At 38.9% G+C, this 57,671-nt stretch carries 50 protein-coding genes and 4 pseudogenes; 22 read left to right on the top strand and 32 right to left on the bottom strand.

The genetic code is table 11. The features are described 5' to 3' along the window. Positions 1-469: 469 nt before the first annotated feature. Both B4Z90_RS07175 and B4Z90_RS25130 read right to left on the bottom strand, forming a co-directional pair. Positions 470-1,324, bottom strand: a pseudogene (locus B4Z90_RS07175) (IS3 family transposase); the annotation flags it as partial. After that, positions 1,312-1,593: a transposase gene (locus tag B4Z90_RS25130; protein ID WP_070566746.1), complete on the bottom strand. Its 282-nt coding sequence runs from the start codon at positions 1,591-1,593 to the stop codon at positions 1,312-1,314. The gene B4Z90_RS25130 and the pseudogene B4Z90_RS07175, both read right to left, overlap by 13 nt. 162 nt (positions 1,594-1,755) lie before the next feature. Here B4Z90_RS25130 and B4Z90_RS07170 point away from each other — a divergent pair, with 162 nt between their 5' ends. The 13 genes from B4Z90_RS07170 to B4Z90_RS07110 all read left to right on the top strand — a co-directional run bounded on the left by B4Z90_RS07170 (position 1,756) and on the right by B4Z90_RS07110 (position 20,494). Further along, entirely contained in the window at positions 1,756-2,634 is an 879-nt protein-coding gene (locus B4Z90_RS07170; RefSeq protein ID WP_070566744.1) for an AraC family transcriptional regulator, read from the top strand. A 224-nt stretch (positions 2,635-2,858) separates the two neighbouring features. After that, positions 2,859-5,921 (top strand): SusC/RagA family TonB-linked outer membrane protein, encoded by a 3,063-nt coding sequence (locus tag B4Z90_RS07165; RefSeq protein WP_157698540.1) that lies wholly within the window; start codon positions 2,859-2,861, stop codon positions 5,919-5,921. Between the two features lie 11 nt (positions 5,922-5,932). Further along, entirely contained in the window at positions 5,933-7,465 is a 1,533-nt protein-coding gene (locus B4Z90_RS07160; protein ID WP_070566742.1) for a RagB/SusD family nutrient uptake outer membrane protein, read from the top strand. 10 nt (positions 7,466-7,475) lie between these two features. Next, on the top strand, positions 7,476-8,414 hold the full coding sequence (locus tag B4Z90_RS07155) for a hypothetical protein (protein WP_201303565.1): 939 nt from the start codon (positions 7,476-7,478) through the stop codon (positions 8,412-8,414). Positions 8,415-8,422: 8 nt separating this feature from the next. Continuing rightward, on the top strand, positions 8,423-9,610 hold the full coding sequence (locus B4Z90_RS07150) for a glycoside hydrolase family 26 protein (protein ID WP_088162439.1): 1,188 nt from the start codon (positions 8,423-8,425) through the stop codon (positions 9,608-9,610). 6 nt (positions 9,611-9,616) lie between these two features. Next, on the top strand, positions 9,617-11,287 hold the full coding sequence (locus B4Z90_RS07145; RefSeq protein ID WP_286709312.1) for a cellulase family glycosylhydrolase: 1,671 nt from the start codon (positions 9,617-9,619) through the stop codon (positions 11,285-11,287). A 22-nt stretch (positions 11,288-11,309) separates the two neighbouring features. Further along, positions 11,310-12,356, top strand: coding sequence for a glycosyl hydrolase (locus tag B4Z90_RS07140; protein ID WP_083295979.1), 1,047 nt, complete (start codon positions 11,310-11,312; stop codon positions 12,354-12,356). 200 nt (positions 12,357-12,556) lie between these two features. Then, positions 12,557-13,648 carry a hypothetical protein gene (locus tag B4Z90_RS07135; RefSeq protein WP_286801650.1) on the top strand — a complete coding sequence of 364 codons (1,092 nt, stop codon included), beginning with the start codon at positions 12,557-12,559 and terminating at the stop codon, positions 13,646-13,648. A 253-nt stretch (positions 13,649-13,901) separates the two neighbouring features. Then, on the top strand, positions 13,902-15,398 hold the full coding sequence (locus B4Z90_RS07130; protein WP_070566733.1) for a glycoside hydrolase family 30 protein: 1,497 nt from the start codon (positions 13,902-13,904) through the stop codon (positions 15,396-15,398). A 91-nt stretch (positions 15,399-15,489) separates the two neighbouring features. Then, entirely contained in the window at positions 15,490-16,650 is a 1,161-nt protein-coding gene (locus B4Z90_RS07125; RefSeq protein WP_070566731.1) for an alpha/beta hydrolase, read from the top strand. 37 nt (positions 16,651-16,687) lie between these two features. Then, a complete protein-coding gene (locus B4Z90_RS07120; RefSeq protein ID WP_286801649.1) occupies positions 16,688-17,857 on the top strand; it encodes a glycosidase in 1,170 nt (389 codons plus the stop codon). Positions 17,858-17,880: 23 nt separating this feature from the next. Then, a complete protein-coding gene (locus B4Z90_RS07115; RefSeq protein ID WP_070566727.1) occupies positions 17,881-19,296 on the top strand; it encodes an MFS transporter in 1,416 nt (471 codons plus the stop codon). A gap of 28 nt (positions 19,297-19,324) precedes the next feature. Continuing rightward, complete coding sequence (locus B4Z90_RS07110; RefSeq protein WP_070566725.1) at positions 19,325-20,494, top strand: AGE family epimerase/isomerase; 1,170 nt, start codon at positions 19,325-19,327, stop codon at positions 20,492-20,494. A gap of 73 nt (positions 20,495-20,567) precedes the next feature. Here the strand turns inward: B4Z90_RS07110 and B4Z90_RS07105 are convergent, their stop codons facing one another. From B4Z90_RS07105 to B4Z90_RS07085, 6 genes and pseudogenes are all read right to left on the bottom strand, one after another. Continuing rightward, positions 20,568-20,780 (bottom strand): Abi family protein, encoded by a 213-nt coding sequence (locus B4Z90_RS07105; RefSeq protein ID WP_088162435.1) that lies wholly within the window; start codon positions 20,778-20,780, stop codon positions 20,568-20,570. A 1-nt stretch (position 20,781) separates the two neighbouring features. Then, complete coding sequence (locus B4Z90_RS25125; protein WP_368072492.1) at positions 20,782-20,886, bottom strand: helix-turn-helix domain-containing protein; 105 nt, start codon at positions 20,884-20,886, stop codon at positions 20,782-20,784. Positions 20,887-21,003: 117 nt separating this feature from the next. After that, positions 21,004-21,234, bottom strand: a pseudogene (locus B4Z90_RS07100) (IS256 family transposase); the annotation flags it as partial. A 113-nt stretch (positions 21,235-21,347) separates the two neighbouring features. After that, positions 21,348-21,758 (bottom strand): carboxypeptidase regulatory-like domain-containing protein, encoded by a 411-nt coding sequence (locus B4Z90_RS07095; protein ID WP_139145005.1) that lies wholly within the window; start codon positions 21,756-21,758, stop codon positions 21,348-21,350. Positions 21,759-21,861: 103 nt separating this feature from the next. Then, positions 21,862-22,380 carry a hypothetical protein gene (locus B4Z90_RS07090; RefSeq protein ID WP_070566717.1) on the bottom strand — a complete coding sequence of 173 codons (519 nt, stop codon included), beginning with the start codon at positions 22,378-22,380 and terminating at the stop codon, positions 21,862-21,864. A 186-nt stretch (positions 22,381-22,566) separates the two neighbouring features. Next, on the bottom strand, positions 22,567-22,998 hold the full coding sequence (locus B4Z90_RS07085) for a hypothetical protein (RefSeq protein WP_139145004.1): 432 nt from the start codon (positions 22,996-22,998) through the stop codon (positions 22,567-22,569). Between B4Z90_RS07085 and B4Z90_RS07080 the strand changes: the two genes are divergently transcribed. Beyond that, on the top strand, positions 22,973-23,539 hold the full coding sequence (locus B4Z90_RS07080) for a hypothetical protein (protein WP_070566713.1): 567 nt from the start codon (positions 22,973-22,975) through the stop codon (positions 23,537-23,539). The two genes, B4Z90_RS07085 and B4Z90_RS07080, sit on opposite strands and share 26 nt — an antisense overlap. A 6-nt stretch (positions 23,540-23,545) precedes the next feature. Here B4Z90_RS07080 and B4Z90_RS07075 read toward each other — a convergent pair. The 12 genes and pseudogenes from B4Z90_RS07075 to B4Z90_RS07020 all read right to left on the bottom strand — a co-directional run bounded on the left by B4Z90_RS07075 (position 23,546) and on the right by B4Z90_RS07020 (position 36,484). After that, positions 23,546-24,368, bottom strand: a pseudogene (locus B4Z90_RS07075) (RteC domain-containing protein). 261 nt (positions 24,369-24,629) lie between these two features. Beyond that, positions 24,630-26,903, bottom strand: coding sequence for a multicopper oxidase family protein (locus B4Z90_RS07070; protein ID WP_286709901.1), 2,274 nt, complete (start codon positions 26,901-26,903; stop codon positions 24,630-24,632). Positions 26,904-26,916: 13 nt separating this feature from the next. Continuing rightward, positions 26,917-27,282 carry a heme-binding domain-containing protein gene (locus B4Z90_RS07065; RefSeq protein ID WP_286801648.1) on the bottom strand — a complete coding sequence of 122 codons (366 nt, stop codon included), beginning with the start codon at positions 27,280-27,282 and terminating at the stop codon, positions 26,917-26,919. 122 nt (positions 27,283-27,404) lie between these two features. Then, positions 27,405-27,821: a hypothetical protein gene (locus B4Z90_RS07060; RefSeq protein WP_078797523.1), complete on the bottom strand. Its 417-nt coding sequence runs from the start codon at positions 27,819-27,821 to the stop codon at positions 27,405-27,407. A 24-nt stretch (positions 27,822-27,845) separates the two neighbouring features. Then, positions 27,846-28,370, bottom strand: a complete 525-nt coding sequence (locus B4Z90_RS07055; RefSeq protein WP_286801645.1) for a DUF305 domain-containing protein — start codon at positions 28,368-28,370, stop codon at positions 27,846-27,848. Between the two features lie 11 nt (positions 28,371-28,381). Then, entirely contained in the window at positions 28,382-29,047 is a 666-nt protein-coding gene (locus tag B4Z90_RS07050; RefSeq protein WP_002993266.1) for a DUF3347 domain-containing protein, read from the bottom strand. A 6-nt stretch (positions 29,048-29,053) separates the two neighbouring features. After that, the gene (locus B4Z90_RS07045; RefSeq protein ID WP_034735068.1) at positions 29,054-31,174 is read right to left on the bottom strand and encodes a heavy metal translocating P-type ATPase; all 2,121 of its coding nucleotides are present in this window, start codon (positions 31,172-31,174) and stop codon (positions 29,054-29,056) included. A gap of 18 nt (positions 31,175-31,192) precedes the next feature. Further along, positions 31,193-31,498 carry a phosphoribosylpyrophosphate synthetase gene (locus B4Z90_RS07040; RefSeq protein ID WP_201638883.1) on the bottom strand — a complete coding sequence of 102 codons (306 nt, stop codon included), beginning with the start codon at positions 31,496-31,498 and terminating at the stop codon, positions 31,193-31,195. A gap of 14 nt (positions 31,499-31,512) precedes the next feature. Continuing rightward, the gene (locus B4Z90_RS07035) at positions 31,513-32,388 is read right to left on the bottom strand and encodes a DUF3347 domain-containing protein (protein WP_034735069.1); all 876 of its coding nucleotides are present in this window, start codon (positions 32,386-32,388) and stop codon (positions 31,513-31,515) included. Between the two features lie 711 nt (positions 32,389-33,099). Continuing rightward, complete coding sequence (locus B4Z90_RS07030) at positions 33,100-33,321, bottom strand: heavy-metal-associated domain-containing protein (RefSeq protein ID WP_201638884.1); 222 nt, start codon at positions 33,319-33,321, stop codon at positions 33,100-33,102. A gap of 99 nt (positions 33,322-33,420) precedes the next feature. Beyond that, positions 33,421-35,832 (bottom strand): heavy metal translocating P-type ATPase, encoded by a 2,412-nt coding sequence (locus B4Z90_RS07025; RefSeq protein ID WP_286801666.1) that lies wholly within the window; start codon positions 35,830-35,832, stop codon positions 33,421-33,423. A gap of 88 nt (positions 35,833-35,920) precedes the next feature. Next, positions 35,921-36,484, bottom strand: coding sequence for a helix-turn-helix domain-containing protein (locus tag B4Z90_RS07020; RefSeq protein WP_024566623.1), 564 nt, complete (start codon positions 36,482-36,484; stop codon positions 35,921-35,923). Positions 36,485-36,563: 79 nt separating this feature from the next. Here B4Z90_RS07020 and B4Z90_RS07015 point away from each other — a divergent pair, with 79 nt between their 5' ends. After that, entirely contained in the window at positions 36,564-37,445 is an 882-nt protein-coding gene (locus B4Z90_RS07015; RefSeq protein WP_286801644.1) for an IS982 family transposase, read from the top strand. Between the two features lie 136 nt (positions 37,446-37,581). On the opposite strand, the gene B4Z90_RS07010 is transcribed toward B4Z90_RS07015, so the two are convergent. From B4Z90_RS07010 to mobC, 11 genes and pseudogenes are all read right to left on the bottom strand, one after another. Then, positions 37,582-38,406: an RteC domain-containing protein gene (locus B4Z90_RS07010; RefSeq protein ID WP_002981101.1), complete on the bottom strand. Its 825-nt coding sequence runs from the start codon at positions 38,404-38,406 to the stop codon at positions 37,582-37,584. Positions 38,407-38,741: 335 nt separating this feature from the next. Next, on the bottom strand, positions 38,742-40,787 hold the full coding sequence (locus B4Z90_RS07005) for a heavy metal translocating P-type ATPase (RefSeq protein WP_115050239.1): 2,046 nt from the start codon (positions 40,785-40,787) through the stop codon (positions 38,742-38,744). Between the two features lie 17 nt (positions 40,788-40,804). Next, complete coding sequence (locus B4Z90_RS07000; RefSeq protein ID WP_115050241.1) at positions 40,805-42,073, bottom strand: efflux RND transporter periplasmic adaptor subunit; 1,269 nt, start codon at positions 42,071-42,073, stop codon at positions 40,805-40,807. Between the two features lie 7 nt (positions 42,074-42,080). Beyond that, positions 42,081-46,448 carry a CusA/CzcA family heavy metal efflux RND transporter gene (locus B4Z90_RS06995; RefSeq protein ID WP_115050243.1) on the bottom strand — a complete coding sequence of 1,456 codons (4,368 nt, stop codon included), beginning with the start codon at positions 46,446-46,448 and terminating at the stop codon, positions 42,081-42,083. Positions 46,449-46,598: 150 nt separating this feature from the next. Continuing rightward, positions 46,599-46,925 carry a DUF6660 family protein gene (locus B4Z90_RS25120; protein ID WP_376746113.1) on the bottom strand — a complete coding sequence of 109 codons (327 nt, stop codon included), beginning with the start codon at positions 46,923-46,925 and terminating at the stop codon, positions 46,599-46,601. Positions 46,926-46,980: 55 nt separating this feature from the next. After that, the gene (locus B4Z90_RS06990) at positions 46,981-47,391 is read right to left on the bottom strand and encodes a Fur family transcriptional regulator (protein ID WP_024566616.1); all 411 of its coding nucleotides are present in this window, start codon (positions 47,389-47,391) and stop codon (positions 46,981-46,983) included. 6 nt (positions 47,392-47,397) lie between these two features. Continuing rightward, positions 47,398-47,736 carry a hypothetical protein gene (locus B4Z90_RS06985; RefSeq protein WP_024566615.1) on the bottom strand — a complete coding sequence of 113 codons (339 nt, stop codon included), beginning with the start codon at positions 47,734-47,736 and terminating at the stop codon, positions 47,398-47,400. Between the two features lie 69 nt (positions 47,737-47,805). After that, positions 47,806-48,015 carry a GDCCVxC domain-containing (seleno)protein gene (locus B4Z90_RS06980; RefSeq protein ID WP_078679374.1) on the bottom strand — a complete coding sequence of 70 codons (210 nt, stop codon included), beginning with the start codon at positions 48,013-48,015 and terminating at the stop codon, positions 47,806-47,808. Then, the gene (merTP, locus tag B4Z90_RS06975; RefSeq protein ID WP_024566614.1) at positions 48,015-48,617 is read right to left on the bottom strand and encodes a mercuric transport protein MerTP; all 603 of its coding nucleotides are present in this window, start codon (positions 48,615-48,617) and stop codon (positions 48,015-48,017) included. The genes B4Z90_RS06980 and merTP overlap by 1 nt, the downstream gene beginning before the upstream one ends. Further along, entirely contained in the window at positions 48,611-48,988 is a 378-nt protein-coding gene (locus tag B4Z90_RS06970; RefSeq protein ID WP_024566613.1) for an ArsR/SmtB family transcription factor, read from the bottom strand. The genes merTP and B4Z90_RS06970 overlap by 7 nt, the downstream gene beginning before the upstream one ends. Before the next feature lie 149 nt (positions 48,989-49,137). Continuing rightward, positions 49,138-51,003 (bottom strand): annotated as a pseudogene (gene mobC, locus B4Z90_RS06965) (conjugal transfer protein MobC); the annotation flags it as partial. Positions 51,004-51,910: 907 nt separating this feature from the next. Here mobC and B4Z90_RS06960 point away from each other — a divergent pair. The 7 genes from B4Z90_RS06960 to B4Z90_RS06930 are packed head-to-tail and all read left to right on the top strand — an operon-like array spanning position 51,911 to position 57,197. After that, on the top strand, positions 51,911-52,084 hold the full coding sequence (locus tag B4Z90_RS06960; protein ID WP_286801642.1) for a hypothetical protein: 174 nt from the start codon (positions 51,911-51,913) through the stop codon (positions 52,082-52,084). A gap of 11 nt (positions 52,085-52,095) precedes the next feature. Beyond that, entirely contained in the window at positions 52,096-52,617 is a 522-nt protein-coding gene (locus B4Z90_RS06955) for a toll/interleukin-1 receptor domain-containing protein (protein WP_286801640.1), read from the top strand. 6 nt (positions 52,618-52,623) lie between these two features. Continuing rightward, the gene (locus B4Z90_RS06950; protein WP_286801638.1) at positions 52,624-53,208 is read left to right on the top strand and encodes a TIR domain-containing protein; all 585 of its coding nucleotides are present in this window, start codon (positions 52,624-52,626) and stop codon (positions 53,206-53,208) included. Between the two features lie 6 nt (positions 53,209-53,214). Continuing rightward, entirely contained in the window at positions 53,215-54,432 is a 1,218-nt protein-coding gene (locus B4Z90_RS06945; RefSeq protein ID WP_286801637.1) for a tetratricopeptide repeat-containing protein, read from the top strand. 8 nt (positions 54,433-54,440) lie between these two features. Then, entirely contained in the window at positions 54,441-54,845 is a 405-nt protein-coding gene (locus B4Z90_RS06940) for a TIR domain-containing protein (RefSeq protein WP_286801635.1), read from the top strand. A 3-nt stretch (positions 54,846-54,848) separates the two neighbouring features. Then, positions 54,849-55,703 carry a DUF4231 domain-containing protein gene (locus B4Z90_RS06935; RefSeq protein ID WP_286801633.1) on the top strand — a complete coding sequence of 285 codons (855 nt, stop codon included), beginning with the start codon at positions 54,849-54,851 and terminating at the stop codon, positions 55,701-55,703. 36 nt (positions 55,704-55,739) lie between these two features. Then, positions 55,740-57,197 carry a toll/interleukin-1 receptor domain-containing protein gene (locus B4Z90_RS06930; RefSeq protein ID WP_286801631.1) on the top strand — a complete coding sequence of 486 codons (1,458 nt, stop codon included), beginning with the start codon at positions 55,740-55,742 and terminating at the stop codon, positions 57,195-57,197. 75 nt (positions 57,198-57,272) lie between these two features. Here the strand turns inward: B4Z90_RS06930 and B4Z90_RS06925 are convergent. After that, on the bottom strand, positions 57,273-57,671 hold a 399-nt coding region (locus B4Z90_RS06925), incomplete at its 5' end, for a hypothetical protein (RefSeq protein WP_286801629.1).

Here is a 57,671-nt window from a genome sequence, read left to right as displayed (position 1 = left end):
CAAAGCTCACTATCTGAAAACAGAAGCTCTCCGGATTCAGCTCATGGCGGGATCCGCTTAAAGCGGTTTGAGCAACTGAAGGAATTACAGAAAAAAGGATATTCCATACGTGCCATGGCACGGCATCTGTGCATGCACNNCAGACAAACCGTCAAAAACTATTTGGACATGGAAACCTTGCTCCGGAAATCTCAATGCAAGATTAATCCGCTTGAAAAATTCTTTTACGCATATAAAAAAGCGTATGGGGGAAGAGCCGAGCATATTGATCACCACATTGTGGCAGGAGCTCTATGATACTGCCGGTTTGTTGGACAACTAAATTCAAACTTAATATATAATCTTCAATTTTTGACTGTATTTGCTAATATTTTTCTTTTTTCAAATCCCCTCCCCAAAGTGATTGAGGGTGTTTGAAAAAGAGGGAAATATTATACCTACCACCAGCTTTCCTTATTGCACCGACCAATTATGAGGCTTTCTTTGCGTAATAAACAGTGTCTGGAGTTTCATCATCAAGCGAATCGTGCCGTCTTATCGTGTTATAAAAGGTAACATAAGCGTTAACTTTCTGATAGAGATCCATCCCTGCGTTAGGAGGATTCAAATAGATTTTCTCTCTCTTTAGTGAACCCCAAAATCTTTCTATGTAAATGTTATCGATCGCACGACCTTTGCCATCCATAGATATTTGAACTTCTGCATCTTGCAGCGCACGAACAAAGATACTGGAAGTAAATTGAGAGCCTTGATCTGTATTAAAAATATCTGGTTTACCGTGTTTTTCAATCGTTTCAAGCATGATATCCCTGCACCATTCTGCATTCATTGTATTGGAAACTCCCCAACCCATGATCTTTCTACTATACACATCGATGATAGCAAACATGTACATAAAACCCCGGAACATGGGGATGTAGGTTATATCAGCCTGCCACACCTGATTTATTCGTTCTATCTTGAGATTCCTCAGAAGATAGGGGAACTTATAATCAGCTTTGTTTGATCTACTCAAATTCTTCTTCGGATATATCGTCCTAAGGTTCATGAGCTTATAAAGCCTCCGAATACGTTTCTCACCTACAAAATACCCCAGGTCTTTACACAGGTGAACAGTCATACGTTTAACACCATAAAATGGACAATCTAGAAATTTGCGATCTATCGCATTCATCAGCTGTTGCTTCAGCGTAGATACTCCCTTAGATTTGAAATAGTAACTGCTATGAGGGAGTTCTATGATTTTACACTGTTTATGAATGCTCAGATGGTGGTGGGACGGGCAAATAAGCTTACGTTTATCTTCTGTGCTCATTTGCCCAAGATTTTTTTTAAGAAATCAACCTGCATCTGGAGTTCGCCGATCTTCGAATAGAGCTCTTTCTCTTTCGAATCATCATTAACCATAGGCTTATCCGTCGTAAATGCTGCTTCAGCATTATCTAAGAATTCCCGCTTCCAGGTATTGATCTGCGTAGCTTGAACTTCATATTTAGAGGCAAGCTCATGAATCGTTTGCTGTTCCTTAATAGCTTCGATAGCTACTTTAGCTTTGAAGCTTGCACTAAACTTTCTTCGTGTTTTTTCATCTATTAACTGCTAATTTAAACATTTAAACAGTTATCCAGTATTTGGGGAGTATCATAAATATAATACTATTTTAACTGATAATAGCTTGATTCATACTATTTGATTGTTCTGTTATTGTTTATTAATAACTATAGTGTTATTTTAGATAATAGTATTTTAACAATTATGAGCCACCATCCGATCAAAGAAGTCACTCCATTAAGAGAAACAGAATGCTTCACTGTGTTTCATCGCATTAAAGATAAATTTGATTTTCCATATCATTACCATGAGGAGTACGAATTAAATATGATTTTGAATGCTTCCGGTGCTCAGCGAGTTGTCGGAGACAGGATTGAAGAAATTGGAGATTATGAGCTCGTTTTGACAGGCCCTAATTTGCCACATGGCTGGTTCAATAATAATTGTAGATCAAAGAATATTGTTGAAGTGACAGTGCAATGGAATAAAGATCTATTTAGCGATCAATTTTTAAATAAAAATCAACTGAATTTTATTAAAAGAATGTTGCAAGTAAGCAGCTTTGGTATAAAATTCTCGAAAAGCACTATTAAGTCAATCGCACCCGAAATATTGAATTTGCATAAAACGGTGGGGTTTGATTCAGTGATAAAATTAATGCTAATTTTGCGGGATTTATCGGTAAGCAAAGACACTGAACTACTGGTTGAGGGAGATATGCTTTTGGACAAATCACTGAATTTTCGAAGCCGTCGTTTAGATGTAGCATTTGATTATATGAATAAAAACTTCAGCAAATTGATCTCCCTTAATGACGTCGCCGAACTGGTCAATATGTCCGAAGTTTCTTTCTCCCGGTTTATAAAGAAACGTACAGGAAAAACATTTATTGACAATCTCAATGAAATAAGACTTGGCCACGCTACCAGAATGTTAATAGAGACGAGCAATACAGTCGCTGAGATTTGTTACCTATGTGGTTTTAATAATATTTCCAACTTTAACCGGGCATTCAAACGTAAAAAAAATTGTACCCCATCTGCCTATAGACTCAACTTCAGTGGCAGCCGTGTTTTCATTTAAGAGTTAAAATAATATATATAGTATTTTGTGGTTTTGATTGTAAGATGGGGTATATTTTAATTTGAGTATAACATTTGGTTAAAATAGTATTGATCTTTAAGTGGGGTATTGGAATATATTTGTCTAATACTTGAGGCTAACCAATTAAGAAAGGGATATACAGTACGTATGCTTAATAGAAGTTACCCATAGTAAGCAATTTATAAATCTAAATGTTATATATTATGAGAAGAAGTTTATTGACGACTTATACTCTTTTTTGCAGTGCGCTATTTGCCGTTCAATTAAGTGTTGCTCAGAGTCGATTAGTTTCCGGAACCGTTCGGGACAATCAGGGTCAGCCTTTAGCTGGAGTAACAGTAAAATATGGAAATCAGGCAGTCACCACAAATGAAAAAGGGAATTATCAGATTTCTGTGCCAGGCGGAACAGGAGTTTTGACCTTCACTTCGCTCGGACTCAAGACCGAAAACGTCCAATTAAATAATCAAACAGTTGTAAATGCAGTTTTGGCAACCGCCACAGTCGATCTCGAGGATGTGGTTGTTATCGGTTACGGCGGAGTTAAAAAGAGTGATCTTACAGGCGCTGTGGCCACACTCAAAGGTGGGGACCTAAACAAGACTCCGGCTTCATCAGTGGATCAATTATTGCAAGGAAAGATCCCTGGAGTCCAAGTGGCAATTTCAAGCGGTAAGCCTGGAGCTGGCGCTACAGTACGTATCCGTGGTAATAGCTCTCTCAATGGATCCAATGCGCCACTTGTTGTTGTTGATGGATTTCCCTGGGGTGATGCAGGAGATCTAAAACAGATAAATCCTGAAGATATTGAGTCCATCGAAGTACTTAAGGACGCCTCATCAGCAGCAATATATGGTTCGCGTGGGGCCAATGGAGTTATTATGGTTACCACCAAAAAGGCAAGAGCCGGTAAACCAAGAATATCTTTAAACACTTTAAATTCTATTTCGACACTAGCTGTCAAACCTGATCTTTGGCGTGATGGCATCGAAGAAGCTGTTTATGCAAATGAGGCGGCATTAAATGGGGGGACTCCTTTAAGTCAATTACCTTATCTAGGCGAAGTTAGGAGTGGGGTTTACTTTCCGTCTATAGCTGAATTGCGCGGGTTGGACCCCAATAAACCACAGTGGACCACCAATACCGACTGGGCAGATTTAGTCTATCGAAACCCTTTTTCCCAAAACTATACGCTTGGTGTAGATGGAGGTTCAGATAATACAAAATACTCCATGTCCGGTAATTATTATAAGGAAGAGGGACTCGCGATAAAAAATGCGTATGACAAATATACCGGCAGATTGAATTTAGACCAAAAATTAACTGAGGCTATCTCCGCTGGTACAAATGTGATATTGACACATACGAACAATCAAGGGCAAAATTTGAGTGCCGGCCGTACGCGTATATTCCCTGTTTATGACAAAAATGGAAACTATTTTCGTACATCGGCTACGGATTTTGGTAATCCGATAGCGATTGCTAATGAAGTGCTCAACAAGTCAAAGACTATAGACGTCTTGGCTACAGTATTTGCTAATATAAAATTTACTGATTGGCTTCAGTTTAGGACACAGTTAAGTACTAAGTTTGGTAATTCTGTTGGTGATATCTACGAGCCAGCCACTGTGACATTTCGAGGTTATGAAAATACAGGTTATGGCTCTATTAGCAACTATAACAATAATGAGCTAGTCAATGAAAACTATCTCACCATCAACAAGACATTTAACGATATACATCGCTTTAATATTGTAGGAGGTTTCTCTTTACAGACATCAACAACCAGAACGAGTAATTTGATAGGGATGAATTTTGTCAACGATAACCTTCAAAATGAAAATCTCAACAGTGCAAAGACAAAGACACTCAGTAATGGACTCTCTTCATCTACATTGAATTCTTGGTTTGGACGGGTAAATTATGCTTTAGCAGATAAGTATCTTTTTACCCTGACCGGTCGCGCAGATGGCTCTACTAAATTTGGGGACAATAATAAGTGGGCCTTTTTCCCGTCAGCAGCATTCGCCTGGAAAATAAGTGAAGAAGAATTCATTAAACACCTGGGCGCATTTTCCGAGCTGAAATTTAGAGCAAGTTATGGATTGACAGGTAATCAGGGGATATCTCCTTATCAGACCATGGACCGCTATGGCTCTGAGCGCTATTTTGTAGGATCACAAAATGGTTTTATGACGGGCTTTGGTCCGGGCTTGGCCGGAGCCAATAATGAGCAGGGGCTTACTGTCGTTGGTGGCTTAGGGAACAAAAGCCTAAAGTGGGAGACGACAACATCTTTCGATATTGGTTTGGATATCGGGTTTATGAACCAGCGCTTTACCCTGACGGCAGATTATTACGACAAGCAGACGAAAGATTTACTCCGTACGCGTACAATTTCACCATCCTCAGGCTTTGATCAACAATGGGTAAACGATGGTGAAATAAGTAACCGTGGTTTCGAATTGGGACTCAATGCTAAAGTAATTCAAACCGACGGTTTACAGTGGTCTGTTGGTGGCAATTTCGCTCTCAACCGTAACAAAGTGGTTAGAATGGGCGAGAGTGACCGTGTTGTCACAGGATCATTGATTGAAATGGTACGTCAGAATGTCAACCATTTTATCGTTGGCCAACCAATGTATACGTTCTATGGTTATCGTGCAAATGGAATAATTCAAACATTGGAGGAAGGGATAGGTGCCGGACTTACTGGGCGGGAGGCATTACCAGGTGAGATTAAATACGTCGATATCAGCGGCCCTAAGGGCGAGTCTGATGGGACCATAGATCCTACATATGACCGTACAGTAATTGGCGACCCTACACCTAAATTCATTTATAGCTTTAATACCAGTGCTTCGTACAAGCGTTTTGACCTAAGTGCCCAGTTTTACGGCGTATATGGGAATGATGTTTTCGATCTTCAAAAGATGACACCGAGCAGGCAAGTGCAGCGCTGGACGCCCGATAACCCAAGTCAGTTATATCCTAGAGCCAATAATACGCGAGGCTATAAAGCTTCGGATTTTTTCGTTGAAGACGGTTCCTTTCTTAGACTGCAAAATGTTACCATTGGCTATAATTTTAAGCCGGGCCTGATTGCTGGCATCAGCACATTAAGGTTGTTTGCCGCCGGCAATAACTTACTGACTTTTACCAAATTTAACAAGGGTTTTGATCCCGAGATGGGATTGGATGGAATCAACTGGGGTAATTACCCACGACCTCGAACTTATTCCCTTGGATTATCCGTTGGATTTTAAATTAAACAGCCATGAAAATCAATAAACTTTTTATACCTATTTGTCTTTTAGGACTAATCAGCAGTACTTTTATATCCTGTTCTAAACTAACAGAAGAGCCTTATGGAATAGTTAATTCAAAGTCTTTTTACAAGACGGGGCAAGATGCGCTTTCAGGCTTGATCTATGCTTACGCCATTTTGCCTGAAGTCGGATATTATTCTAGGGGTTATTACATTATTACTGAATTGCCGACTGAGAATCTGACAGCGAAAGCAGATGCAGGGCAGTCAAATTTTGAACTGGATCAATTACGGACTACCTCGACAAATTCAGATCTTGATAATCTATGGACATATCTTTATCGTGGTATTTCACGTGCTAACGCCGTAATAGCCAATGTTCCTAACGTTCCTAATATGGCGGAAGCTGACCGCAATCAAATTATCGGCGAGGCTTATTTTTTGCGTGCACTTCACAATTTTAATCTAGTGCGTCTATTCGGTGAAGTTCCGCTTCGTTTAGAACCCCTTGTTGAGGCCGAGCAGATCCCTGTAGCCAAGTCAAGTATCCAGCAGGTTTACGATGTTATCATTGCTGATCTAAAGCAAGGGGAACAATTGATGTCAATTTCTAAAAATTTTGAGGGAAGGGCAAATCGGTGTGCTGCCCAGTCATTACTCGCAAAGGTATACCTCCATATGGCGTCTTCAAAAGCTTCAACTTCGCCAGGCTACGAATTTGTAACTGATGCGACAAAGCTCTATCTTGAAGCGAATACATATGCCGCAAAAGTGATCAACGATCAGCAAATTTTTAATTTTACAAGTGTGTTACCTGATATCTGGAATACTGAAATTTATAAAAAAGCTGCCGTTTCCGAACACATATTTGACGCTGCTGTAGATCGCTCAGGTGAGCGCGAGGGGAATTATTCCAAATTACCGAACATGTTTTTGCCTGATCCCGGTTTTGCAATGCGTATTCCATACAATCCAAGCGATCCTGAGACTACAATAATCAATATTGGTAAAGGGTGGAACCATTTTCAGATGGAGGCCGCGCACTACAACAGCTACAACTCAAGTGATAAGAGGAAAACAGACCTTATTGTTTCAGAAGTTGTCAATCCCGATGGCAAAACCATTAAACTTGGTATTGCGGATTTCTCGCGACCTTTTACCCGAAAGTACATTGATCCACTTCGGGATGCAGATAAAATGAGTACCAATTCGCCGGTGATACGTTATTCGGATATTCTTCTGGTTTATGCAGAGTCTGCTGGTCCTACAGCTGAGGGATATGCTGCGGTGAATAAAATCCGTAGCCGGGCAGGCCTAGGCCCGCTTACAGCAAATCTATCGGTCGCTGCATTTCGTGAGGCAGTAGTTGAAGAACGTGCACTAGAGCTTGCATTTGAAGGGAATAGGCTGTTTGATTTACGACGCAATCATCTGATGGAAAAAGTTTTGGTAGAAAAGTATGGTAAATCCATCACTTCAGGAGCATACTTTTTTCCAATTCCACAGCGTGAAATTGATACAAACCCATTATTGAAACCATAACTATTTTATTATGAATCTGAAAACATATAAAGCTGGTTTTGCAGCATATTTGATATTGGTTTTTACAGTCTTTGGTTGTAAAAAGGATCCCTATAAGGGAGTCGAGAGCAATGAGAAATCCATTGAAAACTTTTCCATGGGGACAGGCTTTACGCAGATAGGAGCAGCAGTTGTAGACAGGGCCGCTGGGACAGTGAAAGTAAAAGTATTGGTGGAGGACAATACTGACTTTTCCAAAGTGAAACCTGTGATCCAACAATCTTATCGCGCTACTGTTTCGCCTGCCTCTGGTTCTGAAGTCAATTTTCTTGCCGGCAACTATAAGTATAATTATACCGTGACAGCAGAGACAGGTGAATCTCGAGAATGGGAGGTCATCGTCGAGCCTTTTACCGAAACGATCCTCGGTACCTACGATATTACCGGACTTGTACTTTATGGTGGTACAGGGCCTGAATATGGTGGTGGCGCGGTTTTATCCTTAACGAGTAAACCATGGATATGGCCTGTATCTGATGGTCCTCAAGTGGAATTGGATAATAGCATAACCTTTAAACTGACAGGAGTAACACCGACAGGTAAAACTACGGGTACATTTGTAAATGATGCCGGCGCTGACGGAAAATATGCCAATTTCATTTATACACCAGACCCCAAAACAGATGTCAATAAATTTTATCGTAAAATACCGAAGGGTGAAGGGAAATGGGAGCGGGACTACACAACCGATATCTTGACGCTAATTGCCGCAGATGGAAGCAGCGTAAATTGTAGTTTTCTTGGTCCTGGTACCGAGGATCTTGGCAATAAACAGGCTAAAACAATTGTTAACAATGCTTTTGCTTTTTCATTGAACGGTAATGACGACTGGTCTGCAATCTATACAGACTATGATAAGTTTGTGAAAAAGCCCAGAAGATATTGGGTGGAAGTGAAAAAGCGTAATTGATCCAAATCATGAAGAAGTTATTTATGTATGCCGTGTCCATCTTAATAGGTGGAACGGCATGTACCAAGGCTGATCCGGCCACAGATCAAAAGCCCGGAGAAAAACCCTCACAAATCGAACTCCGATTATTTGACAAGCAGGCGACGGCAGAAACTAAAGCGCTCTACTCCCAATTATGGAAGATAAAAGACAAAGGCTTTATGTTTGGCCATCATGATGATCTGATCTACGGCAGAGAATGGAAGGAAGTTGCCGGTAGATCTGACGTTTACGAAATTGTAGGCGACTACCCCGCAGTTTTTAGTGTTGATTTTGCTGAATTGATGGATGACCGCCGTACCAGAGCGACTTTAAACGAGGCCCGTAAAAAGGCTATCCTTGAAGCGCGTTCCCGTGGTGAAGTTATTACCGCTATGTGCCACCTAAACAATCCCTTGACGGGCGGGGATTCATGGGACAATTCATCAAAAACAGTTGTTAAAGAAATTTTGACCGATGGAAGTGCAACAAATTTAAAATTTAAAAGTTGGTTGGATAATCTCGCCACGTTTGCACTTTCATTGAAGGATGGCAATGGCAAATTGATTCCTGTTATCTTTAGACCTTTTCATGAACATACCCAAAGCTGGTCCTGGTGGGGAAGTTCTTGTACGACTAGTGAAGAGTTTATAGCGCTTTGGAAGTTTACGTTATCTTATTTGACAGTAGCGAAAGGGGTACATAATTTTATTTTTGCGATATCGCCACAACGGGACAATAATGGACGGAAAGAAGATCTGCTATTCCGCTGGCCGGGGGATGAATTAGTCGATTTTATCGGTATGGACTGTTATCATGGTACAAATACCCAAGCGTTTCTTTCCAATTTAAACGCGTTGCAAGAGCTTTCTTTAGAAAAGAAAAAGCCTGCTGGTGTTACCGAAACAGGAATTGAAGGGATCAGAAATGGTAATGTACCCTATGTCAGTTATTGGACCGAGCAGATCCTCACTCCACTCGTTGGTAAAAAAATCAGTATGGTCGTTATGTGGCGAAATGAATACGATCCATTAAAGCAAGGGATACATTTCTATGGACCATGGAAAGGGCATCCCTCAGCCGATGATTTCAAAACGCTATTTAGGAGCAGTATAAGTTTATTTTCAAAGGACCTCCCCAATATGTATGTATTGGCCGATGGTGTAACCGTCAATTAATCAGGTATGCGCTTTTTAATTGGAATAATCTTTTTTTTCATATTTCCAGTAACTACATTTTCCCAGATTATTTCTGTCGATTTTAAGGAGTCAGCAGCACTTCAAGGAAGACGGATGGATTTCGTTATAAAACTTAAATCGACCTGGACAAACCCTTATTTGCAGGAAGACATTAAGCTTGACATGGAGATATATACAGCATCAGGTGAGGTACTGCTTCAGCCGTGCTTTTATGTAAAGGGGCAATCTGGGGATATTTCAGAATGGAATGCCCGGTTCTCACCCAGACAGCATGGCGATTATCATTTTAAGTTCGTATTGAGCAAAAATGGAAAAATAGTCGCCACATCTAGGAAATTCGATGCGCGGGTGCGGGAAACGGCAGAAAAAGGATTTCTAAGTGTTAAAAATAACTGGTCCTTACAATTTGATAACGGTACATCCTTTCGTGGGATAGCCGAAAACATCTGTTGGGAATCAAGGCGTAAAGACGATTCAAAATATTATGCAGCACTGCACCAAAATGCTTCCGTTTATAATTATGACCGTATGCTTGCCGAATTTGCTGAAAATGGCGGCAATTTCTTTAGGACCTGGATCTGTCCCTGGAATTTGCCCATAGATTTTCAGGACGGATTCAACAATGATCGCTACCAGTCAGATCCAGCTCATTTTAACCCCAGCGCAGTACGCCGGCTCGATCATCTCGTCGATCTTGCCGATTCACTCGATTTATATGTTATGCTTACTTTGGGAATGGGTAATTTCAGATCCGATAATATCGGAGGGGTAAAGACGACGGACGAGTTTTTTGCAGCCGAAGAGGCTAAAACGCTTTATAAAAATCGTTTGCGCTACATTGTGTCACGCTGGGGGTATTCACCGCATATTGATATGTGGGAGTTTCTGAATGAAGTAGATAATATACAGTTTAATGGTCGGGAAAAGCCGATTTCTTCTAAAGCTATTGTAGAATGGCATACTGAAATGGCTACCTATTTAAAAAAGATAGATCCATATAAACACATTGTTACTACCAGCATATCCCATAGAGATATCCCGGGGCTCAATGATATCGAGGCAATAGATATCAATCAAAAACACATTTACAAACATACTGATCTGATACCCTCAGAAATCAATGCATACTCCACAAAACATAAAAAGCCTTATGTCATTGGCGAGTTTGGCTATGAATGGGATTGGCAGCAAAATTTTGATGATTTTGCATATGAGATGGAATTAGATTTCAAACGGGGTCTCTGGTATGGGCTTTTCTCATCAACACCGATCCTACCGATGAGCTGGTGGTGGGAATACTTTCAGAATAGGGATATGCTACCTTATTATCGTGGGGTACGGCAATTGAGCGACCGTATGTTGCTGAATGGAAAAGGAGAATTCAAGCCATTGGCATTAAAAGCCGGTAGGCTTGAAGCCTATGGCGTAAAATGTGGCGAGGAACTCTATATCTATCTTTACAATCCCACGAATGAGGTTTTTAGTAGTAGCGTAGAGATTTTGGACATCATCGGAAACAAAAAGGAGATCCAATCATTTGACCCGCTTACATTAAAATATCAGGCAGAAGAGCTGAAAGATCATCAGGATGGAAAAATATTATTGAAAGATCTTTTTGTGGGATCTAAAAAAGAGAAGCTTTATATTATTAAGTAATGACAGTAACAAATCACCTATTATGGAAAAAAATATATTCAAGTCACTAGCGCTACTATGTAGTTCATTAATCGTGATCACCGGGATCGGCTGTAAAACATTGACTAGCCAATCGCTGGCGGCAAATACGCAGGTCAATGATTCTGTTTCGTGGTCGGCTAAAAAAGAAAAGCAAAAGATAATGGATTACCTATCCCGGATTAAGGGAAAGCGTGTTATTGGTGGTATACACAATCGCGAACCCAATAGTGAGCCTGCCCGCTGGACCAATGCCATAAACAAACTAGTAGGTAGATATCCGAAGCTGTGGAGCGGTGATTTTTTATTTCAGCAGGAAAATATTGATCACAGGAGCACTATGATTGATGAGGCTATCAGCCAATTCCATCAGGGTGCAATTGTTAATATCATGTGGCACGCCTGCAACCCTGTCAATGGACAACCTTGTAGCTGGGATGACGGACGTGGCGTTTTAAGTCATTTGACAGACAGCCAGTGGGAAAACCTTTTTATAGAAGGGACCTTAGAGCATGGTAAATTAGTCTCGATGATGGAAGAAATTGCAGTTTATCTAAAGCGATTGAAAGACAACAAGGTCATCGCTCTGTTCAGGCCCTTTCATGAGATGAATCAGGGGAAATTTTGGTGGGGGGGACGCCCGGGAGAAAAAGGCACCGCTAGACTCTACCGGTATGTACATGACTTTATGGTTAAGAAAAAAGAGCTCGATAATCTAATTTGGGTTTGGAATGTTCAAGATTTTCAAAGCCTGGATACTGACGTCGAGCTGTATAATCCCGGAAGATCCTATTGGGATATTGTTTCGCTTGATGTATACGATGATCACACGGGGTTTAGTAATGAAAAGTATGATGCGATCGTTCGTGTAGCAGCAGGAAGGCCAATGGCGATCGGAGAGTGCCAGGTATTACCGTCACTTGAGGTACTTAAAGACCAGCCCAATTGGGTGTTTTTTATGGGCTGGTCAGAATTGGTCTTTGAAAAGAACAGTGAGGCTAAGATCAAAGCATTATACGGTTCCGATCAGGTAATTATGCTGGGTGAGTAGAATAATTACACCCTTGTACAACTATTTGTTAATAAAGTATTAGCCAGCAATATCGTTAGCTCACTATCTTAGAATAACCAAAATAAACAATTATGAGATCTTTATGTAAATTATGGTGTATCTGCTTGATCATATTGTCATACAGCTGCCAAAAAAAAGCTTTTGATCAGGCTGCAGAATCTCTGCCCAAGCAGAAAAAGATGGCTTTGAACAATGGTGTTGCTCCGGCTTCAATCACTGATGCCGTGACTATTTCGGGCAATAAATTTTATGTTGCCTCAAAGCAGATTTTTTTCAATGGTATCAACACAGCCTGGCAAAAGCAAAGCGATTCTACTTTAGATTTTTTAGGTAGAAATTTTGATTACACCTGGTGGAGCAATGAGTTTCAGCGTTATAAGGATAATAAAATTAACCTTGCTAGAATCTGGGTGCATGGGTCGGGGAGCCATAGTCCGTCTTTAAACGGTGACGGTCTTGTCACAGGTGCCAGTAGTCAGTTCTGGACAGATATGGACCAACTCGTTCAGATCGCTAAATCAAAGGGAGTGTATCTGCTGGTTACATTTTGGTCATTTGATATGGTAAAGAATACCAGCAGCAAGTACAATCAATTTAGGCAGATCATCAATGACGTCAACAAAACCCAGTGGTATACCGAATATTTTCTTGTCCCCTTTCTGCAGCGTTATGAAAATGAACCCACCATTATGGGATATGATATCTGCAATGAGCCAGAGCATATGTGGCGTGATGCAAACTGTGGCAATTTAAATAAGAACAATGTCGTGCGTTTCATTGCATGGTGTGCGGCCAAGACAAACCAATTTTCTACCAAGCCGGTGACGGTAGGTTCAATGTGGATTATTTTTAACAGCGATAGGTACACATCATGGGATACCTATGGGGGCAATAATTATAGCAATGCAAAATTGCAGGCGCAGTACAACAATTCCAACGCCTATTTAGATTTTTATTCACCCCATTGGTACCAGTGGCAATCCTCCGGGGCGCCATTTACCACGACCATCGGCTATTGGTTAGATAATGGTGATAAACCTGTCTTGATCGGAGAAACACCGGGGTATGATGTCAACAGCTCATCCTATAATAATTCCGGCAATTGGAATATTACTCTGGCCAATTATTACAAACAAAGCTATTGGAACGGGTACGCAGGCGTATGTGCATGGAAAAATCCATGGGAAAATGATAACTACGGTAATTTCAATGCCATTAAAGTGGCTACAAATGATTTTTATGTCAATTATCCGAGTCTAGTTTATCCCTAACAGTGTTGTATTCTAGTGATTGGTAATTGGTGTTAGAGGAGCAGTTTACTGCTTTTTTTACTAGTTTGGCCAATTTGGAGATAAAATAGTATACGCCGTAAGTGATGTTTACGTGTTGTTTTGATGATTTTTAGTTCGAATTGAATTACCTACTGCTAAAATAGTATTAGTCGAGGTAAGCTTTACCAAGTAAATTTGCTGTAGAGATGTTAAAAGATAACCAATTGTAATATTCAGACTAGGCTCACAAATTATGATTATTCGACGACCAAATCCAAAATTATTATATGCCTTATTATTTGCGATCCTATCTGTTTTTCAATTGAAGGCGCAAGAACACAAATTAAACCAGTGGGTGACCCACGATCAGCCTCTTTCGCAGCTTTCCGCAGGGCCGCCGGCAGTATTCGAGCCGACATCACGGGGGCGTCAACTACCTATCGTTATTGACGAAAGACAGGCATTCCAGACTATTGATGGATTTGGGTTTGCGCTGACGGGTGGTAGTGCCCAACTGATACATCAGATGGTACCCGATAAAAGGTCTAAGCTTCTACACGAACTTTTCAGTGCCGGAGATGGAATCGCCATTAGTGCTATCCGTTTAAGTATTGGTGCATCCGATCTAAATAGCTTTGTTTATACCTATAATGATCTCAGTGGTGGCCAGGCAGATCCGGATCTTTTGAATTTCAGCCTGGGGCATGATTACGAACATGTCATTCCTGTACTCAAAGAAATTTTGGCCATCAACCCCAAAATTCAGATTATGGCTTCACCCTGGACTGCTCCTGTGTGGATGAAAGTGGGACAGCTGTTTCAAGGCGGTTCATTAAGGACGGACTGTTATCCTGTATATGCCCGTTATCTTTTACGTTATGTACAGGAAATGGAAAAAAATGGGATCCCTATTCATATGATCACCGTGCAAAATGAACCACTCAATTCGAGGAATACTCCCAGTATGCCATTTTCTGTATCGCAGATGCGCAATTTTCTAAGAGACCACTTACTGCCCGTCTTTAACAAATTGAAGCCGGATACAAAAATTATTCTTTTTGATCATAATTGTGATCGGCCAGATTATCCATTGACCCTGTTGAATGACCCTGCTATTGGTCCATATGTAGATGGATCCGGTTTCCACCACTATGGAGGTGACATTGGTACGATGTCATTGGTGCATCAAGCTAGACCTGACAAAAATATCTATTTTACAGAACAGATGGTCATTCAATCTAGCCAAAGTAAAATCAGCAACCTTGCCTACCAGACCGAACGCCTTGTTATCGGAACCATGCGCAATTGGAGCCGGAATATGATATTGTGGAATTTGGCCGCAGATCCCAATAATGATCCCCATACAGATAATGGTGGATGTGCCATATGTCAGGGCGCACTTACCATTGATGGAGATCAGGTATCAAGAAATGTGGCCTATTACGTTGTTGCACATATTTCAAAATTCGTTCCGCCGGGATCGGTACGTGTTTCCTCCAATGCTCCTTATGATCAAGGTATTGACATTACCACGGACGAGGAAAACGCGGATATCAAACGCGTTACTACAGTACAGAATAGTGGAGTATTGCCCAATGTTGCGTTTCTTACTCCCAAAAAAGAGATTGTCCTGATTGTTGCAAACAGTTCATTCTATGATCGGGAGGTAAAAGTTCAGTATAAGGGTAAATTCAGTATGATCAAGTTAGCTGCTGGAGCAGTAGGCACCTATTGCTGGAAATCAGAATAAAAAATTATGAAACCACCATGAATATTCAAACCACACAGTGGGAAGAATAGATCTGGCGGCCTCATTACCATTGAAAACAAATGATATACAGATGAAAAAACTAATTTTATTGGGCACAGCGTTGTTAGGTCTCTATTTGCCTGTTAAAGCACAGCAGGACGGATCCTCATTTAGCACAGCCGGATGGTGGCAGGCATCGACAGGCAAATTTTCACCTGCGATTGATTCCAGTGGACGGGTTACCTTCCGTGTGAAGGCTCCCCAAGCCAGCAAAGTGCAGGTCGAGATTGGCGACTGGGACATTATGAGATTGGCGATGGAACAGGATACAAGCGGTGTTTGGACGGCATCTACGAGCTCCCTATTGCCAGGTATTTATCAGTATGTATTTGTGGTAGATGGAAAACGTTCTATAGATTTAGCCAATCCTAAAGTCAAATACGGCACAGAAGTGTATGGCAGTGTATTGGAAATTATAGCACGTCAGCCTGCCGTTGATCAGTTAAGAGCCGTCAACCACGGAGAACTCCGCATCTTAACCTATACCGCTAGCAAATTAAATAAGCAGCGCAACCTTTATGTCTATGTGCCACCCCAAGCTGTCCAGTCAACTAAACCGCTGCCAGTTTTATATCTCAGGCACGGTGGGGGAGATGATGAGGGGAGTTGGTTTCGTGATGGGCGTGTTGCGTATATCATGGATAATTTGATTGCCGAAAAAAAAATAAAACCCATGTTGGTGGTTATGACCAATGGTCTAACGGATGGATCATGGGCCGGGGGTAGTTCAGTTGAAGGGATGGATCTTCTTGAAGATGAGTTGCTAAACGACGTGAAGCCGCTTGTCGAGCAACGATTTAATGTGGGTAAGGATAAGTCATCTCGGGCCATAGCTGGTTTATCTATGGGAGGAGGGCAGGCTTTCGTGATCGGTATGCGAAATAAAGATACTTTCCAATATATAGGTCAATTTAGCTCGGGACTTTTGAGTGATCCAGCATTTGATTTTGATCGCTATATCCCCAATATGTCAGCTTTAAAATCTTCTTCCAATAGTCAAGCTGTCTATATCTGGTCCAGCTGTGGTACCAAAGATCCTCGGTACAACGGACATTTAGCTTTTCTCCAGAAGTTGAAAAGCTATGGGGTTGATTATGTCTATGACCAGGCAGATGCTGGCCATGAATGGTCATTCTGGAGGGGACAATTGGAAAAATTTGTCCAACAGATCTTTAAAGAGCACAAGAAATAGAAAATATACAAGAGAAACAAAACTATACTTATAGAAGATGAATTTAATATTTGAAAATCGTAGACAAGCTATCGAACAAGCACATCAGGAACTAATTTCTCGAAAAAATACGCCATTATTGCCAGGAAATGGGATATACGAGCGGTATACCTATCCAGTTCTGACTGCTGATCATACACCACTTCATTGGCGTTATGATTTTGATGAGGAGAGAAATCCCTTTCTGATGGAGCGTTTCGGCATCAATGGGACATTCAATGCTGGGGCAATCAAGTGGCAGGACAAATATATTATGGTTGTGCGTGTAGAGGGTAATGATCGCAAGTCATTTTTTGCTATTGCTGAAAGTGAAAATGGCATAGATGGTTTCCATTTTTGGGATTATCCGATAGATATTCCCGAGACCGAAATTCCAGATACCAATATCTATGATATGCGTCTCACGCTACACGCGGACGGATGGATCTATGGTATTTTCTGTACCGAACGCAAAGATCCCGCAGCTCCTGCTGATGATCTATCTTCGGCAGTTGCAGCTGCCGGCATTGTACGTACTCGCGACTTGGTCACATGGGAACGCTTGCCAGATTTACAATCCAGCAGTCAGCAGCGCAATGTGGTCCTCCACCCCGAGTTTGTCGATGGTAAGTATGCACTTTACACACGTCCACAGGATAGTTTTATTGATGCAGGCAAAGGTGGTGGAATAGGTTGGGGGCTGGTAGACAGTATGGAAAATGCGGTTGTTTCCGAAGAGAAAATTATAAATCACCGACACTATCATACCATTAAAGAGCTTAAGAATGGGCAAGGGCCAGCGCCCATTAAAACCGAGCGTGGCTGGCTACACCTGGCACATGGCGTACGGATGTGTGCTGCAGGCCTTAGGTATGTACTCTATCTTTTTGTAACAGATCTGGCACATCCCGACCAAATAATTGCTGAACCCGCGGGACATTTTATGGCACCCAAGGGTATAGAAAGAGTAGGAGATGTCTCCAACGTACTCTTTTCAAATGGCTGGATCGCAGACCCCGATGGTACCGTTTATATCTATTATGCTTCGAGCGATACACGGATGCATGTCGCCTTATCATCGATAGACAGATTGCTTGATTATTGTTTTAATACAGCCCAGGATGGATTTCGGTCAGCAGCATCAGTCAAGGTCGTACATACGATCGCTTCAAAAAATCTGAATAGTTAGATTTGTATCCAGAATACCTACTTATGAGAATTGAAAATGAAAAAATCTCGTTGAGAGAGAAAATCGGATATGGCCTGGGAGATGCAGCGTCGTCCATGTTCTGGAAGCTGTTTGGTATGTACCTGATGTTTTTTTATACCGATATTTTTGGTATGGAGGCGAAAGCTGTTGGTACCATGTTTTTGATCACCAGAGTTTGGGACTCGTTGTTCGATCCCATTATAGGTGCACTTGCAGACCGTACACGGAGCCGTTGGGGCAAGTTCAGACCATTCATCCTTTATGTTGCCATACCCTTTGGTTTGATCGGTGCAGCAACATTTTATACGCCTGATTTTTCGCATACCGGAAAAATTATCTATGCCTACCTGACTTATTCCTTGATGATGATGGTGTATTCGGCGATCAACGTACCATATGCATCATTATTGGGTGTAATGAGTCCCTTTCCCAAAGTGCGTAATGTACTGGCTACCTTTCGGATGACATTCGCCTATATCGGGAGTTTTGTTACCCTGCTTTTATTCAACCCATTAATAGATTTTTTCAGTAAGGCGGGAGCAGATCTTACGTCACTTCAGCATGGTTGGTTTATGGCTGCACTAGTTATTGCTGCATTTTCAACGATACTTTTTTTGCTATGTTTTTATTGGACAAAGGAAAGGGTTGTAGAGGTGACGGCGCATCACTCGACATTAAAGCAAGATATCGGAGACTTGCTAAAAAATGGTCCTTGGTGGATACTGCTGGGAGCCGGGGTGGCGGCTCTTGTTTTTAATTCCATTCGGGATGGAGCAACGCTATACTACTTCAAGTATTATGTTGAGGAGCATCAAATCGACCGAATCATGATTTTTGAGGTACCATTTGTATTAAGTGGACTTTATTTGGCCCTTGGGCAAGCTGCTAATATATTAGGTGTTGTATTAGCAGCTCCTGTCAGTAATCGTATCGGAAAAAAAAGCACCTATATGATTGCCATGCTTATTGCTACGGTGGGAAGTATTGCCTTTTACTGGTTGGGCAAAGAAGATCTAATTCTTATATTTTCTCTTCAGGTACTCATCAGTATTTGCGCCGGGAGCGTATTTCCCTTGCTTTGGTCGATGTATGCCGACTGTGCAGATTATTCCGAACTACGCACAGGCAATAGGGCAACAGGTTTGATCTTTAGTTCTTCATCGATGAGTCAGAAGCTCGGCTGGGCATTTGGGACGGCTCTGACAGGTTGGCTATTGGCCTATTATGGTTTTCAGGCCAATCAGCAGCAGAGTGACGAAGCACTTCATGGTATTCGGATGTTCTTGAGTTTTTTCCCTGCAATCGGTACTGTATTATCCGTGTTGTTCATAAGTTTTTACCCTTTGAGCGAAAAACGGATGGATCTGATCCTTAATGATCTAAAGAATAAAAGAGAGGCTGATCTTGAAAAAAAATAGATGAATCAATACATTTAGCTTGAATTAAATGAATCGTTTTAGAGAAATACTTGAAAACAACATACTTCCATTTTGGAGTGAAAAAATGGTCGATCTGGAATTTGGCGGTTTTTACGGAAAGATGGATGGGCATAATCATTTGGTGCCCTATGCTAGCAAAGGAGCTGTTATGCACGCGAGGATCCTCTGGACGTTCTCAGCTGCCTATCGCCAATTTAACGATATATCCTATTTACGAATGGCTGAACGGGCTTACCACTACCTACGCGATAATTTTATCGATAAAGAATATGGGGGAGTTTATTGGGAGCTTGATTATCAGGGCAAGCCCCTCAATACAAAAAAACAGACCTATGCACAGGGCTTTGCACTGTATGGTTTCTCGGAGTTTTACAGAGCTACGGGAATATCCGAAGCTTTGGAGTTATCAATAGATCTTTTTAAGTTGATTGAGCATACTTTTGATGATGAGTCTGGCGGATATTTGGAAGCATTTTCGCGCGACTGGTCACCGATAGCCGATATGCGGCTGAGTGAAAAAGACGAGAATCAGGTCAAGACCATGAATACTCATTTACATATTCTTGAGCCCTATACCAATCTGCTACAGGTGTGGCCAGATGATCAATTAATTTCAGCCCAAAAGGATCTGGTCGATCTTTTCGTTAGCAAAATCTATGATTCGCGTACAGGGCATCTCAATCTTTTTTTTGATCGGGAGTGGAACTCAACAACTGATACCATATCATATGGTCATGATATTGAAGCAGCATGGCTTTTGTGGGAAGCTACTACCGTATTGAATATTCCCGCACTCTCCCAATCCATCAAAGATATTGTGACCAGCATTGGCCTCGCCGCCGTGGAGGGGATCCTTCCTGACGGAAGTATGGCTTACGAATTTAGAGATGGTCATTTAGATGACGAAAGACATTGGTGGGTACAGGCCGAGGCAGTAGTTGGTTATAGCTATCTGTCCAAAATTGTACCTGATTCCAAGTTTTTAGATTTAGCAGAAAATGTCTGGAAATTTATTCAGACAAAACTTATTGATGTTCAATTTGGAGAATGGTACTGGAGTGTATTGCCCGATGGACAAATGAATCGTAACGATGATAAGGCGGGTTTCTGGAAATGTCCTTATCATAACGGCCGGATGTGTTTAGAAATGCTTCGGTTTAATGACCACGTCTGCTAATAATTGATAACCTAAGACTAAACATTTTGTTGAAATTTTCTAACTCTATGTGTAGGTGTTTTAACATTTTGACTCATAGTTCTTTATGGGTATAAAGAAAGGGGGTGCTTTCTATTAAGTGTCCCCTTAAGTGGAGCTGGAGAGATTCGAACAGGTTAGGGGCACTATACCAAAAAGGACCATATTGATGAGACAATATATAAATCATTTTTGCTCTGATTGCGACTTCTATCTTTTCGAGTTCAGCGGTTACCAGCTTACGCAGTCCTCTATCAAAACAATACATGTTAAATGTGGATACGCGAAACGGTCTTGCGGCACATCCCAAGTTCCCTTGAGATCTCCCGCAAAGATTTGCCGTGTTCCAAAAGTGTTTTTATCGTATTGTACATAGCCACTTTATACATAACGCTGAGATTTTATTATACTCTCAACAAGTAAAACCTTAATTGTTTAAGGTGGTGGCATTTTAATGCGAATTGCTGGGGGTATCTATATGCGAATTAACAATTGAGACCTCGGACTGTCTTTTTTGTCTTGCCATTTCGACGATTGCTATTGCCCGAAGCTTTCTCTTCGTTCAAGTGGTTTTCCAGTTCTCCATCCATCATTGATTCCAACAGATGCTTCATTAACGGCGCTAGGACGCCATCATTGGGAGACAAACTTTTACCTTCGTAAAGACCTTGCATGGCTTCTGCCTTGAAGCGTTCAAAGTCGAATGGGTCTTTTTCTTTCATGACCGTGTCGTTTGAATAATTGAATATACATAATCTTATTGAATTATTCCTCTGACACAGTTCATGTTACAGTCTCCATTTCTATAATTAATACACTTTGTGGTACGATGCTGTTACCTCTTTTGTTTTTTCATTTCTTCTATCTCTCGCTTTAGCTGGTCTCGATCTTCTTTCTTGTAAAATTCTAACTCCGTTGCAGAATAATCGTACTTGAATAATCTCGCTTTTATTCTGGTATTATTGACAAAAATACCAAAGTCTATGTTTGCTATAGTGAGAAAACCAGCACTATTTCCATCAATTTCGATACTTCCAAATTTTGTGAGTTTTGCCAGTCTTGTACTGAATGATCCATCTGTGTCTGAAGATACTTTTTTGAGCGTATTTCCTTCCGAGTCTAAAAATCGTATCTCTGCATTGGGTACCTTCCTTTTTTTCTTAGCTTCAGTGATAATGCCTGAAATCGTCACAGAATCTTCCGAATCGTTCTCGTCTAAATAGCTTGAAGATTCGTACCCGCCCAATACTTTATTGTTTATTGTTTTAGGTCTGATGACAGAACATGATGAGAAACAAAAGATCAAAAAAAAGACTAAAATTTTAATAGCCCAGATCAACTTATAACACCTATCTATGTTTTCTATTTGCTTTTTCAACTTCTTTCCTCAACTTTTTCTGGTCCTTTTTTGAACCTATTTCATTAATATACATGGGCTGCCTTGGTAATTTTATGTCTAAGGCGTAGGTTTTAAAATTTGTCGCAATGTAAACATGTTCGATAGTCATCCCCGTTCCAAATGTATCTACAATAATTTTTCCATGGAGCAATCCCTCGGATGGGATCGTTAGCGAAAATTCTCCATTTTTATCGGTGATGGCTGTACCAATTGTATCACTCTCTGAACTAAGAAAGAAAACTCTAGCAGAAGGAACATTTTCATTATTATGGCACATTCTCACTTTGCCTTTTATTAAAGGCGATATCTCATCATCTGTATAACCTTTACCTCGTTGGCTATAGCTGCTGCAGTTGTTTTGGTCTATATCAACCCAGTCGTTATAATTCTTCTTTGTGGAACAGCTAAAGAGTGTTAGCAAAAGAAGAAGTTTAAAACCACAAAGGTTTAACTTTATGCGTAATGCCATTATAAATTTGGACCTTTTTTATATTTCAAATAATAAACAAAAATTCTTTATATGAATAGATTCCGTTGTAAACAAGATGAAATTTTTAGCACCATCAAAAGCTTTTTTTTAACTTGCTTGTACCTACCTCTAAAATCTAACTCATTTCAATATTAATAATTTTTCTGAGTTGATTCTCATTTATATCTATTTATTATTTTGATTCTTGATTTCTTTAATCTCTTTTTTCGAAAGGGGTACTGTGCTTTTCATAACTCCATTTATAATAAACAGTTTCACAGCTATTTCTATTTGTGAATAAAATCGACCCATATCAACTTTTGCGATTTCAAGTTCACCTAATGAATTTCCATCGGATCCATTTATATTAATATTCCCGACAGTAGGTTCAGTTTTTATGGTAAACTTAAATCTTCCTTTACTATCAGCTGTTTTTTTAGCAATTAATTTATTATTTGTATCCCGAATTTCAATTTCTGCATTTGGTACTATTTTATTACTTCCTCCCATGCGCACCTCTCCCTGAAGTGATATTATTCCTTCAAGATCTTTATCATCTTTTAAATATTTTATATTTACAATCGAAAACCCTGTGCTGTTAGATGGCTTGCCGCCCAATGCAAATCCGAAACAAATAGGCGCAAAACTGAACGAGATTGCGAACAAAGCCCGCACGGCAGGCGACTATCGTGAAATAGGCAACCTCTACGGGTTTCAATTATTGGTTAAAACAGAACTTCCAAAGGATAATTCAACACTCGAAAGGGTCAATAGATTTTTTATAACTGGCGAGGGCAATATCAAGTACACCTACAATAACGGTTTGATGGCAAAAGACCCCGAAACCGCCGCAATGAATTTTTTAAGGGCTTTGGAAAAACTGCCGGGCTTTGTGAAGCAGGAGCAGGAGAAAATCGCTGAAATACCAAAAGACCTACCGATACTTCAGGAAGTGGTTAACGGTACTTGGGCTAAGGAAAGTCGATTGAGTGATCTTAAAACGGAACTGGCTGCCGTAGAAAGAAAGATACAGCTATCTATTACGCCGGAAACCAAACAAGATGCTTCGGAGCAGGCAGAAAAGCAGAATGAAGCCCCAAAGGTGCAGGAAAGCATTATACGGACAAAAGGCGTTCATTCACCTCGTGGCGTATTATAATAGTCGTTACTTTTCGTCCTTTTCGTCCATTTTTTTTTATTAGGGCTTCACACAGGCTGTCAAGGAATTTGGTTCGGTTTATCTTACGGGCTTTCAGTTCCATAAACGTATGGTAAAAATCGCCCAATTCAATATTAAAGGCATCTTCAAATGCTTTAGCAATCAATTTTATATCTGTATTCCCATTGTTAAATACACCGTGGGAGTACAGTGCATATATGAGTTCAGTCAGTGCCGTTTTGCTTGCCGTCCATTTCAATGAATTGTCCGAACCCCTTTTCACATTGATGTTATTGAGCCTGTCTTCCAAATAAACTTGTATCAGGTCATTGGCAATAATCTTGGCAACCTTATAATCGTGTGAAGTAGAAAAACGATGGTCTGCTTCAAAATAAAATGTGTCTAACCACAGCCTTATATCGTGCTTGCCACGCACAAAGAATTTTTCGTCAACGAAAGAATTATTGCTGCGGTAATACTTGTAAAAATCAAGGTTGTTTTCAAAGAACCTTTTTAGCTTTTTCAGTTCTTTGGTAAAATATTTCTTGGTACGCTTGTTCCCGTAGGGTCTTCTTGTTTCGATTTTATAGATGGCATTGTAGTAGATGAGCTTTGAAACAATAACAGGTTTCTGATACTTGAAAAAATGGATTTCTTCTTCCATATTCTTAAAGTCATTTTTCAGTACAAAGTCCTTTAAGTCGGCAAGGCTTTGTATGATATGGTGTATAACGGCTTCAATTCTTTTTATGGGGCAGTCGGTTTCAATCTCCAGTTCCTGGATTGCAGTTTCCAATTTAAGATATGTTTCATTGTAAAATTTATCCATTCGCTTCATTTTGATGTAATATATTATTGGTTAATACAGAAAAGCTAACACTGTTCGTATTAGCTTATGATGCAATTACTGCTTAAAAAAATTCAACCTCTACCGTATTGATGATGGAACGATAGATAGATTTTTGTTGCATACTTTAAAGGGTTGTAGTATGATGCAGGTTAGTCTTTGCGAATTACACCTGCATCACCTCCTTTTTTTTACCGATATTTTTTTACGGTTATGCAGTTTACAACCCTTAGTTATTTAATTTTAATAAGTCAATGCCAGCCCCACACCAAAGCCCATATCGCTATCATAGTGGGTACGTATACCTATATTCTTATTAATGATATACCTAAGTTCTCCCATATACTCTAAGTCGGTATTCACCATAAAACCACCTCTTAGTCTTTTTGAAATTGGTATATCTTCACGCATTAACTGCAATCTCACAATTCCATCATGATATACTTCTGCCTGAAAATTGACCAGCATAGGTAACGTATACATAAACCCTAAACTGAACGCCCTGCGGGTGTCTTTCTTGTTGGTTTGTCCAAATATGTTCTTTTCGTGTTCATCTTCTCCCATTTTACGGTAGCGGTAATCAAAACCTACAAAGGGCATGAACCATTGCATCTTTCCAATGTATCTACCTAAATGGGTTTCTACTTCATAACCGTGCATACTATTATAGCCTAAACGCCATTCTGTTCCTAATTGGTAGCGTGCATTCATTAGCATAGCTTCTCCATCATTACCATTGGTTGCAAAATCGTTTTGTGCCATAAAATGAGGCATATTACTTTCTCTTTGCAATTCTTTATAGGCTTTTGCCTTGTCGGGTAGATAGGGGTTATTGTAGTCTCCAACTTCAAAGACCCTGTTCATTCCCGCCATCATGTGATATAATATATGGCAATGAAAGAACCAATCACCTTCCTCATTTGCTAAAAACTCAATGGTATCTGTTTCCATAGGCATGATATCCAACACATTTTTAAGCGGCGATTTTTCGCCTTTTCCGTTTATCACCCTGAAATCAAATCCGTGAAGATGCATTGGATGCCGCATCATTGAATTATTATAAATGGTAATCCGTAGAATTTCTCCTTTTTTTACAGGTATTTTGTCAGTTTCCGAAAGTATTTTATTATCCATGCTCCATACATAGCGGTTCATGTTGCCAGTAAGTGTGAATTTCAACTCTTTTACAAGCGCATCATTTGGAAGAGAGGTGTTATAAGGTGATTGCAACATAGCATAATTTAATGTTTTGATGTCTCCCAAGGCATTAGCGTTGTAACGGTTAGCGTCGTTATCCATATCCATACCCTCATGCTTACTGTGGTCTGCTTTTTTTGTTGCATCTCCGGTAATTTCGGGATACATCACTACATTCATGTCCATTTGGTTAAGGCTCATCTTCATGCCCATATCGTTCAAATCGCCATTCATTTTCATCATATCGTTCATCATCTTCATCCCCTCGAAATACTTCAATCGTGGGAGTGGAGAAATAAGCTGTTTGACCCCATCACCTATAAAGTAACTCGCAGATTGTGTCCTGTCTTCGGTTGTTGCTAAGAACTCGTAAGCCAAACCATCTTGAGGGATAGTCACTACAATATCGTAAGTTTCAGAAACGGCAATGATTAACCTGTCCACCTCTACAGGCTCAACATCATTCCCATCATTCGCTACTACTGTAATTTTTCCTCCAGCATACCGTAGCCAGAAATATGAAGACGCCCCTCCATTGGAAACACGCAATCTGACTTTGTCGCCTGCTTTTAGCTTTTTACCATCAATTGTTTTCAAATCGGTGCTATGGCTACCATTTATTAGGATTTTATCATAGTAAATGTCACTGACATCCATCGCCAGCATCCGCTTCCACTCGTTTTTTACCTTTACCCCTAATTTTCCCTCCTTAATAGCTTCAACATATGATTGTGTTGCGCCTTTCTTAATGGCCGCCCAATCATTTGCATTGTGTAGCATACGGTTGATATTATCGGGGTTAAGATTTGTCCACTCACTTAATATAATTGGAACGGTCGGCAAATCGTCAATTCCTTTTCTGAATGTCTTATCATCGCTTCTTTTCTTCATGATAAAACTTCCGTACATGCCAATCTGCTCCTGCAATCCTGAGTGGGAATGGTACCAGTGCGTACCATGCTGGATAATCGGAAAACGGTAGGTGTAGGTTGTGCCCGGTGCGATGGGTTTTTGTGTAAGCCAGGGCACACCGTCTTCTTTATTGGGCAGGAACACACCATGCCAGTGAAGTGATGTGCTTTCTTTCAATTGGTTGTGCACCACTATTTCGGCAGTGTCGCCCTCGGTAAAGGTAAGGGTGGGCATGGGGATTTGCCCGTTTACGGCAATCGCCCGCTTTTGCTTACCTGCATAGTTGACAAGGGTATCTTTTACATACAGGTCGTAATGCACTACTTTCTGTGCAAACAACGTTTGGGTGCAAAGCAGTATCAGCACTGTTTGCAGTATTCTTATGGGTATTTTTTTATATCTGTTCATTCGTTGAAAAATTTTATTTAATGCTGTCTTCCATTGTGCCAAACCACGCCATCAAAACCTGCTTATCCTCCGGTGATAATACTGCATTGCGATGGATGAGTGTGTATGACGACAAAGGCATTTCCCCGTCCTTGACCTGCCCCGCCATAGCCCTGAACTTGTTACGCTGCCTGCGGGCAGAATATTCGCCAAATTCGCTAAAGTTGAGTTCCTCTTTCCCCTTTTTTATATGCTCTGCCATGTACCATGCTCCGGGCTGGATACGACTGTACCACGGATAGCGGGTATTGTTGCTATGGCAGTCATAACAGGACTGGACAAGGATAGCCTTTACATTTTGGGGTACGGCGTACACCCTTTCGATATGGGTGGCTGGCACTTCATCCGCCTGGTTCCGTAACGGCTGAAAGAACTGTATGCCGATGAGGACGACAGCCAGCCCCAATATGATTTTCTTCTTTATGGTCATAATTATTTTATTGTGGCTTCATCTTTTTGTGTCTACTGTTTTTTCACATACTTGGCATAATTCTCCTTGTTTTCAAAATAAGAAACTTCACCGTTATTTCCTGTCACAGCAATCACCGCATTAGCTTTGTCTACCTGCTTATGGGAATAGGGGTCTATCGCCATCCGCACGGTCGCATCTTTTGGAATACGTTCCTTACACATTTCGCAACATCCGTAATAGGTTTTACCATCAAATTTTACGTCAAACTGCCTTTTGCCCATATAGGCATCGTTGACCATGCAGACTTCATCCGATGGAACCAATTCACCTATTTGGTTACTATGCCCGTGGCTTTCCGGAGTTGCCTGCGAATGCTGTGTCGCTTCATCCTTATTTGACCCTACCTGTCCGCAAGCGGTGAATAGCAGGGCTGATAAGGAAATAAAGCCGATTATTATTTTGCTCATGTCGAAACTGTTTTTTAAATTTTATTATTTACTTTCTTCAAACTCTTTTAGCTTGCGCTTCATCAGTTCAATTTCTTCCGCTTGGGTTTTAAGTATGTTTTTTTGCAGCTCTATCAGTTCCGGGTCGGTCAGGTGTGCCTTTTCGGACATCAATATGGCTGCTGCGTGATGGGGTATCATACCCTTTGCAAACTGCTTGTCCCCGACATTGATTTGTTCCCTGATACCAAACCATGAAAAGATGCCAACAGCAACCGAGATGATGGCTATCGCCCAATTCATCTTCCTGTTGGGGTACATTACTTTCATTACCACTAATTCGATAAGCAACATTGCCGAAGTCATCAGCAGGGTCATATACAAATTGTTGATATTGGGTATAAGGTTGCGCAACCCGTCTATCATAGCGTACATAATAAAATACATTGCACCGAACATTACGACAGCCATAATCGCAAAGCGTTTGTACATGGCTGAAGCATGGCTTGAATTGTGCGCACCATGCCCTGAAGCATGACCTGTATGGTGGTTGTTCTGCATATTTTCCATAACCCTAAATTTTATTTGCTGTTAATTGTTTTTTCCACCTTACCGCAGGTCAGCATTTTAGAACCGTAGTAAGGGTTTTTGATTTCCTTGTTTTCGCTGAACCAAACAGCACCCTTACCGTCATTGAACATCGGGCAATGGTCCTGATACAATGTTTGCGATGTACCGAACAAATCAATCAGGTCTTTCAAATCTTCGCCAAGCGAGGCCAAATGTTCCCGCTGGTGGTGGATGTTGCCGACATTTTCCCCGATATGTTCTGCGTGTTCTTTAGCATCGTCCGCTATGTCCATGTACTTTTTGTGCTTATCGGCAGGAACGGCTTTCATGTCCACTTTATTCAGGGTAGCTAACAGCTTTTTCCCTGAACTGGCGGCAGCTTTGTCATCGTCCGAAACAAGGGCGTTCTTTAAGGACAGATAATCGGTAACTATGGGCGCAATAGAAAAGTTTTTTGCTTCTTCTTTTCCTGTTGCTTTTGCTTCCTGACCGCTCGGAGTTTCACTCACAACGGGCGCAGCTACCGTATCATCCTCTTTTGGTTGGGAAGCTGACTGTTCTTGTGATACAACAGCAGTATCACTTGAAGACTGCTCGTTTTTGTTGGATGCCTGATTGCATGATACTGTTACAAATGCCATGATAACAGCAATGATTGATAATGTTAGATTTTTCATTTTTATTTATTTTTTGATTTTTAAAAAACTTGCGTTAATAGCCACTACAATGGTGCTTACACTCATCAGCACAGCACCCATAGCGGGACTTAAAACAAAATTCGGATAGAGTACGCCTGCCGCAAGCGGTATTGCCACCACGTTGTAGCCAACCGCCCATATCAGGTTCTGTACCATCTTTTTGTAGGTAAGTTTGCCGAAGTCAATCAGTTTGACCACATCCCTCGGGTCGCTGTCTACCAATATGATATCCGCTGTTTCGGCAGCCACGTCCGTACCGGAACCCACGGCAATGCCCACATCTGCCTGTGCCAGTGCAGGTGCATCATTTACACCATCACCAGTCATTGCTACGATTTCGCCTTTTGCCTGAAACTCCTTTACTTTCTCCTGCTTGTTGTGCGGAAGCACATTAGCCAAATACCCGTCCATACCCAATTTTCCGGCTACGGCAGCAGCAATCCTGTCGTTGTCCCCGGTGAGCAGAAAGGACTTGATGCCCATTTTTTTGAGTTCCTCAATCGCCTGTGCCGAACCCTCACGGATGCTGTCTGCCAAAGTAATGATGCCGATTACCCGGTCATCAATGAGGACAAAGTTGACCGTTTCGGCCTCTTGATTGATTTCGTTTGGAATTTCAGGCAGGGAAAGGTGGTTTTCGGTGAAATAATTCGGGCCGCCAGCTACGACATTTTTCCCGTTCACAACACCTTTAACACCTATGCCCTGCATATAGCTGAAGTTTTCAGACTTCCATAAGGCAAGGCTCTTTTCTTTCAATGTAGCCATAATGCCTTTGGCGATATGGTGTTCCGAATTTTGCTGTACTGCGGCAGCATACTGGATAACCTCATCGGCATTATATTCGTCTGTTAACGGTATAACCTTTTCTACGGCATGGGAACCTTTGGTGAGCGTTCCGGTCTTATCAAAAATGACAGTGGAAAGTTTTCGGGTGGTTTCAAATGCTGTGCGGTTGCGGATGAGCAGACCATTGGTCGCCGATAGCGTTGTGGAAATGGCGACCACCAACGGGATAGCCACGCCCAATGCGTGCGGGCAGGCCGTTACCATTACCGTCACCATTCTTTCAAGCGCAAAGGCAATATCTCCACTGCTTGCATACCAATAGGCAAATGTGCCTATGCCAACGGCAATGGCAATAAAGGTGAGCCATTTGGCAACTTTGTCCGCAAGGTTTTGCGTATTGGACTTAGTAGCTTGTGCCTCCTGCACAAGATTGATAACCCTGTTCAGGTAGCTGTCTTTTCCAACGGCTGTTACCTTAACTTTAAGCGCACCATCGCCATTGATAGAGCCTGCGATGACCTTTCCGTCCTTTTCCTTTTTCACGGGAATACTTTCTCCGGTAAGCATGCTCTCGTTGATATACGAAAGCCCCTCCAGTACCAATCCATCGGCTGGAATTTTTTCACCCGGTTTTATGATAGCCGTTTCACCGCTTTGCAGGTCTTCAAGCTTTATTTTTACCGCTTCTCCGTTTCGCTCCACCGTGACATCGTTAGGCAGCAAAGCAACCAATGATTGCAAAGCCCGTGAAGCAGCCATTTGGGAACGCATTTCCAGCCAATGCCCTAACAGCATGATGTCGATAAGCGTAGCCAGTTCCCAAAAGAAGTCCATGCCCTGCAAGCCAAATACAACGGCTACGGAATAGACATAGGCTACGGATATAGCGATAGCAACAAGTGTCATCATCCCTATGGCTTTGGCGTTCACCTCGCCAATCATTCCCTTTAGGAACGGCAAGCCTCCATAGCTATAAATCACTGTACCCAATGCCAGCAGCACATATTTATCTCCATTGAAAGCAAGGCTGAAACCCAACCATTGCTGTATCATGTGTGACAGGAGCAGGATAGGGATTGTAATGACGAGGCTTATCCAAAAACGAGCGAGAAAATCGCCTGTATGATGCCCCTCATGTTTGTTAAAGCTATCTCTGGCTTGGTTATGATGAGAATGCCCGGAATGCCCATGTCCTGATTTTTGTACATGAGAAACTGAGCTACCGCCAACGGGAACCAGTGCCATGCCACAAAGCGGGCATTTGCCTGGTTCGTCTTTTAGCACCTGCGGGTGCATGGGACACGTGTATTTTTTCATAATAAGGGGTTTTAAAAGTTATGTTGCACTTAATTTTTTTGCCATCTCATGGGTCATTTCTTCGGCATAAGCACCATAGGCATCCACAAGTACGCCTTTATTCTTACCAGCATTGGACGATATGGCATAAATCACGGCATTGTTATCAGGACTGCTGTCGAGGCTTTCAAACCTATGGGTTTCCGTAACCGTAAAATCCTCCGGTTTTAGTTTCAGGCTCCTTGACGCACAGTACAGGCAGTCCGGCAACAGACTAAAGTCCATACTGTATCCACGCTGTCTTAGGTCTTTAAGCGCCTGCACCATGTCATTGTACTGTACCATAGCTTTCAGACCTGTTATTTAATGGTTTCGACCGTACTGCCGCAGGTAAGCATCTGTGAGCCGTAATATGGGTTTTTAACAGCATTCTCTTTACTTAGCCAATTGGCTCCCTTACCTCCATTGTACATAGGGCAGTGCTGGTAATAAACGGGAGTATCCTGTTTAGACACTTTGGCCAGTGTGTAGATGCTTCCCGAAAGTGCCGCAAAAGCACTTCTTTGTTTTGCAACATCTTTTGATTTTGAAATGCTTTCCGCATTGGCCGTCAAGTCCTGCATCACTTTCATCCAAGCCGTATGTTCCTCTGCCGATAGCTTATTCATATCGACTGCTTTAAGGGATGCAGCCAATTCAGCGGCTTTGGCAGATGCGGTCGCCGCATCGGTTTTTATCAAAGCATCTTTCACTGAAAAGTAGTTGTCAAATACAGCCTTTAGCTGTGATTGGTTTTGGGCTGCATCTTTGTTAGCTGCCATTTGACTATGGTCGTGATTGCCATGTCCGGCATTCATGTCCATTCCCGCCTCCTTGTTTTTGGCAACCGTCTTCACTGGTCTATCATACTGGCAGCAACCAGCCAGTTTAGCATATACGTCATCCGGCGCACGGAACTTCTCACTGTCATAACCAGCCAAAGCGATACGTTTCAGGATTTCATCCTGATTTGTTTTGTCGCCGTCATAGGTGAGCGTAGCCATCTTGGTATCTTTGTTCCAGTCCACACTGGCTACCTTTTTTACGTTACCTGCCTTTTCGATGGTGGTTTTGCATATACCACAATTGCCGTAAATCTTTACGGTTTCTGTTTTCGCATTCTTGATTTGTGCGAAGCCGTTTATTGATGATAGTAATACGGCGATTACCATCACTATTTTTGATAATGATTTCATAATAATTACATTTTGAGAAACGGGGGATTGATAAACCCATTTCTGTTTTAAATTTTAAATAAATGATACAAATAGGGGATTTGCAAAAGCCGGAACAGCTTCTGACAGGACATACCTATGGCTATCAGGCCATAGTTTTAGCTTATTTTAGGCGGTAGCCAAATGGAGAAAAAGCCCGAAGAATAGTAGGCTTCTTTGAAACCGAATTTTTGCTTTTTAGCTGCTGCTAAGTGATTTTTTGCCTTTAATTCGATTACGGTTGGGACATTTAGGGAAGAGGTTGAAGCACCGCACCTGCAAGAGCTGTGGGAACAACCGCCCCCGCATTTGTCACTTTTGCATTTTTTACAGGATTTGCTCTTGCAACCTTTTTTATGTTCTGATTTTTTGGATTTCTCCTTTGAGCAGAAAGACTGCTCGGTCTTTGTTGAATTTTTGGAACAGGCATAGCTCTGACTTGGCATCATAAAGAAAACCAAACAGAACAATGTCAAAATGCCTATATGTATTCTATAATTTTTCAACGCAACAAAGTTACAAATTAGATTGGTTTTTTTTATATCGTTTTACGTTTTTTTTGCTATATGGAAAAATAATGCCATATACGCAATAACCTATCGCCTTTTTTCAGAATTGATAAAATGCCCTTTTTCATCAACCCAACCTCATGGAAATTCGGTCGGAAAAAGGGCATTTCAAAAAGTTGCTGGCTTAGGCATCCAAAGGTTCTATTTTGAAGCCTGCCTTTTGCACGGTCGATATTACTTCCTGCTCGGTAATGCCCTCGGACTTCACGGTAAGTACCTTGTCCTTGTTGGCCGTGTCCACTTCCCAATGGCAGATGCCCTCTGCGTTGTCCAAGTGCGGCTTTACAGATGCGATACAGCCGCCGCAATTGATGTTCGTCTTGAATTGAAATTGTTTATTTTCCATTGTTTACAAATTTTAGAGTTATCTGATAATGCAAATTTCCGTACTATTCAGTTAGTTATTGTTGTGTAATTTCTTGTTTGATTTGTGAGATTTACTGTTTTATTTCTTCCACTTCAACCGCAGGCTGTTACTGACCACGCTCACGCTGCTCAATGCCATTGCCGCACCCGCAATCATCGGGTTGAGCAGGAAGCCGTTAACAGGGTAAAGGATGCCTGCCGCTACCGGAATGCCGATTACGTTGTAGATAAACGCCCAGAACAGGTTTTGCTTGATGGTGGCTACGGTCTGTTTGGACAAGCGTATTGCCTGCGGTATCTTGGTCAGGTCGGACGAAATGATGGTCATCTTGGCTACGTCCATTGCGATGTCGCTGCCTTTGCCCATTGCGATACTTACATCGGCTGTTGCCAATGCGGTGCTGTCGTTGATACCATCGCCCACCATTGCCACTACCTTTCCTTTACTTTGCAGTTCTTTCACAAAGTCGGCTTTATGCTGTGGCAAAACTTCGGCTTTGTAATGCTTGATGCCTGTCTGCTCCGCAATGGCTTTAGCGGTAGCTTCATTATCTCCGGTCAGCATATACAGGTCAATGCCCATTTCCTGCATTTCCCGGATAGCCTGCACCGATGTTTCCTTAATCTTATCGGCGATAGCGATTACAGCAAGAGCCTTTTTGCTGTTTGCAAACCAGATAACGGTTTTAGACTGTTTGCCCCATTCTTCGGCCTGGTCTTGTAATTCTCCGGCAATGGCAATGTTGTTTTCTGCCAATAGCTTTTTGTTGCCTACATAATAGGTTTCGTTGTCATGGTCTGCTTTTGCGCCTTTGCCCGTAATGCTGTCGAACATGGATAAAGAGGTGGCCGCTACATCGCCAAGATGCTTCACTACGGCTTCTGCCAATGGATGCTCGGATTGCTTTTCGATGCTCAAAAGGATTTCTTTTGCAGTGTCCTCATTGTTCAGCCATTTAATGCCCGTTACCTGTGGTCTTCCCTCGGTGATGGTTCCGGTTTTGTCCAAAACGATGGCATTTACTTTTTTGGCCAGTTCCAAACTTTCGGCATCCTTTATCAAAATGCCATTTTCAGCACCTTTACCAACGCCTACCATAATAGCGGTGGGTGTCGCTAAGCCTAAAGCACAGGGGCAGGCAATGACCAATACCGTAACGGCTGCCAACAGACCTTGAACAACCCCGTTTTCGCCTCCCAAAATCAACCATAGCGTAAATGTCAGGATGGCAATACCTATCACTGTGGGAACAAAGATGCCCGCAATCCTATCGACCAGTTTCTGTACGGGTGCTTTGCTTCCCTGTGCATCCTGCACCATTTTGATGATGTGGGCAAGCATGGTTTCTTTGCCCACTTTTACCGCCCTGAACCGGAAGCTGCCTTTTTGGTTAATCGTTCCTGCAAATACTTTTTCTTTTTCTTTTTTCAATACAGGTACAGGCTCACCGCTTAACATGCTTTCGTCCACATACGAATTGCCCGATATGACCATGCCGTCTACCGCAATCTTTTCACCGGGCTTTACGAGTATCACATCGCCTGCGCTTACGTCTTCGATAGCGGTCTGCTTTTCCGTTCCGTCCGCCTGTACCACGATGACCGTTTTTGGCTGCAAGCCCATCAGCTTCTTAATGGCTGAAGAGGTGTTGCCTTTGGCTCTTTCTTCCAGCAGTTTTCCCAAGAGGATGAATGCGATAATAACGGCAGCCGCTTCAAAATATACGTGAGCATGCAGTCCCCGTTGATGCCAAAAGTCGGCAAACAGCATATTGAAAACACTGAACAGGTAGGCAATACCTGTACTCAATGCCACCAGCGTATCCATATTGGCGGAACGGTGCTTTGCCTGCTTCCAAGCGTTTACAAAAAAATCCCTGCCCAACCATATTACAACGGGCGTGGAAAAGAGCCACATTATCGGGTCTGCATAGGGCATATCCATAAAGAACATTCCTATGATTACCACGGGCAGGGAAAGGATAATTGCCCAAATGGTCTTGTTTTTCAAGGTTCGGAATTTCTTTTCGTGGATGGCTTCGAGCGTTTCCTGCTGCTTGGTTTCGTCTTCAACCAATAGGTCGTAACCTACTCCCTGAACCGCTTTTTGCAAGGTGGAGGCATCGGTCATATTGGGCAGATATTCCACGGTAAGATTGCCCGTTGCAAAGTTCACGGAAGCATTAACTACTCCCGGTTGGTATTTCACAATGCTTTCGGCACTGCCCGCACAGGATGCACAGGTCATGCCCAATACCGGAAAAGCACTTTTAACCGTAGGAACTCCGTAACCTAAATCTTTAATTGCCTTAACAGCCTCGCCTACGGTTTCATTGCTATCTACTGTAATCGCTGCCCTTCGGTTGTTCAGCTCTACTTTATGGGTTTCTACGCCTTTTACCTGTGCCAATCCCTTTTCAACGATTAATGCACAGTGTTCGCTTTCTACATCCTCCAATGGAATGTATATATTTTCTCTGTTTGTCGCCATATTTGCCTGCTTTAATTTACAATACAAAATTGGCTATTATATTTATGGGTACTGGTGTGAAATTTTGGATTTGATTTGTAAGATTTACTTACACTTTATCCAACGGTTTTCTTTTATCCTCTTTAATCTGTTTGAAATGGCTTGGTGTTAGCCCGGTAACTTTTTTAAACTGGTTACTCAAATATGCCACGCTCGAATAATTTAGGCGGTTCGCAATCTCACTTAATGACAACTCATCATACACCAACAATTCTTTGACTTTCTCCACCTTTTGGGCGATAAAGTATTTTTCAATGGTTGTACCCTCTACCTCTGAAAACAGATTGGACAGGTAATTGTAATCGTGATGCAATTTGTCACTCAATACATCGGAAAGGTTGGTTTTTACATCACTATCCTGATGGTGTACCAGGTCAATGATAATGTTCTTTATCTTTTCTATTATCCTGCCTTTTTTATCGTCAATTACTTCAAATCCTAATGGCTCTAAAGTTTTGGACAAATTCTCTTTTTCCAGAGATGTTATTTCTTTGGAAAGAATAACTTCGCCCAGTTTTATATTTTTAGCATCTAATCCCAGTTTTTCCAATTCGTTTTGTACCACCATAATGCAACGGTCGCAAACCATATTTTTAATAAAGATTGTATTCATAACCCGTAGTGCATTATAAAAAAGGTTACTCATAATACGAAAATTTCGTATATTGTATTGACTACCAATCTAATACATTATGAATAACCTAGATGCAATTTACGATTTTATTTTAAAGGAATTAAGAAAATTAACCATCAAAGAAAATTTTTATTTCAAACCAATTAAACCAAAATTATCTGATTTAGAACTCATTGCAATAAATATTTCTGCAGAATATTTATCGATAGATTCAGAATATCAGTTGTTTAGATACCTCTCTAATTCAAAACTAAAGGGAATGATTGAGAGAAGTGTGTTTAATCGCAGAAAAAGAAAGCTTTTCTTACACTTGGAAAATATAAGAAAACTTATGGTTGATAAATTTAATGAGATGGAAACCACTTTTATTGTAGATTCGATGCCTTTAGAAATCTGCAAAAACGCAAGAGCGAACCGCTCTAAAATTTGTAAGGAAAATGAATTTTCGTTTCCCAGCAAAGGTTATTGCGCTTCTCAATCGAGTTATTATTATGGTTACAAATTACATGCAGTTTGTTCTGTTTCCGGAGTTTTCCAAAGTTTTGATATTTCTACAGCAAGCATTCATGATATTCATTTTTTGCAAGATATCAAGCATCAAATGAACAATTGTACGTTGATTGGAGACAGGGGTTATTTATCCACCCAAGTGCAAACAGATTTGTTCAATTATGCGAATATAAAGCTGGATACACCCATGAGAAACAACCAAAAAAATTATCAAAAACAAAAATATATTTTCAGAAAATCCAGAAAAAGAATTGAGACTTTATTCTCTCAACTTTGCGACCAATTTAAAATCAGAAACAATTACGCAAAATCTTTTAACGGTTTTAAAACAAGGGTATTGAGCAAAATAACAGCATTAACTTTCATTCAGTTTGTAAATGTTTTTGTTTTCAATAGAAAAATGAATAGACTTAAAATTGAATTAATTTAATAATGCACTACGAGTATTCATATTTATTTACTGACTACGTTTAGTATTTAATACATAAGCAATAAACAAATTTACAATTTAAGTTTAATTACTCTGACTTCTTGCCAAGAGGAATAAAGCCTGTGTACATATATACTTACTGTTTTTCATCTTGTTCGTCCATTTTCTTTATCAGTGCTTCACACAGCCTGTCGAGGAATTTCGTTCGGTTTATTTTGCGGGCTTTAAGTTCCATAAACGTATGGTAAAAGTCGCCTAACTCAATATTGAAGGCATCTTCAAACGTTTTGGCTATCAATTTTATTTCTGTATTCCCATTGTTAAATGCACCGTGGGAGTACAGTGCATAAATGAGTTCCGTGAGTGCAGTTTTGCTTGCTGTCCATATCAACGAATTATCTGAAACCTTTTTAACGTTGATGTTATTTAACCTGTCTTCCAAATATACCTGTATCAGGTCATTAGCAATTATCTTGGCAACCTTATAATCGTGCGAAGTAGAAAAGCGATGGTCTGCCTCAAAATAAAAAGTGTCTAACCATAGTCTTATATCGTGCTTGCCACGTACAAAAAATTGTTCGTCAAAGAAAGAATTATTGCTACGGTAATACTTATAAAAATCAAGGTTATTTTCAAAGAACCTTTTTAGCTTTTTCAGTTCTTTGACAAAATATTTCTTGGTACGCTTATTTCCATACGGTCTTCTCGTTTCGATTTTATAGATGGCATTATAATAGATGAGCTTTGAAACGATAATTGGCTTTTGATATTTAAAAAAGCGAATTTCTTCATCAACATTCTTAAATCCTCTTTTTAAAATATATTTTTTTACGTCGAATAAACATTTGATAATAAGTTGTATAACTGCTTCAATGCGTTCTATCGAACAGTCTGCTTCAATCTCAAATTCTTTGATTTCGTTTTCCAGCTTAGCCAGCGTTTCGTTATAAAATTTATCCATCCGTTATCCTAAATCTATTTTTTAAACAATAATAGAGAAGCCCAAATACTGTCATATTTGAAAGAAATTTGCATTTTCGGGTTTCTCTTTTGGAACTTTGGTTTTTGCTCGATACAGAACTAATAAGTCCATTTTTAGTGATAGGGATAGATATAATAGTGTCTAATTTTATGTATATCAAAGCAATAAGACACAGAGCTAAAAAATATCCCAAAAAGTATCATAAAGAGCGAAGGTCTTTTCTTCTTCTTCTTCTCCTTCGACAAATTGACATTTGATAACTTTTGCCTTTCTTACGAATTGTCTGTTTTATTCATCATTAGGATGTTCTAATCTTAAAATTTCATCCGCTGTATCCTTACTGCGTTTAGTATAGCTAATAAGGCAACCCCAACATCGGCAAAAACAGCTTCCCACATAGTCGCTAAGCCCCCAGCTCCCAAAACTAGTACAATAGCTTTTACTCCGAATGCTAAAGCTATATTTTGCCAAACGATTTTCTTTGTCTGCTTGCCTATATTGATTGCCATAGGTATTTTACTCGGTTTGTCGTCTTGTATTACCACATCTGCCGTTTCAATGGTCGCATCGCTTCCCAAACCGCCCATTGCAATACCCGCATCGCTCAAAGCCACAACAGGCGCATCGTTTACACCGTCGCCAACAAAAGCAACGCTTCCGCCTTTGGCTTTAATTTCTTTAACTCTGTTTACTTTATCTTCAGGCAATAAATCTCCGAAAGCATTATCTATCCCCAACTGTTCCGCTACATACTTTACAACCGTACTTTTATCTCCGCTAAGCATAGTAGCTTTAACATTGAGCTTATGCAATAGATTTATGGTTTCCTGTGCGTCTTCTTTTATGCTGTCCGCAATGGTAATGTAACCAACAAACTTTCTATCATAAGCCACTGCGATTACCGTGTAGACAATGCTGTTCGGGTCTATGTCATAAGTAATAGAAAATTTATCCATCAGCTTAAAATTCCCTACCAATAATTCTTTCCCATTTACATTAGCCTTTAGTCCGTGTCCTGCAATTTCCTCTATATTTTCTAATGGGATATTGTGGTTTACATCGCCTACATATTCTTGAATGGCAGTTGCTACGGGGTGGCTACTATGGCTTTCCAAAGCATTGACCATTTCTAAAATTTCTTTCTCATCAAATGCCTTGTCAAATACAACTTCCTGAACTTTAAATACGCCCTCCGTCATTGTACCTGTCTTATCCATTACTACATTTTGTATGCTGGCAAGAACATCCAAAAAGTTGCTTCCCTTAACCAATATTCCATTTTTACTCGCTGCCCCAATTCCGCCAAAGTAGCCTAAAGGAATACTTATTACCAATGCACAAGGGCAAGAGATAACAAGGAATACCAAAGCACGATACAACCATTGGCTGAACACATAATTTTCTACAAAGAAGTAGGGCAATGCTGTAATTAGAATAGCTAACAGTACAACTATCGGTGTGTATATTTTTGCAAACTTTCTAATGAATAATTCTGTCGGTGCTTTTTGAGCAGTAGCATTTTGCACCAATTCTAAAATTTTACTCAGCTTGCTATCAGTATATGCAGTTGTTACTTTTACTTGTACAACGGTATTTAGGTTTATCATTCCTGCTAATACCGTATCATCTTTTGCTTTGGTGTCGGGCTTGCTTTCGCCTGTTAAAGCTGCTGTGTTGAATGATGCAGTTTCGGATAATAATGTTCCGTCTAATCCTAATTTTTCGCCGGGCTTTAATTGTATGATGTCACCAATGGTTACTGTTTCCGCCTTTACTGTTTTCGGTTGATTTTCTTTTAGAATAGTTACTTCATCGGGGCGTTGGTCAAGCAAGCTCTTGATATTTGCTTTCGCTCTTTTAACTGCTAATGACTGAAAGACTTCGCCAACAGCATAAAACAGCATTACAGCGACACCCTCTGGGTATTCACCAATGGCAAAGGCTCCAATAGTGGCAATACTCATTAGCAAAAATTCTGAAAAAACATCGCCTTTGCTAATACTTTCAAAAGCTTCTTTAATTACAGGAAATCCGACTGGTGCATACGCTATTATATACCAAACAGTTCTTACCCAACCTTGAAACCATTCAGGTTTCAAGGCATTGTCTAAGTAAATAGCAATTAGCAATAGTACCAAAGAAATAATTCCTGGTAAAAACATTTTTATAACGCTATTTTTATCAACAGCTTCACTTCGTTCATTACTCTTTTGATTGACTTTTTCATCCGTTGAGCAACAAACATTATCAGTACTCTGCCCTGTATTTGTTTGGGCATCGTTTTTGCTTTCCTCGGTGCAGCAGAGTTGCTTGCCGTGTGCATCATAAATATGCTTGTGATTTTTATCTGTATTTATCATTGTTTAGTTATTATTGGTTAATCTTCCTCTTCTCCAGCATTAGATAATTTTGCGTTTACAAAAAATGCTCCTTTTACAACGATTTTGGCATTGACAGGAATTTGCTTGACAAAAGTTATTGCGGTATACCCCATATCAGATACCCCTTTCAATACTTCTACTTTTTCAAAATTTATATTGCTTGTATCTTCCTTATGTTCAGTTTCCTCATCTTCTTTATGGCTTTCTTCTTCGTGATGTTCTTCTGCTTTTTTATCGGTTTGTACGAAAATAAAATATTTACCATCAGTATTTACGATGGCATCATTGGGAACAGCAGGTGTGGTCACATTGCTTAAGCTTACAATTCCTGTTATATTCATTCCATCAATTAACCCATTTTTATTACCTTTTATGCGGCAACGTACAACAATAGTTTTACTCTCATTTTGAAAAGATGAACCGATATTGAAAACCGTAGCCTCATATTCAGTGGCTGGATTATTTGTCAATCGAAAATGAATAGTTTGCCCAATTTTTATTTGTGGTAAATCTTTTTCAAAAACTTGTAAATCCAAATGCAATGAGCTGTTATCTACAACTTCAATTACTGGAGAAGAAACATCTACATAACTTCCAATTTTAGCGAAAACATTACTCACTGTACCATTCAAAGGACTAATTACCGTTAGCGCAGATTTCAAATTACTGTTTGATAGGGTGCTGGGATTGATGCCCATTAATTGTAATTGTTGATGTAAAGATGCTTTTCGAGTACGAAGGCTGTTCAATTCGGCTGTTGCACTTTGTAAATTTTTCTTTGCGCCAGCATTTCCTTCGTTTAACTCTTTTTGTCTTGATAGCTCTTGCTCTGCAAAAGTTATTCTACTTACTATACTCAAATATTCTTCCTGTAATTGTATAAACTGCGGATTGCCAATCGTTGCTATTATTTCACCCTTTCTAACATAATCCCCAAGTTGAACTTTCAATGTTCTTATCACCCCACCATATAAAGTTGTAGCATTGGCTTTATTGTTATTGGGAACATTCAGATTTCCATTTGCTTTGATGGTTGCAGACAGCTCCCTTTGTTCTATTGTGCCTATTTTTATTCCAACTATCTTTATCTGTTCCTCTGAAAGTGTGGCAATGGTTGGTACTTCTTCGTGGGCTTCTTCTTTTTGAATTTCTTTTGCCTTCTGGTTTTGCCCATCCCCATCTTTATGATTATTGCAAGCGGAAAAAGCAAGTATTACAACAGTTATCACTGTTACAAACGTGATTTTATTTATATTGAATTTCATTTTTTATTTATTGATTAATGAGAGAATAAATACTGATTACAGACTGGTTTACCTGCTGAATACTTTTCAGATAATTTAATTGAATATCGGTTGTGGTTTGCAATGCAAAAAGATATTCTACATAGCTGATTTCTCCAGTTTTATAACCTAATTGTGCTGCTGATACTATTTCTTTGGCATTAGGCAATGCTTCTTGCTGAAAATAATTAAACTGTTGCATATCTTGTTGGTATTGTTGCAAAGCATTTTGTAATTGTGTTGTTAATGCTTTTTGCAGCTGCTGAGCATTGGCTTCGGAAGCCTGTTTTCTGAAGTCCAAAGATTTTATCCTTGCTTTGGTAGCACCATAAGTGATAGGAATTGCAATGCCAATATTTACAGAATTAAAACGTTTACCAGAATTAAAATATTTTTCTGCGCCATTTACAGTATGAAAACCTATTAAAGATTGATTTGTAAAACCAATTGTAAAATCAGGTAAACCTTGCGAACGTTCTACCTTTTTGGTCTGTTCTGCAATAACAGCATCCTGATATAAGGATTGAATGGCGGGATGACTTGCAACTACATCATTATCCAATAAATTACTGATTTGTAATGGTTGAAAAATTCCATTTTCTACAATGAGAAAATCCTCTCTTGTATTCATCAAAGTTTTCAGACTGGCAACAGCATTGTTTAAAAACACTTTATTCTGTTTTAACAATAAATTAATTTCCCCTTTCTTAGCTTCTGCCGTACTGATGTCCACTTTTTTTGTATCACCAGTTTTATAACGAAGCTGTGCTATTTTTATAAAATCGCTGTACAGACTATCTAACTGTTGTAATTGTTTTTGGTTATGTTGCAAATACAGGATTTGATAATAGTAAGTTCTGACCTGCGTTTTTAGCTCTATTACCGTAAGGTTTTTCTGTAATTCTTTCGCTTTTATTTCTGCATTAATCAATTGCTTTTTTGCTCCGAATAAAGTAGGAAAAGGAATAGTTTGCGCCACTTCAAATGACTGGTCGAATTTTGTACTGTTGTACTGCCCTAATTGTGCATTAAAACCTAATTTTGGTAATTCTCCGGCAGTTTTTTTCAAGGCTTTACTTGCATCAATTTCTAAATCTGAAGCCTTTATGATTTGATTATTTTTCAGCGCAATGTTTATTGCTTCATCAACACTGGATAAATCTTTCGTCTGTGCGTTTGCTGTAAAACCTACCAATGATAGCAGTAACACAACGATAGTCGCAATGGGTTTCACTTTAAGTTTTCTTTTTAAATTAATTTTTGAATTGAAGATGATGTACAATAAAGGCAGTACGAATAGGGTAAGGAATGTGGCAGTTACCAAACCACCGATAACAACTGTAGCCAATGGTTTTTGTACCTCTGCACCTGCGCTACTGCTCAAAGCCATTGGCAGAAATCCTAAACTGGCAACTGTTGCAGTCATTAAAACCGGTCTCAAACGGATTTTAGTTCCTTCGATTACCCGTTTCAATACATCTTTTTCTCCTTCTTTTTCTAATTGATTGAAAATACCTATCAATACAATTCCGTTGAGGACTGCAACACCAAACAATGCAATAAATCCAATACCTGCGCTGATGCTAAAAGGCATTCCCCGAAGTAATAAAGCTAGTATTCCTCCAATTGCACTCATTGGGATAGCCGTAAAAATTAATCCTGCCTGTTTAAAAGAACTGAAAGTAAAGTAAAGCAGTACAAATATCAATATTAAAGAAACTGGAACAGCTATCAGTAATCTATTGCTGGCTTCCTGTAAATTTTCAAACTGCCCACCATAAGTGAAATAATATCCTGATGGTAATTTTACTTGGTTATTCAATTTTTTTTGAATTTCTTCTACTACACTTTGAACGTCTCTGTCTGCTACATTAAAACCAATTACAATTCTTCGCTTTCCCGCTTCACGGCTTATCTGCGCCGGTCCTAATTTATAATCAATTGTAGCCACTTGTGATAGAGGAATTTGACTACCTATGTTGGTGGGTATCATCATATTGTTTACATCTTCAATACTACCCCGGTAAGTACTATCTAAACGCACAACTAAATCAAATCTCCTTTCATTCTCAAAAACCACACCTGCACTTTTTCCTGCAAAGGCAGTACTCACAACATTATTTACATCTTCTACATTTACTCCATAATTGGCTAAACGAGTTCGGTCGTATTCAATATTAATTTGAGGTAGCCCACTTACCAGTTCTACTTGAGGTACTGTAACTCCCTTTACTGTTTGTATAACTTTGCTAACCTTATCGGCATTTAACGCTAGTGTATCTAAATTTTCTCCGAAAATCTTAATTGCAACATCTTGTTTTATCCCTGTCATAAGTTCGTTAAAACGCATTTGAATGGGTTGGCTTTTTTCGACAATTATGCCAGGTATTACGGCTATTTTTTCTTCTATTGCATCGCCTAATTCATCGTATGTCCTTCCGGATTTCCATTCACTTTCAGGCTTAAGAATAATTATTAAATCTGTTGCACTCGGAGGCATTGGGTCAGTAGGTACTTCACCAGCTCCAGTTCTACCTACCACCATTTTTACTTCATCAAATTGTTTGGCAATTCTCGAAGCAAGCATCGAAGTTTCTATACTTTGTGATAATGAGGTTTCAATAGGCATTTTAAATTCAAACGCATATTCTCCTTCTTGTAGCTGGGGTATAAATTCTCCTCCCATTCGGCTAAACAAGAAAATACTAACCGCAAATATGGCAATGGCGATACCCACGAACCAATACTTTATGCTAATCGCTTTTTCAAGCAAAGGCTGATATTTTTTTTGTAACCAATTCATCATTCTGTCAGAAAAGGTTTCTTTATACGAAGGTTTTTTGGATAAGAACAAAGCACACATCATTGGTATGTATGTTAAGGATAAAATCAAAGCTCCAAAAATGGCAAAACCTACAGTCTGTGCCATCGGACGGAACATTTTACCTTCAACACCCACTAACGTAAGAATAGGAATGTAAACAATTAGTATAATGATTTCACCAAATGCTGCACTGCTACGAATTTTGGAGGCAGACAGGAAAACCTCTTCATCCATTTCGGTTTGTGTAAGCCTTTGTTTAGATTTCCGTAAGCCTAAGTGATGTAATGTGGCTTCCACAACAATTACTGCCCCATCTACAATCAACCCAAAATCTATGGCTCCCAAACTCATTAAATTGGCGCTTACACCAAACACATTCATCATCGCTAAGGCAAACAGCATTGCTAATGGAATAGCGGAAGCTACTATTAATCCGGCTCTAAAATTTCCTAAAAAAAGTACTAATACAAAGATAACAATCAACGCACCTTCTATCAGGTTTTTTTCTACGGTACTCATTGCCTTGTCAACTAAAACTGAACGGTCTATATAGGGTTCAATAATAATATCATCAGGTAATGACTTTTGTATAGTAGGAAGTTTTTCTTTTATTTTTTCAATTACATTATTGGCATTTTCGCCTTTTAACATCATTACCACACCGCCTACTGCATCAACTTCTCCATTATATGTCATAGCCCCATATCTTACAGCATTACCAAATCGTACATCTGCCACATCTTTTATAAAAATTGGAACACTGCCAGGATTATTTTTTACACTGATGTTTTTTATATCTTCTAATGATGTAACCAAACCAATACCTCTAACAAAATAAGCACTTGGTTTCTTATCAATATATGCTCCCCCTGTATTTTGGTTATTTTTTTCAAGAGCGTTGAAAATATCGGTAATACTTATATCCATAGCCTTTAAGCGATTAGGATTAACAGCAACTTCATATTGCTTTAGCTCGCCACCAAAACTATTTACTTCTGCAATTCCGGGTGTACCATACAGTTGCCTTGCAACAATCCAGTCCTGCATTGTACGAAGGTCTTTGGCATTGTATTTATTTTCACTTCCCTTTTTGGGATGTATTATATATTCGTATATCTGACCAAGCCCTGTACTGACCGGAGCCAGTTCAGGTGTTCCTATTCCGTTCGGAATTTTTTCTTCTGCTTCTTTCAGTTTTTCATTAATGAGCTGTCGGGCAAAATAAATGTCTACTTTTTCCTTAAATACAACTGTAATTACGGACAAACCAAACCTAGAAATACTTCTGGTTTCTTCTAAATCGGGAATATTAGCAATGCTTTGCTCTATCGGAAAAGTTACTAATTGTTCTACTTCCTGAGCCGCCAATGTGGGGCAAACCGTAATTATTTGCACCTGATTATTTGTAATATCGGGTACGGCATCAATGGGTAATTTTGTGGCACTCCACACTCCCCAAATAATGAGCAACAATGTCATTATTCCAATGACGAGCTTGTTCTTAATGCTAAATTTTATGATACTGTCTAACACAATTCATTTGATTAATAATTAATAATAATGGATATAAATACTTTCTGTCCGTTACAGAAAGGACAGCTAAATGTGCAATTTAGATAATACACCTATCTAATAGTAAATGAATATATCATCCATTACCAATAAATACATTTGCTGAAAATATTAAGTATTAATCTTTGGCGGCTGCCAAATGTTTCCGTGATAATTGGAAATGAAATTGAAATTTTGAAGTGGGAATTTTTGTATCTTGCTAAGACTTGGCTTTGCCTCGTTTATTTTGAACGTTTGAAACGTAAAATTCACAACGGTATGACAAGTAGCACAAGAACAAAAAGGACTGCATAAATCGCCGTTTTTCGTTTGACCATTGCTTGTATTAGAAATCTCTGATTTTGAAGTATTACTGGTATCCATACCACACGCATCAGTACACGGCATTACGGATAATGCCAGAAAATATATACTGAATATGAATATAAATAGTTTCATCAGCTACAAATATAAATAAATAGATTGTGCAATAGAATTGCAAAGTTGAAAAAATCTATTTGTTACATTTGTCGCATTTCCCCTTAAGAACTAAATTAGCTCCATCTAATTTAAAGTTTTGAGGAACTTCGATGTTCGGAATTTCTGTTTCAGTAAGGCAAAAAGTATGTTTGCAGTCGGTACAATAAAAATGTGTGTGCAGTTCTGATAAATTACAATTGCATCCTGATTGGCAAAGTGCGTATTTAATCACTCCGCTTCCATCATCAATGGTATGGACAAGTTTGTATTCCAGGAATACTTTAAGTGTTCTGAAGAGAGTAATATTATCTGCTTTTTCAAACTGTTCTGCCAGCTCTTTATGACTTACTGCATATTGTTGTTTCAATAACTTTTCAACCACCAACAAACGCATAGCGGTGGGTTTTATAGCTTTTTGCAGTAAAATTTTTTCTAATTCAGTCATTGTGATTTAATTTTCTATCGTCCAATCATCATTATCGTCCTCGTCAACTGATATTTGCTCAATGATGCTGTTTGCTGCACTGTCAGAGTATGTACCATAACCATTTACGAAAACACCTTTTGCTCCATCTTTTTGGTTTCTCATCGCATATAAGATAGCCTCATCTTCCAAGTCATTAAGCCCAGTAAAACGATAAATTTTATCAATAACAATGTCCCTTAAATTAACTTTCTCTCCGTCTATTTTGTACGAAATGTTTTCTTCCAATAGATTAAAGTCTTCCGTATAACCCCTTTGTCTTAGTACTTCAATTACTTCTGATAATGTTTTTTCTGTTGATAGCATAAGTATTCTTCTTAAATTTTTGAAAATATTTTTTGAAAAAACTGAACATTTTTTTCTCTTAATTGGTTTCTAATAGCAACATTTTTTATCCTGTTGTATTGATGGACAAGGAACACTGGCATAACTACAATACACACAACAATCGCCTTGTAATGGTTTTAATCTTGTCTTGCAATTTTCACATTCATAAAAATATTGGCAAGCATCTGTTGGCATTGTTTCCTCTTTTTTGTATCCGCAATTTGGGCAAGTTATAATTGATTGTAATTTAATTTCCATTATGATATAATTTTACTTTTTAGTGATTTATAACCTGTCGAATTGATAGCTTTTTCAATTTCTATAATACTTGTTTGTTTGTTGTCAAACTTAACAATGGCATTGCCTTTCTCATAAGAAACCACAACTTCCACAATTCCTTTTAGTTTACTAACTTCCGTTTTAACGTGGTGTTCACAACCTGAACAAGTCATCCCTTTGATTGTAAACTCAACTTTCTGAATTTTGGAAGTTTGGGTAATAATTGCTTTACTTTCGGTCTTTGGAAAAAAAATGTGAGCATAAAGCGGAAATGATAAAAGTAAAGCCGCCATAACGGTAATAATTCCTAAAAATGATTTTGTTTTCATAAAGTTTGATTTTTCAGTTGTTTCACAGTTGCAGTCAATTTTCTTTTGCGGTTTCAATTTTTGATACCAAGCAAAAGCAAGCACTAAAATAGTTAACCCGATAAAATATGGACGAAAAGGTTCGAGCCAAGAGAAAGTTGAAGCAAGTCCACTTGTTCCTGCTATGAGAGCCAAAACAGGTGTAATGCAACATAATGAAGCTGCTATTGCTGTCAAAAGTCCAGTCCCAATTAGTTTTCCGTCCGTTACCATATTGTTTCTAAATTTTTTTTATCGTCAAGTATTTTAAAAAATGGGTCCAACATTTTCTCATACTCTTTTGTCAATGAGTAAAAAATGGTTTGCGCCTCTCTTTCGGTTTCAATAAGCTTTCGGTCTTTAAGTTTTCTCAAGTGCTGAGAAATCGCTGAAATTGTCATTCCAAGAATTTCACTCACATCACAAACACAAAGTCGTTTTTCTTCATAAAGAAGAAACAGAATTTTCAGTCTTACATTGTTTCCAGTCAATTCAAGTGCGTTCGACAAATAGTCAAACGAACTGTGGAGTTCCGAAACTCTTTCTTTACAGCGATTGATTTGTTTAATGTCTGCCTGTTGTCGTGTACAAGAAGTATTATCCATAATGCAAATGTAACTAATTTGTTTATTTAAGCAAATGCTAAATTATGAGTATTAAAATTTGGCATTTTATATGTTGACGTAATGGTGCTGTTACTTTTAATTCTTCTAACAATATATTAATAGAAAAATCACAAAAATATTTAGTATAATCATTCTTTCTGCACCAAATGCTGTAAGTTAGGGTCATTCTTGATACGCTCCATTTCACTAACAACAATATTCAGAATGTCTGATTTTATCTGCTTGTAATTGTTTTCTATTTCCTGCTTCATCTTATCCTCGCCCTGCTCATTTACAAAAGATAAGATTTGCGGTATTTGCTGATAGGCTTTGCTTTCTGCCGCTACCTTTTCATTGTCCACTACAATTTCGGCGTGAAATATCTTCTGCTCGATACGTTCATCAAAGTTATCTGATACAGAACCAACAAACAAACCTTGTGTAAGTGTTGAGATTTTGGAAGCCGGAATAAGGCTGTCTAACTGTGTCGAAATAGAGGTAGATTTATCATTGCGGTTAATCGTCATACTCTGGCGTTTCTGTAATACTTTACCGAAACGTTCCGAAAGGCTTTTTGCTGTTTCGCCAACCACCTGACCACTGAATATATTACCGACAGTATTCTGTATTACCTTGCTTTCCTTGTCGCCGTAATCCCTTGTTAATTGCGAAAAATCCTGAAAACCCAAACATACCGCTACCTTATTACTTCTCGCCGTTGCGATAAGATTGTCCAGTCCCCTGAAATAAATTGTGGGCAACTCATCTATGATAACGGAACTCTTTAGCTGTCCCTTTTTGTTTATCAGCTTTACAATCCTCGAATTGTATAAACCCAAAGCTGAGGAATAAATATTTTGACGGTCGGGATTGTTACCCACGCACAAAATTTTAGGTTCTTTCGGGTTGTTAATGTCAAGCGTAAAATCATCGCCCGTCATTACCCAGTAAAGTTGTGGGCTAATCATCCTTGATAGCGGAATTTTTGCCGATGCGATTTGTCCTTGTAACTGGTCTTGCGCTCCACCTTGCCACGCATCCATAAAGGGCGACAAATAATTTTCCAAATCCGGGTATGAAGTTAAAATCGTGAATACATCCGAATACTTTTTATTCAGTAATTCAATGGCGTGAGGGAACGTACAATACTTACCATCTTCGTAGATTTTCAGATACCAAATAATCGCAGCCAAAAGAATAATTGGGCTTTCCACGAAAAAATCCCCTTGCTTCTGTATCCACGACCTGTTAAGGTTTAGCATTATAGTATATGCCGCTTCGTAAGCATCAGAAATGTCCGTCATAAAATCGGGATTGAGTGGGTTGCAACGGTGGCTCTTGCGTGGGTCGTCGAAATTTATCACGTAAAATTTCGGCTGAACTTTGTATTTATCCCGATGCTTCAGTAAGTGATTATAGGCAATAGTAGAAAGGTCGTCAAACTTGAAATCGTAGATATACATACTAAAGCCTTTTTCAATCTGCTGCTTGATGTAGTTGTTTACGATGGCATAAGATTTACCGGAACCGGGAGTACCCAACACTATTGATGCCCTGAATGGATTTACAATGTTTATCCAACCGTTGTTCCATTTGCCTTTGTAGTAAAATTTGGTGGGCAGGTTAACGGAATACTCGTTTTCCATCAGTTTGGTTTCCTGCTGAAAGCTCTCATTCTCATTATTAAATACGTCGTCCATCAGGTTGGTACGAAGCAGGCGGCTCATCCATACGCCCGCCATCAGCAAGGCGATATAACCTAATGAGATAGTAAGCATATACAGGAATGTGCCTGTTGCCGGAGATAGCTTTAACAAAGGTGTGTTCAGGAAGAACAGCACAAAGCCAACGCCCAACGCCACGTAAATTTTAGTCCAGGTTATCTTTTCGTTCTTTACGCCCTTTGTCCCTAAACAGCTTAAAGCCAGTAAGACCAAAGCGAATACTTTGGTGTAAAGAGTGTGTGAAAACAAACCCGCCGTTCGGTCGAAATTGCCTAATATCTTGTTGATTACTTCCAATATATTGTTGTCTCACCTTCGCTAGAAGCCCTTTTCGAAAAAATTAATAAAAAAAGTGTCAAAGAAAAGCTTTACTCCTACAGATATACAGATAAGGGCAGCGGCTATTATAAGATAGATTCCACTTTGGAGGCGAAACTGAGAAGTAAATTCAAAATGGAATAGAATAGATGCCACATATTAAGGTTGGTATCATTTCATTTAGAGTGGTGCAAAAGTAGAAAAAAATATTAGTTTTCAAACATTCAATAGGTTGAAAATGACTATTTTTTGATGGTATTATGATTAAATATATGTTGATCAAAGCAATATAAAATCTCAGAATTTAAAGTTATCCACATTTGCAAAATTAAGAAAATCAACAACTTACAATCAATAGTTTGCAGCAAACGCATTCTCTGACAAATCTTTGCCCAAAATGTTGAAAAGTCAAACTACCGCATCGGAAGAAAATCACGGATATTTGTATCTGAAGGGTGATTTATTGCAAATTAAAGTAATTAAAATATGAATAAAAGTTAGGTAGATGTGGGAGATGATATAAAAAAAGAGCTAAGTCTTCGACCCCTTAGCCCTTTTAATTTTTGTGTCATCATACCTAGAAAGGTGGGATGAAAGTATAGTTCTTCTTATTTGAACGCAAAATAAAGCTTTTTGTTTTGCATTATCAAAATGTATTACGGGAAACCGTATATATACTTTCTCTTTTCTAGATATAACCGGGGTTATACACTGACCGGTTTCCTAAGTACAAATCACATTATTTATCGGATTAAATAAGGCTTAAGCAGGATCGCTTTGATTATCTCTCTGTTAATTATCTCTCTGTGATATTTTTTGCAGATGATGAACAATGCGATGTAGCTTATGCAATGGTTAAAATTTCAATGCTTAAAAGATTATGGCAGGAAATGGAAAATCTGGCGACAATAGACGTCACGGATACGTCGGTGGGCGTACGCAGTCTCATAATCCAACAACAGGATTATGGACTAAGCGTGATACACAAACAGGACAATTTATGGATGTGAAAACATCTGGTGGTAAGTTTAAAGGAATTAGAAAGGAGAAATAAATATGTCGTATTTGACTTTTAACAATTTACAATCAAAAAGTTATCAATCTGCAATAGCCCTAAATGCTAAATCAGGACATTATAGTACTGTTGGAGATAAAGTGTTTCTTTCTTATAGAAGGGAAGATAAAATATATGTTGCTCCAGTAGTGGAGTTTTTGAAGAAAAATGGAGTTAAACTTTATATAGACTATTTAGATGATTCTCTAGAAGATGATAATACTAAGGTCGCTGAGCAATTGCGTACGAGAGTGGGCAAATGCAAAAAATTTATATCATTAGCTACTCCTAACAGCTCAAAATCCAAATGGATGCCTTGGGAATTAGGCCTTGGAGATAGGATAGTTAATTATGAAAATGTTGCGGTTTTACCTTTGACTACGAATGAGGATCGTTGGGGAGACCAAGAGTATGGAGCTATATACGGTCGTATTGAGGGATATAGATATTATAGTAGTTTAAATTATGAATCGTGGTATGTAATATATCCCAGTGGCGAAAAAATAAGTTTGTTGGAATGGATAAATAGATAGTTCGTAATGAAAAGAAAATGTTTTATTTCTTATAAGCGAGAGGACCTAGCTTATAAAGAATATATCCAAAATGAAATAGATATCGAAATGATTGATAAATCACTAGATGTCCCTGTTAATTCCGTGGATGAAAATTACATTATGAGCATTATTCGGCGAGATCATTTGTCTGATTCTACAGTTACGATTTTTCTCATTGGCGAATATAGCGGAGAAAATAGAGGGGCATATGAACAACGGTTTATCAAAAGAGAATTGCAGGCTTCGTTATATAACGGAAAGGGCAATACTCGAAATGGCATTTTAGGCATTGTGCTTCCCAATATGTACGATTCTATTTTCAAAGGTCAGTATTATTGTAATAAATGCACGGGAACTCATAATCACGTTCAAGTAGAAGAATATACCATTAAAGAGTTTAGCTATAACTATTATCTGCCTAATAATAAATGCTCTTGGAGCGAAGACGAGAGATATTGTGTTTTGGTGAAATGGGATGAGTTTAAAAATTTACCTGAGGAATATATAGAAAAAGCATTCATAAAAAGGAATGCATTAATAGCAAACTCGGTTAGAGTCTACCCAATATAGCTAAATATGGATAAAAAAATATGCTTTGTAATTATGGGGTTTGGAAAAAAAACGGACCCCTTTACTGGACGAATCCTAGATTTAGATAAAACTTATGAGAATATTATAGCTCCAGCAATAAAGGAGAGTGGATTAGAATGTATTAGAGCAGATGAAGTGCATGATTCAGGGTTAATTGATAAAAGTATGTATGCTTTGCTAATACATGCAGATCTTGTCATTGCTGATATCAGTACGTTCAATTTTAATGCGGTTTATGAGTTAGGAATACGACATGCAGTTAGACCATTCTCTACTATAATTTTGAAAGAAAATAATGCTGATACCATTCCATTTGATCTGAATCATAATCGTATATTTTCATACAATCATGAAGGATTGGATATTTCTGCCACTGAGGCGAAACGTTGTACGAATGCTTTAATACAACTTATCGTTCAAGTTATTGAAGCTAAAAATGTAGATAGTCCGATGTATGAATATATAAGGGGACTAAATGCCCCAACACTTCCTGATGATGAACTTAAAGATATTATAGATCGATTGGGAAAGGAAGAAAAATTTGTATTTGTTCAAAGAGAAAGAGCTCGGAATTATATGAAAATGAAAATGTTTTCTGAGGCAGAAGAATGCTGGAAAAAAGCAGCAACTATCTCGGGAAATGATGATTATTTTATTCAACAACAAGCTTTATGTAGATATAAGAGCGAAGTTCCTAATTCGAAGGAAGCATTAATAGATGCATGGGGTATTATTATGCAATTAAATCCTGACGGTAATACATTGGATCCAGAAACATTAGGAATTTCGGGAGCAATCAATAAAAATCTATATAGACAAGGTTGTGGAGTTGAATTTTTAGATCGAGCTATAAATTACTATAAGAAATCCTATATAGTAAGCGGCAACTATTATACAGGAGAAAATTATGCTCATTGTTTGAAATTGAAGATTAGCGAGGTGCTAAATGACGAAGAGCGAATCTATCTTAAGTTTGAGGCAACACGTGTTTGGAACGATATTATAAACAATCTATTGAAAATTATAGACTCAGGAGAAAAGCGAGTTGATCAAATGTGGATGTATGCGAGTATTTCAAACTGTTATTTAAGTTTAGAAAATGAAGAAAGGTCTCAGTATTATAAAGGCCTGTTTTTTAACGAATCACCGTTAGATTGGCAAATAGATACTTTCGAAAAAAATAGAAATGAATTGTTAAATTAAAATGTAAAATGGCAAAAATTTATAATATATTTATTAGTCACTCATGGACTCACAATGATGACTTGGTTGGGTTGAAAGATTTATTGGAGTCTAGGGGGTACTTCAAAGTGGAATTCTGGGAATCCACCAGAGATTCACCTATAAATTCTTCAAACACATCATATGTTAAAATGAAGCTTAAAGAACGTATTCTTTCTGCTGATATAGTACTAGGGATAGCTGGAATATATGCTACACATAGTGACTGGATAGCTTGGGAATTAGAGACCGCCTATAATAATACTATACCAATTATTGGTGTTATTCCTCGAGGCCAAGAAAGGATCTCATCAGTTGTTAATGAATATTCTAGAGAAAACGTGAGGTGGAATACCGAGAGTATAGTAGCCGCAATTAGAACACATAGTAAGTAAGATATGAAAGAAGAAGACTATCCTTATCTCTATAAGATTACCGATGCTGCGTCAAGGAATGCACAGTTTTATTACATCAACGGGATTAGAACCTACCTAATACTATTGGTAATTGGGGCAATATTTGCTTTTTTAAAACCGTTCCTAGAATTTCCTATATTTTGGTTTACCACAGTCATTTTCGTTATTGGATTAGGTTTGCTTTTAATACAGGCTTTTAAAAGATATGATGAAATTTGGTATAATGGGAGAGCCGTTGCTGAATCTGTCAAAACAAGAACTTTCAGATATATAATGAAAGCAGCTCCTTATAATGAAAGTGATGCGCATTTTGTTCAGGATTTAAAGGATATTTTGAAAGATAATAAAGTTATAAGCGAAAATTCTGGTATAGATTCGGATTTTGATGTCGTTACTGCGCAAATGAAAAAGGTCAGGGGAATGAATCTAGAGGATAGAAAGACTTATTATCTTCAATATAGAATTGATGAGCAAAGAAGCTGGTATGCAAAAAAAGCTAACTGGAATAAGAAACAAGGAACTTTCTGGCTGGGTATTATGATTGTGACAAACGTTATAGCATTAGTGTTTTCTATATCATTTGCGGTTCTTAAAACTGATTACTCTCTAAGTATTGAGCCTCTTTTGGTTATAGCTTCTGTCTCCTTATCTTGGGCTCAAGCAAAAAGATTTCGAGAACTGGGCAGTGCTTACAGTCTGACTGTACATGAAATATCACTAATACGTGAAGAGAGTGCTAGAATAGCGACTGAGGAAAAATTTTCTGATTTTGTGAATGACTCTGAAAATGCTTTTTCCCGAGAACATACTCAATGGGTAGCACGTCGTAAAAGTTAATTTGAATATAAATTTCTATTTTAAGTAATACGATCAATGAATAAAGAATTATCTACTAAAAAGGTGTTTGTTTCTTATTCCTGGACATCTCAGGCGCATGTTGATTATGTTGAAAAATTAGCTAGGAGACTTTCTGCAAATGGTGTGCATGTTGTTCTTGATCAATGGGATTTGAAGCCAGGTCATGATAAATATGCATATATGGAGACGTGTGTAAAGGATAGTAAAATTGACAAAGTCTTAATGATTATAGATAAAAAATATACAGAAAAAGCGAATTCGCGCGAGGGAGGGGTAGGTACGGAAAGTATAATCATTTCTGAAGAAGTGTATGAAAATATAACTAATGATAAGTTTATTCCAATAGTAACTGAAATGGATAATGAAGGGAAGCCATTTTTACCAGTATTTTTGAAATCTAGAATTTTTGTGAATTTTGCTAATCTATCCTCATTTGAAGAAGAGTATGAAAAGTTAATTAGACTCATTTATGATAGGCCAGAGAAATCGAGACCTTCATTGGGAAGCCCCCCAAGTTATTTAACTGAAAATACAGTGAATGTCTATAAATCCGGATTTCTTGTTAGTTCGATAAAAAATCAGCTAGATAGAAATCCAAGTTCATTGGATAGGATCTCGAGTGAATTTTTTACACTTTTTGAGGACGAGTTGTGGGAGTTTGTCTTACCAGATATAAGGGATGTGGGTGATAAGAAATTAGATCTCATTGAAAATAGATTACATGATTTTCAGCTTTTAAAAAAGAGTTTTGTAGATTTTACTTTTATCGTAACATCAACGGAGTACAACTTCAATTTTGATTATTTGATCTCATTTTTTGAGAAGGTAAATCGTTATCAGAAGCCTCGAGATGAAAATGCTTCTCAATGGTACACAGCTGATTTTGAGGTTTTGAAAATAATATTTCAAGAATTATTTGTTTATTGTATCGCTATTTGTATCAAAAATTCGAATTTCAAACTGGCTGGTGAACTATTAAATGGAACTTATGTATTCGAAAGCAGTCCCAGAAGAATAGATAATCCTGATAGGAGTTTTTGTGGAATTATATTAATTCCGGAAATATTTAATGGACACTATAATCGTTCAAATATTGCACCAATGGGAAATTATTATTTGGCTAATTTATATAAGTTATCAAAGGATGAATTTGTTACTGCTGATGTAATCTGTTATATATCTTGTTTTCTTTTTCAACCGAATAAATCATATTACAAATGGTACCCGCATTCAAATGCACACTATGGATCTGTTAGATCCCATGTAGTCTTTAGATTTTTTGAAAAACTTGAATCCCGTAGTTTTTACGAGCGGATAAAACCAATTTTCAATGATATTAGTTTAGATGAGATGAAGAAAAAGCTATATGAATATAAAGGGACTGCTGGCACAAGAATCTCCTATGGTATTTTCAATGAAATTTTTCATGTTCATGAATTTCTTAACCTGGAGAAAATAGGTCGAGAAAGATAATGGTATGTTACATCCCTTGAGAAAATATGATAATATTTCCTCAAGGGATGTAATTCGTCGAATTATACGATTTTGTTAATTGTTCTCTATTTGAGAAATATCATTGTTTCTGTATTCATTGAGTTCGAGAACACGCTCAATTAGATAGGATAATTCCCTATAATAACTGTAATCATATTCACTACTTAAATTATTTCGAAAGAGTGGATTTTCAAAGGTAAATTCAAGCAATTCTCTAAATTCCCTAACATCCTTGCTTGATTTACCATTCTTTGTTTTATCTAATAGATTAATACCGTTATCATATATCCATGGGAAATCATTTTTTAACGGAGACAACATTATTTGAAGAATCGCTCTAGGGGAAATGTTTTTATTAAAAGAGCTATGGATTAATTTCTCTAACATCTCTGGATGTAGTTTTCGGTTAGCCCTTTTTGTTGCTCTTTGTGGTGAATATTCCGACAAAAGTAC

The organism is Sphingobacterium sp. UBA5639 (assembly GCF_002421245.1).
Classification (GTDB): Bacteria; Bacteroidota; Bacteroidia; order Sphingobacteriales; family Sphingobacteriaceae; genus Sphingobacterium; species Sphingobacterium multivorum.
The sequence above is the reverse complement of the archived record's forward strand: the minus strand, read 5'-3'. Positions and strand labels throughout refer to the sequence as shown.

Bases quoted from the DNA above. Each gene is read 5' to 3' on its own strand.
- B4Z90_RS07170 (WP_070566744.1), top strand. From the start codon at position 1,756: ATGAGCCACCATCCGATCAAAGAAGTCACTCCATTAAGAGAAACAGAA.
- B4Z90_RS07165 (WP_157698540.1), top strand. From the start codon at position 2,859: ATGAGAAGAAGTTTATTGACGACTTATACTCTTTTTTGCAGTGCGCTA.
- B4Z90_RS07160 (WP_070566742.1), top strand. From the start codon at position 5,933: ATGAAAATCAATAAACTTTTTATACCTATTTGTCTTTTAGGACTAATC.
- B4Z90_RS07155 (WP_201303565.1), top strand. From the start codon at position 7,476: ATGAATCTGAAAACATATAAAGCTGGTTTTGCAGCATATTTGATATTG.
- B4Z90_RS07150 (WP_088162439.1), top strand. From the start codon at position 8,423: ATGAAGAAGTTATTTATGTATGCCGTGTCCATCTTAATAGGTGGAACG.
- B4Z90_RS07145 (WP_286709312.1), top strand. From the start codon at position 9,617: ATGCGCTTTTTAATTGGAATAATCTTTTTTTTCATATTTCCAGTAACT.
- B4Z90_RS07140 (WP_083295979.1), top strand. From the start codon at position 11,310: ATGGAAAAAAATATATTCAAGTCACTAGCGCTACTATGTAGTTCATTA.
- B4Z90_RS07135 (WP_286801650.1), top strand. From the start codon at position 12,557: ATGGCTTTGAACAATGGTGTTGCTCCGGCTTCAATCACTGATGCCGTG.
- B4Z90_RS07130 (WP_070566733.1), top strand. From the start codon at position 13,902: ATGATTATTCGACGACCAAATCCAAAATTATTATATGCCTTATTATTT.
- B4Z90_RS07125 (WP_070566731.1), top strand. From the start codon at position 15,490: ATGAAAAAACTAATTTTATTGGGCACAGCGTTGTTAGGTCTCTATTTG.
- B4Z90_RS07120 (WP_286801649.1), top strand. From the start codon at position 16,688: ATGAATTTAATATTTGAAAATCGTAGACAAGCTATCGAACAAGCACAT.
- B4Z90_RS07115 (WP_070566727.1), top strand. From the start codon at position 17,881: ATGAGAATTGAAAATGAAAAAATCTCGTTGAGAGAGAAAATCGGATAT.
- B4Z90_RS07110 (WP_070566725.1), top strand. From the start codon at position 19,325: ATGAATCGTTTTAGAGAAATACTTGAAAACAACATACTTCCATTTTGG.
- B4Z90_RS07105 (WP_088162435.1), bottom strand. From the start codon at position 20,780: ATGTATTGTTTTGATAGAGGACTGCGTAAGCTGGTAACCGCTGAACTC.
- B4Z90_RS25125 (WP_368072492.1), bottom strand. From the start codon at position 20,886: ATGTACAATACGATAAAAACACTTTTGGAACACGGCAAATCTTTGCGG.
- B4Z90_RS07090 (WP_070566717.1), bottom strand. From the start codon at position 22,380: ATGGCATTACGCATAAAGTTAAACCTTTGTGGTTTTAAACTTCTTCTT.
- B4Z90_RS07070 (WP_286709901.1), bottom strand. From the start codon at position 26,903: ATGAACAGATATAAAAAAATACCCATAAGAATACTGCAAACAGTGCTG.
- B4Z90_RS07060 (WP_078797523.1), bottom strand. From the start codon at position 27,821: ATGAGCAAAATAATAATCGGCTTTATTTCCTTATCAGCCCTGCTATTC.
- B4Z90_RS07055 (WP_286801645.1), bottom strand. From the start codon at position 28,370: ATGGAAAATATGCAGAACAACCACCATACAGGTCATGCTTCAGGGCAT.
- B4Z90_RS07050 (WP_002993266.1), bottom strand. From the start codon at position 29,047: ATGAAAAATCTAACATTATCAATCATTGCTGTTATCATGGCATTTGTA.
- B4Z90_RS07045 (WP_034735068.1), bottom strand. From the start codon at position 31,174: ATGAAAAAATACACGTGTCCCATGCACCCGCAGGTGCTAAAAGACGAA.
- B4Z90_RS07040 (WP_201638883.1), bottom strand. From the start codon at position 31,498: ATGGTACAGTACAATGACATGGTGCAGGCGCTTAAAGACCTAAGACAG.
- B4Z90_RS07035 (WP_034735069.1), bottom strand. From the start codon at position 32,388: ATGAAATCATTATCAAAAATAGTGATGGTAATCGCCGTATTACTATCA.
- B4Z90_RS07030 (WP_201638884.1), bottom strand. From the start codon at position 33,321: ATGGAAAATAAACAATTTCAATTCAAGACGAACATCAATTGCGGCGGC.
- B4Z90_RS07025 (WP_286801666.1), bottom strand. From the start codon at position 35,832: ATGGCGACAAACAGAGAAAATATATACATTCCATTGGAGGATGTAGAA.
- B4Z90_RS07020 (WP_024566623.1), bottom strand. From the start codon at position 36,484: ATGAATACAATCTTTATTAAAAATATGGTTTGCGACCGTTGCATTATG.
- B4Z90_RS07015 (WP_286801644.1), top strand. From the start codon at position 36,564: ATGAATAACCTAGATGCAATTTACGATTTTATTTTAAAGGAATTAAGA.
- B4Z90_RS07010 (WP_002981101.1), bottom strand. From the start codon at position 38,406: ATGGATAAATTTTATAACGAAACGCTGGCTAAGCTGGAAAACGAAATC.
- B4Z90_RS07005 (WP_115050239.1), bottom strand. From the start codon at position 40,787: ATGATAAATACAGATAAAAATCACAAGCATATTTATGATGCACACGGC.
- B4Z90_RS07000 (WP_115050241.1), bottom strand. From the start codon at position 42,073: ATGAAATTCAATATAAATAAAATCACGTTTGTAACAGTGATAACTGTT.
- B4Z90_RS25120 (WP_376746113.1), bottom strand. From the start codon at position 46,925: ATGAAACTATTTATATTCATATTCAGTATATATTTTCTGGCATTATCC.
- B4Z90_RS06990 (WP_024566616.1), bottom strand. From the start codon at position 47,391: ATGACTGAATTAGAAAAAATTTTACTGCAAAAAGCTATAAAACCCACC.
- B4Z90_RS06985 (WP_024566615.1), bottom strand. From the start codon at position 47,736: ATGCTATCAACAGAAAAAACATTATCAGAAGTAATTGAAGTACTAAGA.
- B4Z90_RS06980 (WP_078679374.1), bottom strand. From the start codon at position 48,015: ATGGAAATTAAATTACAATCAATTATAACTTGCCCAAATTGCGGATAC.
- merTP (WP_024566614.1), bottom strand. From the start codon at position 48,617: ATGGTAACGGACGGAAAACTAATTGGGACTGGACTTTTGACAGCAATA.
- B4Z90_RS06970 (WP_024566613.1), bottom strand. From the start codon at position 48,988: ATGGATAATACTTCTTGTACACGACAACAGGCAGACATTAAACAAATC.
- B4Z90_RS06960 (WP_286801642.1), top strand. From the start codon at position 51,911: ATGGCAGGAAATGGAAAATCTGGCGACAATAGACGTCACGGATACGTC.
- B4Z90_RS06950 (WP_286801638.1), top strand. From the start codon at position 52,624: ATGAAAAGAAAATGTTTTATTTCTTATAAGCGAGAGGACCTAGCTTAT.
- B4Z90_RS06945 (WP_286801637.1), top strand. From the start codon at position 53,215: ATGGATAAAAAAATATGCTTTGTAATTATGGGGTTTGGAAAAAAAACG.
- B4Z90_RS06940 (WP_286801635.1), top strand. From the start codon at position 54,441: ATGGCAAAAATTTATAATATATTTATTAGTCACTCATGGACTCACAAT.
- B4Z90_RS06935 (WP_286801633.1), top strand. From the start codon at position 54,849: ATGAAAGAAGAAGACTATCCTTATCTCTATAAGATTACCGATGCTGCG.
- B4Z90_RS06930 (WP_286801631.1), top strand. From the start codon at position 55,740: ATGAATAAAGAATTATCTACTAAAAAGGTGTTTGTTTCTTATTCCTGG.